43 protein-coding genes (1 of these 43 cut by a window edge) are annotated in these 57,671 nt (G+C 46.9%); 29 read left to right on the top strand and 14 right to left on the bottom strand.

Annotated elements, in window-relative coordinates; translation table 11 throughout:
* The 6 genes from HMPREF0670_RS00620 to HMPREF0670_RS00595 form a co-directional block, all read left to right on the top strand.
* On the top strand, positions 1 to 77 hold the final stretch of the coding sequence (locus HMPREF0670_RS00620; protein ID WP_009229232.1) for a PH domain-containing protein. 325 nt of this gene lie to the left of the window's left edge; 77 of the gene's 402 nt are visible here — the last part of the coding sequence; the start codon falls outside the window, past its left edge; the stop codon is at positions 75 to 77.
* Positions 74 to 1,360: a D-alanyl-D-alanine carboxypeptidase/D-alanyl-D-alanine-endopeptidase gene (gene dacB, locus HMPREF0670_RS00615; RefSeq protein ID WP_083786766.1), complete on the top strand. Its 1,287-nt coding sequence runs from the start codon at positions 74 to 76 to the stop codon at positions 1,358 to 1,360. Before HMPREF0670_RS00620 ends, dacB begins: the two co-directional genes overlap by 4 nt.
* 44 nt (positions 1,361 to 1,404) lie before the next feature.
* Complete coding sequence (locus HMPREF0670_RS00610; RefSeq protein WP_009229230.1) at positions 1,405 to 2,571, top strand: mechanosensitive ion channel family protein; 1,167 nt, start codon at positions 1,405 to 1,407, stop codon at positions 2,569 to 2,571.
* Between the two features lie 333 nt (positions 2,572 to 2,904).
* A complete protein-coding gene (locus tag HMPREF0670_RS00605; RefSeq protein ID WP_044077536.1) occupies positions 2,905 to 4,080 on the top strand; it encodes a tetratricopeptide repeat protein in 1,176 nt (391 codons plus the stop codon).
* Between the two features lie 13 nt (positions 4,081 to 4,093).
* Positions 4,094 to 5,356, top strand: coding sequence for an A/G-specific adenine glycosylase (locus HMPREF0670_RS00600; protein ID WP_044077535.1), 1,263 nt, complete (start codon positions 4,094 to 4,096; stop codon positions 5,354 to 5,356).
* Between the two features lie 306 nt (positions 5,357 to 5,662).
* Positions 5,663 to 7,942: a thiol protease/hemagglutinin PrtT gene (locus HMPREF0670_RS00595; RefSeq protein ID WP_232213828.1), complete on the top strand. Its 2,280-nt coding sequence runs from the start codon at positions 5,663 to 5,665 to the stop codon at positions 7,940 to 7,942.
* Positions 7,943 to 8,273: 331 nt separating this feature from the next.
* On the opposite strand, the gene HMPREF0670_RS00590 is transcribed toward HMPREF0670_RS00595, so the two are convergent.
* Positions 8,274 to 9,005 (bottom strand): hypothetical protein, encoded by a 732-nt coding sequence (locus HMPREF0670_RS00590; RefSeq protein WP_044077534.1) that lies wholly within the window; start codon positions 9,003 to 9,005, stop codon positions 8,274 to 8,276.
* 188 nt (positions 9,006 to 9,193) lie between these two features.
* Here HMPREF0670_RS00590 and HMPREF0670_RS00585 point away from each other — a divergent pair, with 188 nt between their 5' ends.
* From HMPREF0670_RS00585 to HMPREF0670_RS00530, 12 genes are all read left to right on the top strand, one after another.
* The gene (locus tag HMPREF0670_RS00585; protein WP_009229225.1) at positions 9,194 to 9,955 is read left to right on the top strand and encodes a CPBP family intramembrane glutamic endopeptidase; all 762 of its coding nucleotides are present in this window, start codon (positions 9,194 to 9,196) and stop codon (positions 9,953 to 9,955) included.
* 50 nt (positions 9,956 to 10,005) lie between these two features.
* Entirely contained in the window at positions 10,006 to 10,482 is a 477-nt protein-coding gene (locus HMPREF0670_RS00580; protein ID WP_009229224.1) for a hypothetical protein, read from the top strand.
* A 1,080-nt stretch (positions 10,483 to 11,562) separates the two neighbouring features.
* Complete coding sequence (locus HMPREF0670_RS00575; RefSeq protein WP_157579494.1) at positions 11,563 to 12,609, top strand: cyclically-permuted mutarotase family protein; 1,047 nt, start codon at positions 11,563 to 11,565, stop codon at positions 12,607 to 12,609.
* 220 nt (positions 12,610 to 12,829) lie between these two features.
* Complete coding sequence (locus HMPREF0670_RS00570) at positions 12,830 to 14,065, top strand: MFS transporter (RefSeq protein ID WP_009229222.1); 1,236 nt, start codon at positions 12,830 to 12,832, stop codon at positions 14,063 to 14,065.
* Positions 14,066 to 14,233: 168 nt separating this feature from the next.
* Entirely contained in the window at positions 14,234 to 15,154 is a 921-nt protein-coding gene (locus HMPREF0670_RS00565; protein ID WP_009229221.1) for a dihydrodipicolinate synthase family protein, read from the top strand.
* 26 nt (positions 15,155 to 15,180) lie between these two features.
* A complete protein-coding gene (locus HMPREF0670_RS00560) occupies positions 15,181 to 16,368 on the top strand; it encodes an AGE family epimerase/isomerase (RefSeq protein ID WP_009229220.1) in 1,188 nt (395 codons plus the stop codon).
* 9 nt (positions 16,369 to 16,377) lie between these two features.
* Positions 16,378 to 17,160 carry a creatininase family protein gene (locus tag HMPREF0670_RS00555; RefSeq protein WP_009229219.1) on the top strand — a complete coding sequence of 261 codons (783 nt, stop codon included), beginning with the start codon at positions 16,378 to 16,380 and terminating at the stop codon, positions 17,158 to 17,160.
* Positions 17,161 to 17,533: 373 nt separating this feature from the next.
* Positions 17,534 to 20,071, top strand: a complete 2,538-nt coding sequence (locus tag HMPREF0670_RS00550) for a TonB-dependent receptor (protein ID WP_044077808.1) — start codon at positions 17,534 to 17,536, stop codon at positions 20,069 to 20,071.
* Positions 20,072 to 20,203: 132 nt separating this feature from the next.
* Complete coding sequence (locus HMPREF0670_RS00545; protein ID WP_044077533.1) at positions 20,204 to 21,046, top strand: DUF5689 domain-containing protein; 843 nt, start codon at positions 20,204 to 20,206, stop codon at positions 21,044 to 21,046.
* Between the two features lie 135 nt (positions 21,047 to 21,181).
* The gene (locus HMPREF0670_RS00540) at positions 21,182 to 22,561 is read left to right on the top strand and encodes a hypothetical protein (protein ID WP_009229216.1); all 1,380 of its coding nucleotides are present in this window, start codon (positions 21,182 to 21,184) and stop codon (positions 22,559 to 22,561) included.
* A 293-nt stretch (positions 22,562 to 22,854) separates the two neighbouring features.
* Entirely contained in the window at positions 22,855 to 23,106 is a 252-nt protein-coding gene (locus HMPREF0670_RS00535) for a type B 50S ribosomal protein L31 (protein ID WP_009229215.1), read from the top strand.
* 166 nt (positions 23,107 to 23,272) lie between these two features.
* Complete coding sequence (locus tag HMPREF0670_RS00530) at positions 23,273 to 24,169, top strand: DNA/RNA non-specific endonuclease (protein ID WP_009229214.1); 897 nt, start codon at positions 23,273 to 23,275, stop codon at positions 24,167 to 24,169.
* Between the two features lie 2,031 nt (positions 24,170 to 26,200).
* On the opposite strand, the gene HMPREF0670_RS00525 is transcribed toward HMPREF0670_RS00530, so the two are convergent.
* Positions 26,201 to 26,776: a hypothetical protein gene (locus HMPREF0670_RS00525; protein ID WP_009229213.1), complete on the bottom strand. Its 576-nt coding sequence runs from the start codon at positions 26,774 to 26,776 to the stop codon at positions 26,201 to 26,203.
* A gap of 224 nt (positions 26,777 to 27,000) precedes the next feature.
* On the opposite strand from HMPREF0670_RS00525, the gene HMPREF0670_RS00520 reads away from it, so the two are divergent.
* Both HMPREF0670_RS00520 and trxB read left to right on the top strand, forming a co-directional pair.
* Entirely contained in the window at positions 27,001 to 27,549 is a 549-nt protein-coding gene (locus tag HMPREF0670_RS00520; RefSeq protein WP_044077532.1) for a glutathione peroxidase, read from the top strand.
* 458 nt (positions 27,550 to 28,007) lie between these two features.
* Entirely contained in the window at positions 28,008 to 28,961 is a 954-nt protein-coding gene (gene trxB / locus HMPREF0670_RS00515; protein WP_009229210.1) for a thioredoxin-disulfide reductase, read from the top strand.
* 178 nt (positions 28,962 to 29,139) lie between these two features.
* Here trxB and HMPREF0670_RS00510 read toward each other — a convergent pair whose 3' ends face one another.
* Positions 29,140 to 29,490, bottom strand: a complete 351-nt coding sequence (locus HMPREF0670_RS00510) for a MerR family transcriptional regulator (RefSeq protein WP_009229209.1) — start codon at positions 29,488 to 29,490, stop codon at positions 29,140 to 29,142.
* A gap of 413 nt (positions 29,491 to 29,903) precedes the next feature.
* Between HMPREF0670_RS00510 and alaS the strand changes: the two genes are divergently transcribed.
* Positions 29,904 to 32,525, top strand: coding sequence for an alanine--tRNA ligase (alaS, locus tag HMPREF0670_RS00505; protein WP_044077531.1), 2,622 nt, complete (start codon positions 29,904 to 29,906; stop codon positions 32,523 to 32,525).
* Between the two features lie 231 nt (positions 32,526 to 32,756).
* Positions 32,757 to 34,598: a sulfatase-like hydrolase/transferase gene (locus tag HMPREF0670_RS00500; RefSeq protein WP_009229207.1), complete on the top strand. Its 1,842-nt coding sequence runs from the start codon at positions 32,757 to 32,759 to the stop codon at positions 34,596 to 34,598.
* 320 nt (positions 34,599 to 34,918) lie between these two features.
* On the opposite strand, the gene HMPREF0670_RS00495 is transcribed toward HMPREF0670_RS00500, so the two are convergent.
* The 7 genes from HMPREF0670_RS00495 to HMPREF0670_RS00465 all read right to left on the bottom strand — a co-directional run bounded on the left by HMPREF0670_RS00495 (position 34,919) and on the right by HMPREF0670_RS00465 (position 42,087).
* On the bottom strand, positions 34,919 to 35,635 hold the full coding sequence (locus HMPREF0670_RS00495) for a leucine-rich repeat protein (RefSeq protein ID WP_009229206.1): 717 nt from the start codon (positions 35,633 to 35,635) through the stop codon (positions 34,919 to 34,921).
* 211 nt (positions 35,636 to 35,846) lie between these two features.
* Complete coding sequence (locus HMPREF0670_RS00490; protein ID WP_009229205.1) at positions 35,847 to 37,295, bottom strand: hypothetical protein; 1,449 nt, start codon at positions 37,293 to 37,295, stop codon at positions 35,847 to 35,849.
* The gene (locus tag HMPREF0670_RS15270) at positions 37,285 to 38,442 is read right to left on the bottom strand and encodes a TIGR02281 family clan AA aspartic protease (protein WP_009229204.1); all 1,158 of its coding nucleotides are present in this window, start codon (positions 38,440 to 38,442) and stop codon (positions 37,285 to 37,287) included. Before HMPREF0670_RS15270 ends, HMPREF0670_RS00490 begins: the two co-directional genes overlap by 11 nt.
* A gap of 7 nt (positions 38,443 to 38,449) precedes the next feature.
* Complete coding sequence (locus tag HMPREF0670_RS00480; protein ID WP_009229203.1) at positions 38,450 to 38,956, bottom strand: hypothetical protein; 507 nt, start codon at positions 38,954 to 38,956, stop codon at positions 38,450 to 38,452.
* An 8-nt stretch (positions 38,957 to 38,964) separates the two neighbouring features.
* Positions 38,965 to 39,690, bottom strand: coding sequence for a hypothetical protein (locus HMPREF0670_RS00475; protein WP_157579492.1), 726 nt, complete (start codon positions 39,688 to 39,690; stop codon positions 38,965 to 38,967).
* A gap of 700 nt (positions 39,691 to 40,390) precedes the next feature.
* The gene (locus tag HMPREF0670_RS00470) at positions 40,391 to 41,290 is read right to left on the bottom strand and encodes an SDR family oxidoreductase (RefSeq protein ID WP_009229201.1); all 900 of its coding nucleotides are present in this window, start codon (positions 41,288 to 41,290) and stop codon (positions 40,391 to 40,393) included.
* Positions 41,291 to 41,313: 23 nt separating this feature from the next.
* Entirely contained in the window at positions 41,314 to 42,087 is a 774-nt protein-coding gene (locus HMPREF0670_RS00465; RefSeq protein WP_009229200.1) for an HdeD family acid-resistance protein, read from the bottom strand.
* Positions 42,088 to 42,456: 369 nt separating this feature from the next.
* Between HMPREF0670_RS00465 and HMPREF0670_RS00460 the strand changes: the two genes are divergently transcribed.
* Positions 42,457 to 42,969: a histidine phosphatase family protein gene (locus tag HMPREF0670_RS00460; RefSeq protein ID WP_009229199.1), complete on the top strand. Its 513-nt coding sequence runs from the start codon at positions 42,457 to 42,459 to the stop codon at positions 42,967 to 42,969.
* Positions 42,970 to 43,839: 870 nt separating this feature from the next.
* On the opposite strand, the gene HMPREF0670_RS00455 is transcribed toward HMPREF0670_RS00460, so the two are convergent.
* A complete protein-coding gene (locus HMPREF0670_RS00455; RefSeq protein ID WP_009229198.1) occupies positions 43,840 to 45,264 on the bottom strand; it encodes an ATP-dependent RecD-like DNA helicase in 1,425 nt (474 codons plus the stop codon).
* A 240-nt stretch (positions 45,265 to 45,504) separates the two neighbouring features.
* Here HMPREF0670_RS00455 and HMPREF0670_RS00450 point away from each other — a divergent pair, with 240 nt between their 5' ends.
* Positions 45,505 to 46,338: a DUF3822 family protein gene (locus HMPREF0670_RS00450; RefSeq protein ID WP_009229197.1), complete on the top strand. Its 834-nt coding sequence runs from the start codon at positions 45,505 to 45,507 to the stop codon at positions 46,336 to 46,338.
* A gap of 48 nt (positions 46,339 to 46,386) precedes the next feature.
* Positions 46,387 to 46,935: a 16S rRNA (guanine(966)-N(2))-methyltransferase RsmD gene (gene rsmD, locus HMPREF0670_RS00445; protein ID WP_009229196.1), complete on the top strand. Its 549-nt coding sequence runs from the start codon at positions 46,387 to 46,389 to the stop codon at positions 46,933 to 46,935.
* A gap of 8 nt (positions 46,936 to 46,943) precedes the next feature.
* Here the strand turns inward: rsmD and HMPREF0670_RS00440 are convergent, their stop codons facing one another.
* The gene (locus HMPREF0670_RS00440; protein ID WP_232213827.1) at positions 46,944 to 48,974 is read right to left on the bottom strand and encodes an outer membrane beta-barrel family protein; all 2,031 of its coding nucleotides are present in this window, start codon (positions 48,972 to 48,974) and stop codon (positions 46,944 to 46,946) included.
* A gap of 424 nt (positions 48,975 to 49,398) precedes the next feature.
* Here HMPREF0670_RS00440 and HMPREF0670_RS00435 point away from each other — a divergent pair, with 424 nt between their 5' ends.
* A complete protein-coding gene (locus tag HMPREF0670_RS00435; protein ID WP_044077804.1) occupies positions 49,399 to 50,802 on the top strand; it encodes a C1 family peptidase in 1,404 nt (467 codons plus the stop codon).
* 256 nt (positions 50,803 to 51,058) lie between these two features.
* On the opposite strand, the gene cysK is transcribed toward HMPREF0670_RS00435, so the two are convergent.
* Positions 51,059 to 52,006 carry a cysteine synthase A gene (cysK, locus tag HMPREF0670_RS00430; RefSeq protein WP_009229193.1) on the bottom strand — a complete coding sequence of 316 codons (948 nt, stop codon included), beginning with the start codon at positions 52,004 to 52,006 and terminating at the stop codon, positions 51,059 to 51,061.
* A gap of 1,115 nt (positions 52,007 to 53,121) precedes the next feature.
* Here cysK and HMPREF0670_RS00425 point away from each other — a divergent pair.
* Positions 53,122 to 54,087 carry an ADP-ribosylglycohydrolase family protein gene (locus HMPREF0670_RS00425; RefSeq protein ID WP_009229192.1) on the top strand — a complete coding sequence of 322 codons (966 nt, stop codon included), beginning with the start codon at positions 53,122 to 53,124 and terminating at the stop codon, positions 54,085 to 54,087.
* A 93-nt stretch (positions 54,088 to 54,180) separates the two neighbouring features.
* Here HMPREF0670_RS00425 and HMPREF0670_RS00420 read toward each other — a convergent pair whose 3' ends face one another.
* Positions 54,181 to 55,140, bottom strand: a complete 960-nt coding sequence (locus tag HMPREF0670_RS00420; RefSeq protein WP_009229191.1) for a DMT family transporter — start codon at positions 55,138 to 55,140, stop codon at positions 54,181 to 54,183.
* Positions 55,141 to 55,416: 276 nt separating this feature from the next.
* Between HMPREF0670_RS00420 and HMPREF0670_RS00415 the strand changes: the two genes are divergently transcribed.
* Both HMPREF0670_RS00415 and HMPREF0670_RS00410 read left to right on the top strand, forming a co-directional pair.
* Positions 55,417 to 56,235, top strand: a complete 819-nt coding sequence (locus HMPREF0670_RS00415; RefSeq protein WP_009229190.1) for an AAA family ATPase — start codon at positions 55,417 to 55,419, stop codon at positions 56,233 to 56,235.
* Positions 56,236 to 56,526: 291 nt separating this feature from the next.
* Entirely contained in the window at positions 56,527 to 57,543 is a 1,017-nt protein-coding gene (locus HMPREF0670_RS00410) for a DUF4435 domain-containing protein (RefSeq protein ID WP_009229189.1), read from the top strand.
* The last annotated feature ends 128 nt before the right edge of the window (positions 57,544 to 57,671 follow it).

Genomic DNA, 57,671 nt, shown 5'->3' with positions numbered 1-57,671 from the left:
GGCTAGTGAGCGTGCAACCAGACAACGCCGATGCCTTTATCGACGAGATAAGGAAACGGCAAGCAACACCCGAATGATGAAATTAAAAAGCAAATACGCCCTCGTAGTTCTGTTGGCTTGGCTGATGGCCTTGCCTATGATGGGGCAAGTGGAAAAAGACGTTACTGACGACGATGACGAAACCGTGGCAGCGGCCGACACGCTGGCTACCGACTCGCTTTTAGCCGACACATTGGCCACCGACAGCCTGTTGCCGTGGCCCCAATCGGTGAGAGCACGCATAGACAGACTGGTACAAGCCGACATGCTGCGCACTTCGCAATTGGGATTGATGGTTTACGACCTCGATGCCGACTCGGCCATATACTGTTTTAACGAACGCCAAACCATGCGCCCCGCTTCAACGATGAAGGTTATAACGGCCATTACCGCCCTTGACAAGCTGGGCGGTTCGCACCAGTTCAAAACAGAGTTGTGCTATACAGGCACTATCGAGAACCGAACACTAACGGGTAACGTGTATTGCGTTGGGGGGATGGACCCGCGTTTCAACACCGACGACATGCACGCCTTTGTGGAAAGCCTGCAAAAGATGGGGGTAGACACCATTCGCGGCACGCTTTACGCCGACAAGTCGATGAAAACAACCGACCTATTGGGCAAAGGTTGGTGTTGGGACGACGACAATCCCGTGCTCTCGGCATTGGTCTACGCCCGCAAAGACGTGTTTATGGACCGTTTTATGCAAGAACTGCGCAAGGCAGGCATCGTGCTAGACGCCTTCACCGCCACAGGTCAACGCCCGCAAGACGCCACTTGCATCTGTACGCGCTTTCACACAATGGACCAAGTGCTTATGCGTATGATGAAAGAGAGCGACAACCTTTATGCCGAGGCCATGTTTTACCAGATTGCTGCCGCAACGGGAAACAAACCTGCCACGGCCAAAAACGCGGCACAAGTGGTGAAAAGGCTCATTGCCAAGTTAGGCCTCAATGCCGCCGCTTACAAGGTGGCCGATGGGTCGGGCCTATCGCTATACAACTATGTTTCGGCCGAACTGGAAGTAGCCATGTTGCGCTATGCCTTTCGCAATGCCAACATTTACCTGCACCTCTCGCCCTCGTTGCCCATCGCCGGCATAGACGGCACGCTGAAATCGCGCATGAAAGGGGTGTTTACTCGTGGCAACGTGCGTGCCAAGACGGGCAGCGTTACGGGCGTGTTCTCGCTGGCAGGCTATTGCACTGCCGCCAACGGACATCGCCTTTGCTTTGCCATCATCAACCAAGGCGTGATGCACGGCCGCAATGCACGTGCATTCCAAGACAAGGTTTGCACGGCCCTATGCCAACCCTAACCCCAAACATCACTGATAACCATGTTTTTAAAACCGACATATCAATGGAAACAATAAAAGATTACGTAGAACAGATTATCCGCCTGACAGGCGTTTCGGGCAACGCCGTACCCATTGTGCGCCACATTTTGTTGGTGCTGGTCACCATCTTGCTGGCTTGGGCGGCAGGCGCACTTTGCCGTAAGATACTTATCCCCGTGGTGCACCGCATCACCAGCAAGACAAAAGGCAATTGGGACGACATCCTTTTCAACGACAATGTGCTGATAACGGCAAGCCGAATTGTGCCAGCCATCGTGGTTTCGTGGCTCTTGCCCTTGGTTTTCTTCCAATATGCCTTGGTGCATACCGCCTTAGAGAAACTCACGGCCATATACATTGTGGTGATGTCGGTAAGGCTTTTCATCGCCTTTATCAACTCACTCACACAGCTTAAACTATCTTCCAGTCCGTCCGTTCGCCAATATATCCGCACATTTTGCGGCGTATTGAAAGTTATTGTTATCTTTATCGCCGTGATTGTGGTGGTTGCCATCCTCTTCAACAAGAACCCGCTGTCGCTCATTGCAGGTCTTGGAGCGACCTCGGCCATACTGATGCTGGTGTTTAAAGACACCATTGAGGGACTGGTTGCGGGCATTAGGCTTACCAGTAACGACATGGTGAGGAAGGGCGACTGGATAACGGTGCCTTCAACACCTGCTGACGGCGTTGTAGAAGACATCAGCCTGACAACCGTTAAAGTGCGAAACTTCGACAACACCACCGTTACCGTTCCACCATTGGCATTGGTAAGTGGCTCGTTCCAGAACTGGCGAAGCATGCAAAAGGGTGCAGGCCGCCGTGTACAACGTCTGCTGTACGTAGATTTCAGAAGCGTTAAGTTGGTAGACGATGCCCTTAAAAGCTCGCTGCTTTCAAACAAGCTGCTCACCGAAGAGCAGATGCAAGGCCAACAAGTAAACATCTCGCTCTTCCGCTTGTTCATCGAACAATATCTTACCAAGCGCGCCGAGGTAAACGAAGAGCAAACGTTGATGGTGAAACAGGTAGAGGCCACGCAATGCGGACTGCCCATAGAGTTCTATTTTTTCATTAAGAATGCACCCGACATTCACTACGAACACACGCTGGCCGACATCATGGAGCACATATATGCCTATACCCATGCCTTCGGACTAACCATCTACCAGCAATACCCCGAACAATAAATAAGTCTGTGAGGGTATGAGGTTGTGAGTTCATTAGCTCATGAGGTAGTGAGCTTATGGGTTCATGAGCTTGTGAGTTCGTGAGGTTATAAGCCGATGAAGTTATGGAGCTGCAAGTTTGAAAGGCGGCCCATTCACTGGCCAACCCCTACAAGTAACTTTAAACCCAACACGCAAAAGCTCGTCAACGCTCAGCTAAAAACAGCATACAACAAAACCTACAAACAGCACAATTCAACACCTCAGAAGTTTAAATCAAGCAAAATGGTGGTGAAGACAACCCTTCACCACCACCAAATATCAGCATTAAAACTAATATCAACCATAACGCTTATGAAGAAAACACTACTCGCGGCATTGCTATTGCTCGCCGCAAATGCTGCACAAGCACAGAAAACGGAGCAAGAAAAACAACTGCACGAGATGGACAGCACTGCTCGTATGCTCATTGCCGACGGCAAATTCGACAAGGCCATAGCGGCTTTCACAGACTACACCGCAAAGGTAAAGCACCTTCGTGGTGAGGCCGACACCATCTATATAGATGGTTTGGTGTTCCTGGGCAAGTCTTATTTCAGTGCCAAACGCCTGAGCAAGGCCGTAGAAACGGCTCAAAAGGTGGTAGACCTATACGGCAAACACTTCAACACCAAAGACAAACGGTATGCTTGGTACTTAGACAACCTTTCGCTATACCTATCGTCTAACGGACAATATAAGGAGGCTTTGGCCAACAGTAAGAAAGCTTTGAAAATATACGAAGGGCTTTATACCAACGATAGAGATATGGCTTTGATACTTATTCACGCCGCCGAGAACTCGTTTTACGCAGGCAATAAGGCCGATGCCATCAATTTTCAGTTGCGCGCATTGGCCATTTACAAAGATCTCTTTGGGCAACATGCCCAAGAATACACCGACGAAGCCGAGTATCTGGTTACCTATTACGAGGGGAATAACCAGGGAGACAAGGCCCAAAGCCTAAGCGAAGAGTTGGAAAAGCTAAAAGAAGAGGCCAAGAAAGGCTATGGCGACTTGCCTGAACTGCCGAAACTTGAAACAGCCGAAGACTGCCGCAAGCATACCAAAGATGTTGAAAGATGCTGCCAATACTACCTATCCCATCGGTTTACTGCCCGCGATATGGAAGATGCAGCTAGGTTTATCATGGCTTGGGCGGTGCCGTCAGACCAAGTTACGATACCAATGGGGAAGAACGAATCCCAACTTCTAGCCAAAAAGGAATCGAACCCTTACTTGTTTAGCTATTATGCAGGCTACATTCTTTATGCCTTAGAGAACAAGGAAACCAAAGAAACAGAGGACGGATACGAGGCTGCGATGGTGGCAACACTGAACCATTACATCAACAACAAAGACCTTACGGGACCTGTACCCGCACTCGAAAAGTACGTAAAGCTGTATAAGAAAGATAAAGACAAGATGTTTGCACTTATACGAAAGAACTTCCCAAAGACCGAAAAGGAGGACAAAGAGAAGGAGAAGTAGCCTTCTTTGCGCCATGCCCTGCTCATTATCGTTTTTGCTTAAAGCCCACATAGTGACCACAACTCATCCCTTTTCCACCGCCCTACTCCGTTGGTTTCAACGCCACGGCCGAAGTTTGCCGTGGCGCGAGACCAAAGATCCGTATGCCATTTGGCTTAGTGAGGTGATTTTACAGCAAACGAGAGTGAGCCAAGGCATGGCCTATTGGCAGCGATTTATGCGCAATTACCCCACGGTAAACGCTCTTGCCGCCGCCACCGAAGACGAAGTGTTGCGCCTTTGGCAAGGTTTGGGCTACTATTCGCGTGCCCGTAACCTGCACCAAGCGGCAAAACAGATTGCAGAATTGGGACATTTCCCCAACACCCACGAGGAAATCTCCAAGCTAAAAGGCGTTGGACCTTATACGTCGGCGGCCATTGCGTCCATCGCTTTCAACCTTCCTGTGGCGGTAGTAGATGGCAATGTGTATCGTGTTTTGGCGCGTTTCTTCGGCATCGACACGCCCATCAACTCCACCGAAGGCAAAAAACAGTTCGCCACCTTAGCCCAATCACTTTTGCCCCACCACGCTCCGGCACGCTACAACGAGGCCATCATGGACTTTGGGGCACTGCAATGCTTGCCCGTGAAGGGCGAAACAGGCAAGGTAAACGGGCACACAGTCGCGCCAAACGATACGCCAAGTTTCTGCAACAGCTGTCCGTTAAGTGGTCAATGCGTGGCTTTTGCGCAAGGTTTGGTGCGTTCGCTACCCGTAAAAACAAAGTCGCAAGCCCCCAAACAGCGCCGCATGGGCTACATATATATTAGGTGTGGGGGTGAAATTGCCATCCGAAAGCGGCCGGCGGGCGACATTTGGCAGGGCCTTTGGGAACCTTTGCTATACGAAGACGTAGTACTTTCAGGTGTACAAACACCCAAAACCTACAAGCGCGAGGGCACTAATAACCAGGAAAACTTCCCTTCGCCGCAGCTATTAGCGTGTATCGACCGCCTTTTTAAGGGCGAACAGGGCACCGAATCAACATCCATACCGCCCAACTCCCACCTACATTCCACCCTTTCACCCATAATCAAAGGGCCATATACATTCCGCCACATACTCACTCATCGCATCATCATGGCGCAATTTGCCGTTGTTGAAACAAGTGTTAGGCCCGATCTGCCGTCCGACTACATTTGGGTGAGCGAACAAGAACTGAACAAATACGCCATATCGCGCCTGTTCGAGCTGTTCTTAGAAAGGCTGAATAATGAAACGAAAGACAAGTGAAAAAGCCTATTAAGGGGAAAAGGCGGCTGCGCCCCTTAACTTATAAACCCATTCACTTACGAACTCGTAGAGTCGTAAACTGGTCTACTCGCCAACTTATCCACGCGTTTACTGGTCAACTTGTTTACTCACCACCCTGCCAACTCGCTTTGTTAAAACGCAAGAGAGCGGGTGTTTTCTCATTCTTTTTATGTAACTTTGCACGCGTTTCCAATCACAAGGGAACGCGTTTAACAACACCTTTACCAATACCAAAAGAGAATTATAGAGTGAAAACAAAAACAAACAAAAAAGAATTACAAAACAATGAACCAATACTACGCCACAAATAGGCGCAAACTCACCCCTGCTTTGCAGTGCGGACTTAACCACTACCGACAGGCTTTTGCGCTATTCGCACTTGCGTTTGCAACCCTATTGCCCATCCAAGCCAAACAGGTTACGGCCCGACAAGCTCTCGATATCGCGCGAAAATACGTCATGCCCAATCGCCAATCCATCGCATCGGCACAAACCCGAACTGGCAAACAACAGCCCATTGAGCCCTTCTACGTGTTCAACGACAAGCAAGGCAAGGGCTTTGTCGTGGTTTCGGGCGACGACGCTATGGGCGAAATACTTGCCTATGGGGATAACGGAACGCTCGATACGCTGAATGCCAACCCTGGCGTAAAGTTTCTTTTGCAAGCCTATCGCGAACATTTCGCACAGCTACAACAAGCACCCGCCACGGCGCAACCCGCCACAAGAGCGATGCCTACCTACAAAGCGGTTGCCCCATTGCTCACTTGTAAGTGGAATCAACTCGAACCTTACAACAAGAAAACGGGCTATCCTTACACCGGATGCGTGGCAACAGCCATCGCACAAGTAATGTATTACCACAAATGGCCCATACAAGGAAAGGGAGAAAACACCTATACTGTAAGACATTACAATCATGTAAAGCATGCCGATTTCAGCAAATCATACTACGACTGGGCCAACATGAAAGACGAATACACATATTACGACCCAGGCACCCAAAGGGAAAAAGACGCCGTTGCAAAGCTAATGAGCGACGTAGGAATAGCCACAAACATGCAATACACCCCCTACTTGAGCGGTGCGCAAAACGAATCGGCCGACAAAGCCCTGCGAGAAAACTTCGATTACACCACGGCCTTTGTGAGCCGTAGCGATGAAGGACTGCCTGCTTTCACAGACATCGTTCGCCAAGAGCTCATCAACGGTTTCCCCGTTTATCTCTCGGGCAGCCAAAAAGGTGGCGGAGGAGGGCACGCCTGGGTTACAGACGGCATCAATGAGCAAGGACTTTTCCACATGAACTTTGGCTGGGGCGGTCAGGGCGATGCGTATTTCTCGCTCTCAACGTTATCGGTTGCACAATCAGGAAACGAGTTTGGCGGAAAGCCCATGACGTTCAGCTACGGCTTAATCGCCATATTGGCTCACCCCAACAAGCCAAACACAAGGCCAATAGACCATGCATTGCTGGCAAGCACGCCCAAACTGAAGTTCAATATTGGGGGAAGTCTAAGGCTTCCCCAAGGAAGTGGCAAGACATTTGCCGTTGGCAACATGCCAGCCGTTGAGATGAACGAATTTAATAACTACGGAAAACCCTTCAAGGGCGACATCGGCGTGGGCATATTCGACATGAATGGCAAGCGGATAACCGTCTGTCCGTCGGACGATCACGCCACAGGTGGCTATACAAAACGCGTCTATGGGCAATATTCTAACGGGGAAATGGGGCGCGACTACACCAACCCGCAGACGGTGAAGATAAAGGTAGACCTCACGAAACTGGCCAATGGCTATTACCAACTGCTGCCCATGTGCGCCCCGCTAGAAAAAAACGGCCGCTGGGGAGAGTGGATACACATGCGACAAGCACCCCGAATGGTGATTGAGATAGGCAACGGCAAGGTGCGTATCGTGGAGGAAGACTCGATCAATGCAGGTTTCCAACTAACCGAACAGCCGTCTAAACTTTGGCTAAAACCAGGAAACGAAGAAACCATCCATGTCCCCATAAGGAACAAAGGCGGGCTGGGATTCGGCTATTATGCCAAGTTACAATTGTTCGACGCCAAGGGTAACGTGGCTTTTGAGACACAACGCACAAAGCCAATGGAGCTTGATGGTTTCCGTACAACATGGATGCCATTTAGTATAAACGTACCTAGTACCCTAAAAGAAGGCAAATACAGGATGAAGTTGTTGCTGATTAAGGAAACAAGTGCGGGCATCGACAACCCCGATGCCGAACGTTTCGATGTAGAAAAGCTATATGATAAGGAGGAAACCATCTTCACCGTAGCCTCGAAAGTAACCCATATCGCTGGCACAACCACTGCCAACTACACCCTAACCAACAACGACGGCCACTCGTTAACGGTGCGTGGCACTGGTCTACAACGCGTAAGACTGTTCGACATCAATGGCCGTTTACTTGGTAGTGCCGTTTCAACAGATGGAACAGAAGTAAGTATCTCGCTCGCCAACCTTGTTCCGGGCGTGTACCTCGTGCAAGTAATGGCCGACGGCCAAGTACATACGCACCGCCTTTTAAAACGATAACACACAAGGTTTGCCCCAAAGCAAATCGCTTATAAGATAAGGGTGTGCACCTGTTATGTAGGTGCACACCCTTTATCTATATGTGGATGAGTGGACGAGCTGACAAGTAAACGAGTTGACAAGTTGACGAGTAAACAAGCAGATGAGTTGACGGGTTAACAAGTTAACAACTGGACGAATGGGCAAGCTGACGAGTGAACGAGTTAAAAAGTAAACAAGTAGACGAGTTTACGAGCTAACAAGTGGACAAGGTTGCAAGCAAACAAGTTAAGAGGCGCAGCCATTTTTTCACCCTTTCACCCTTTCACCCTTTCACCTTTAAACGCCTCTCCTATTCCAACCCCATCTCCTTTTTCATGTTCTGAAACTCGTTCACAAAGTCGTGTTCCACCGAGAAGAAAGGCATCAGCAGCGACTTAAAGTAGTCTTCAACGGCAGGCATTTCAGGTGTTATCACCGCATGTCGCCGAAAATGCAGATGCATCACGTTCGCATCCGTGTCGATAGTGTAAACCACAACACATGCGGCATACATATTCACCTCATTAATAGTCCGCTGCAAACAGGCCACTTGGTCTATATCATCGAGGCTCGCCTCTGCCCAAGAAACGCGCATAATGTTAAAGTAACGTGTGCCGTGTATGGTCTGAATCCTAAAATCTTCGCCTTGAAAAGTAAAGTCGGCGAAGTTTTCCTCATCCCTTTCAAAGGGGCAACCCAACGCCTTGCATATCTCCTCAATCATTTCAAGGGTGCTCATTCCTACGTATTTGTTTTCCATTGTTATGTTCTTTCTATTAATCCTTATCGTCACAGCGTGTTCGTTATGCGCCTCCGCGTCGTTCTCATACGGTCTACCTTCTGTCTCTTTCCCCGTTTCTGGCCACTCAGTCAGTCGTCCAGCCATTTTAAAACAAGGCTCGGCCCTAGTGTACGAAAGCCACACCGCAGGAGGTTCGGTGGCAGATACTCCACGCTCCACCCCATGTTCGCCCTTATGTCTTAGCCGCCTGAGCCAAACATACGCGACAACCAAGATTATAATGTACAATAGTCTTTCCATCCGTTAGTGTGTTTACATGTTGCATGGCTTGTCAAAAGCATCTCCCAGTGGCAACGATTATTATACTGCAAATATACGAATTGTTTTTATTTACACCAATCAAAACCGCATTTATTATGCCCACATACAATAAAATAAACCGCTTTGCGTAGATACTTACATAGTTAGAACCAAGACACTTAGTAAAGATGACAGACAAAATCACGACCAATCCTGTAAGCTGGAAAAGGTTACTGATATTCTTTATCATAGCAACAGCAGTATCAAACCTATTTAGATTTGATGTTTTCAACATTCATCCAGCGATACAAAAGCTGCCAACATGGCTCTCCATCTTCGTATTCGCACTGCTTCACCCTAGTGGTGTACTTTTAGGCACCTTCATTGTTATGCCCTTTTTGAGGAAAGAACGAAGGGTAGAAATGTCATTATTCGGCACTTCCAAGCAGAAATCGCTATTGATGTGCGCCATCCCAATCGTACTACTTACCGCGATAGGCGTTAATAACGACTACAAACTTGAAAACCACATCTACGCGTTTGTCGCCATCATTGGCACCATAGTCTACTGCATCGAGGAAGAATATGGCTGGCGAGGGTATCTGCAAGAGGAACTGAAAGGCCTTAAACCCTGGGCGAAGTACTTAATAATTGGGTGCCTCTGGTACGTGTGGCATCTTTCATTCGTGCACGACAGGTCTATTGTACACAACCTTACCTTCTTATCTTTGCTTATTTTTGGCAGCTGGGGAATAGGCAAAATCGCCGAAACAACAAAGTCTGTATTAGCCTCCGCCTGTTTCCACCTTATCGTACAGATAATGATGCTCAATTCATTATTCAGACATAGCCCAGATAAGACCACCAAATTTGTTATCTTTGTGGTTTGTGTTGGTGCGTGGTTCATGATATTTTTCAAGTGGAACAAAACGCGCAGCACCAGCAACTAAACCGATATACGCTCATTTTACAAACCATACGTTTATAGTACAATGCAATATTGGGGCAACGTACTTCAACAAGTTTAAAACATAGAAACTTATGCTATCAGAAAAAAATCAAAACCTTTTGTAAGGAGAAAGGCTGGTGGAATGATGACTATACGGTAGAGTATGCCGATGCGCTAAGGACACTGAACATAGACCTAACCACGGATTTTGCAACATTCTTCTTGCATGTAGAAGACAGTCCCACCTTTTATGGCAGACATCAAGAACTTTATCAAATATGTTGGTTCGCAATAAATACAAATTACGAGCTTGCCATTACTTTTGCCCACAACGCACTTGAATTGCCCAACGAGTACATTCCACTCGACAGTTTTGAGGGAGAAGGCGGCTTTTTCTACAATCGTTCAACAGGAGAGGTTTTAGAAATTGAACTTGGACAAAAGCTTATCGACTTTCAAAAGGGAGAATTACAACCCCAATGGCACGACTTTAACTCATTCGCAGAGTGGTTTTTCGAAATTCCCTAAATGCCTATCGGGGGATAAAATGCCAGCCATCTGCGTACTACTAAGGCTCAAATGGCTGGTTTTTCTATAAATAAACAAGATTGTAACCAACAAACACACGAACTTAACAACCCATATAACTAATAAACTTGCAAACCTAATAACTCAACAACCCATAAACTTACAACCTGAAAGACTCACAAACTCAACAGCCAAAAGCAGTACGAATATTTTACAAAACACATCCTATTCACCACCCCCTTCTAGCGAAAATAAGGGTGTTTAATCGGGCTTTTTGACGCATTTTGCAAGCTTACAGGCTTCGCTTCTAGTCCATTTTTGAGAAAATCAGCCGCATTTTGCACCATTTAGCCTTTCTAGTTTGGTTGCCAGCTCATTATTTTTTGCGCCCAATTACTCGCTTTTAGCCCCGAAAAACCCACTTTTTAACGACTATTTTGCCCTTTTTAGCCATGCTCTTAGTGGTTCTAAGGGGTTGTATTTATACCATTGCAATGTATTTTTATGCTTTTCGCCCTACATTTAGCACCATTTTGCCTTGCGTTTAGCACCAAAACGCACTGCATTTAGCACCAAAACGCACCGCATTTAGCACCAAAACGCACTGTATTTAGCACCAAAACGCACAATATTTAGCACCAAATCGCCCCAAAACTGGTGCAAATGGTGGCCTTTTAAAATAAATATTCATTTTGCCGCATGCACAAACTAACCCCATTTTGCATCAAAACAAACCTCCGCGAGAATCGATTTTTTGCGGCAAGGCGGACGATTGGTGGCCAAAAAGGGCACTCATAATGTTAAAATTTATACTGAAAAGAAGACAATTGCTGATAAGTTTTCTACGTAACCCATCTACTTGACATCCTACCCCAATCGTTATTTAAATTAAATAACTATGAGAAAAGTGCATAATTATTTTTGTGTTTTCCTGTTTTTAAATTAACTTTGCGGTCAATATAACTAAAAATTACAGAGATTTTGCATTTAGATAATAAAATATTTTCTAATAAGGCGCAAGTAAACACTAAACGACTAACAATTTCGACGGTGTTGATTGTCCTATTTACAGCATATACTATGGCGCAGAATTCTAACCCTATCCAACGCTTGGTGGGCTTTCCCACAGAAGAGCAAGGTTTCGATAAAGGCGTATCGGCCTGCTATTGTGGCGTTATTAACGGCTACTTATACATTGCAGGAGGTTGTAACTTCCCCGACAAGCCTGTGGCAGAGGGTGGCAAAAAGCGGTTTTACAAGGCCATTTATGCCGCCAAACTAAATGCCGAGGGCAACCGCCTAGAATGGAAAACCGTTGGACAGATGCCCCAACCTGCGGCCTACGGCGTGAGCGTTACTTACGAAAACTCGCTGATTTTCGTAGGCGGCAACAACGAAACTGGCGGTATTACCACCGCCATTCGCTTGCGCCCCACTGCCACGGGCATGCAACAAGAGGCCTTACCCAGCCTACCCCACGCCTTAGACAACACGGCTGGCGCGGTGGTTGGCCACATATTATATGTGGTGGGGGGCAATTGCGAGGGTGTTGCCACACAAAAAGTGTGGTCGTTAGACCTAAAAAACACGGCGAAAGAAGGCTGGAAAGAAGAGCCATCCATACCAGGGATAGCCCGTGTTCAGCCTATTGCCGCTGCCTTAGCGGGCGACTTGCTGGGCGTTTGGGGTGGTTTCGCACCCAAAACAGACAGTAAGGCGGCGCAGTTGGCCATGAATGGTGCAAGCTACAACGCAGGTTGCGGCACATGGACTGCACTACCCGTACCCACAGATGCCCTTTGCGAAGAAGTGTTCACGGGTGGAGCAACGGCCATTGCCACGCCACAGAAAGGCGTTGTGGTGGTTGGCGGCGTTAACAAAGACGTGTTTCTGGCAGCCATCAACAAGTTGCCCGAAGGCTATTTGCTGCACGAACCCGAATGGTATCGCTTTAACAGCAGGGTGTTGTGTTATCGCGACGGGACTTGGACACAGCTGCTTCAACATCCTTCTGTGGCCCGCGCTGGTTGCGCCCTTGCCTATTGGGATGGCTGGGTGTACGTTGTTGGCGGCGAATTGAAACCAGGTATTCGTACACCAGAGATAGTTAGGTTTCGTGTAGACTAGGCAACGGGCTTGCCGAAGGGTCTAGAATGGCTTTCGGTTCATGCCTTGGGCAGCACGAAGTTTGCCAACAAGCGGACAGCGGAGGGCTAACGGCGAGCCTTGGCATACCCAAACCTGCCTATATTTAAATAAGGAGTACTCACTACAAAGACGATTTACGCGTGCACGTGCAGGGCTGACATCCCCAACGGCGCACAACAATTAAACAAAACAACAAAAAATGAAAGCGAATAAAAACTACCCTTGGATTGTGGTTGGGCTGTTATGGGTGGTGGCCCTGCTCAACTATATGGACCGCCAGATGCTCTCCACGATGCAAGGAGCGATAAAGGCCGACATCGAAGAATTGAACACGGCCGAGGTTTTCGGTGCATTAATGGCCGTTTTCATGTGGGTGTATGGCTGTTTCAGCCCCTTTGCAGGCGTTATAGCCGACAAGCTTAGCCGCAAGTGGCTTGTGGTGGGCAGTCTTTTCGTATGGTCGGCCGTTACGCTTTCAATGGGTTTCGCCACCAATTTCGAAACGCTTTACGTTCTTCGCGCCCTTATGGGTGTTAGCGAAGCCCTTTACATACCCTCTGCCCTAGCACTTATCACCGATTGGCACACAGGCAAATCGCGTTCGTTAGCCATCGGCGTGCACATGACGGGCTTATACGTGGGACAAGGCTTAGGCGGCTTTGGCGCCAACTTAGCCCATCATTTCTCATGGCACCAAACCTTTTTCGCCCTCGGTTTGATTGGCGTTCTATATTCGTTGTTGTTGATGTTCTTGCTCCACGAAAACCCCGAATGCAGCGTAAAGAGTCGCAACACGGTGGCACCAGGCGAAAAGCGCGAGAGCGTTTGGCGCGGGCTGAGCGTGGTGCTAAGCAACTGGGCTTTTTGGATTATCCTCTTCTATTTCGCAGTTCCTAGTCTTCCAGGTTGGGCAACGAAGAACTGGCTACCCACGCTTTTCTCCGAAAACCTGTCGCTAGACATGACGGCAGCCGGCCCAATGTCTACCATCACCATCTCCGTTTCGTCGTTCATCGGCGTTATTTTCGGCGGAATACTCTCCGACAGGTGGGCTCAACGCAACGTCCGTGGCCGCATTTACACCAGTGCCATCGGCCTAAGTCTCACCATTCCCTCGTTATTGCTGCTGGGTTTTGGCCACAGCGTGGTGGGTGTAGTGGGCGCAGGATTGCTCTTCGGCATTGGTTTTGGCATTTTCGATGCCAACAACATGCCCATCCTTTGCCAGTTTGTGTCGGCCAAATACCGCGCAACAGCCTATGGAATCATGAACATGACGGGCGTTTTTGCTGGTGCAGCCGTTACGCAAGTGTTGGGTTCGTGGAGCGATGGCGGCAATCTGGGCTTAGGTTTCGCCCTGCTTGGCGGCATCGTGGCTTTGGCCCTTATCCTGCAACTCACGTTCTTGCGCCCGCAAACAGATAATATGCCGTAAGGTGTTGGTTTTTGAGTTTATAAGTTTTTGAGCTTTCGGGTTCTATTATGTTTTACTTTCTTAGTCTTTTCGGCTACATTCACCCACTAGATGTTTACGAAGTTATAACTAGGAACACCCAACTCACAAACTCAATAACTCACGAACTTAAATAAAACTCACAATATAATGGAAAAGATTATAGGACTGATTGATGCGCCGTTTACGCCATTTCATGCCAACGGCGAAGTAAATCTCGAACCCATCGAACGCTATGCACAGATGTTACAGCACAACGGATTGAAGGGCGTATTCATCAACGGCTCGTCGGGCGAGGGCTATATGCTCACCACCGAAGAGCGCATGCAATTGGCCGAACGTTGGGTTAGCGTTGCTCCCGCAGGCTTTAAAGTCATCGTACACGTTGGCAGCTGCTGCCTTAAAGAAAGCGTTGCCTTGGCACGCCACGCCGAAAAGATTGGCGCATGGGGCGTAGGAGCAATGGCACCGCCATTCCCAAAGATTGGTCGCGTAGAGGAATTGGTAGACTATTGCGCCGCCATTGCCGAGGCTGCGCCTTCGCTTCCTTTCTATTACTATCATATACCCGCCTTCAACGGTGCTTTCTTGCCCATGATAGACTTGCTGAAAGCCGTAGATGGGCGCATACCTAACTTTGCCGGCATTAAGTATACCTACGAAAGCTTGTACGAATACAACCAATGCCGACTGTATAAGGACGGGAAGTACGATATGCTGCACGGACAAGACGAAACCATTTTGCCTTCTTTGGCACAAGGCGGAGCAAAAGGCGGTATCGGCGGAACAACCAATTATAACGGTCGCGAGCTAGTGGGCATCATCGACGCATGGAACCGTGGCGACTTGGAAACGGCTCGCGAAAAGCAAAACTTCTCGCAAGCGGTTATCAATGTGATATGTCATTTCCGCGGAAACATCGTTGGCGGAAAGCGTATCATGAAGTTCCTTGGGTTCGACCTTGGGCCTAACCGCACGCCCTTCCGCAACATGACCGACGAAGAAGAGGCACAAATGCGTAGAGAATTAGAAGAGATTGGATTCTTTGAAAGGTGCAACGTGTGCAAATAAATAAAGGAAAAAGCACTAACAAGCAAATGGATACAAAACAATATCTGCAACAATGGGCGCAACGTTATAAAGACGATTTGGTGAACAACGTGATGCCGTTTTGGATGAAATATGGATTGGACCGCCAAAATGGCGGCGTATATACCTGCGTAGACCGCGACGGAACGCTCATGGACACCACTAAAAGCGTTTGGTTTCAAGGTCGTTTCGGCTTTATTGCCGCTGCTGCGTACAACAATATCGAACAAAACCCAGAATGGCTTGCAGCCTCTAAGAGTTGCATCGACTTCATTATCGACCATTGCACCGCACCCGACGGGCGCATGTACTTTGAGGTGACGGCCGAGGGAACGCCACTTCGCATGCGGCGTTACCTCTTTTCGGAGTGTTTCGCCATCATTGCCATGGCCGAATATGCCATTGCATCTGGCGATAAAAGCTACGCCCAGCGCGCACTCGACCTTTTCAAGCTGGTGCAACGCTATGCCTACACGCCCGGCTTACTGCCTGCCAAGTATCTGCCTAACGTGCAATGCCAGGGCCATTCGCTCACGATGATACTCATCAACACGGCATCGCGACTGCGTATGGCCATCGACGACCCCACTCTGACAGAGCAAATCGACACTTCGTTGCATGCCATTAAGAACTATTTCATGCACCCCGAATACAAGGCATTGCTTGAAACAGTAGGCCCTAACGGCGAGTTTATCGACACCATCAATGGCCGAACCATCAACCCCGGCCACTGCATAGAGACGGCTTGGTTTGTTTTGGAAGAGTCGCGCCACCGCAATTGGGATGCAGACTTAAAGCAAATGGGCCTCGAAATACTGGATTGGTCGTGGGATTGGGGCTGGGACGAGCCCTATGGAGGTATCATCAACTTCCGCGACTGTAAGGGATTGCCCTCGCAAGACTATGCGCAAGACATGAAATTCTGGTGGCCGCAAACCGAAACCGTTATCGCCATGCTGTACGCTTACTTGGCTACGGGCGACGAAAAGTACTTGGAACGCCACAAACTAATTAACGATTGGACCTACAAACACTTGCCCGACCCAGAGTTTGGCGAGTGGTATGGCTACCTGCATCGCGATGGCACGGTGGCTCAACCAGCCAAAGGCAACCTGTTTAAAGGTCCGTTCCACATTCCGCGCATGCTCATCAACTCGTTCTTACTGTGCAACGAAATTCTCAAAACGAAATTCTAACGCCAACAAATGAATAAGCTTGTCGACCTCTCGGTGAGCAATTATGGCACCACGAGGCAGATTAACTACCAACTGGTGGTGCTGCCTTGGGGAGCAACCGAGCCACATAACTACCACTTGCCGTACCTAACGGACTGCATCTTGTCGCATGACATCGCCGTTGATGCCGCTCAACGCCTGCTTACCAAGCACGGGTTGCACGCTATGGTGATGCCGCCCGTTGGCATGGGTTCGCAAAATCCAGGTCAAAGGGAGTTGCCCTTTTGCGTGCATACCCGTTACGAAACGCAGAAAGCCATACTTACCGACATCGTAGACTCGCTCTATCATCAGGGGTTTCGCAAGCTCGTTATCGTTAACGGACATGGCGGCAACGGCTTTAAGAGTATGATTCGCGACCTGCTTACATGCTATCCCGACTTCCTTATCGCTGCCAGCGACTGGTTTAAGATGCGCAATGCCAAGGATTTCTTCGACAATCCGGGCGACCATGCCGACGAGATTGAAACCTCGGTGATGATGTATTACCATCCCGAGCTAGTGAATTTGGCGGATGCAGGCGAGGGTAAGAGCAACGCTTTCGCCATCGATGCCTTGCAAGAGGGTCGTGTATGGATGCCGCGCAATTGGGGAAAGGTGTCGAAAGATACGGGCATCGGTTCGCCAAAACAGTCTACGGCCGAGAAGGGAAAAGGCTTTGCCGATGCCGTATGCGATGCCTATGTCGACTTCTTTGCCGACTTTATTGCTGTTAAAGACGAAGACGACCCCTATACTAAGGGTGCTTGGTGAGCAGTTAGCTAGCCACTCAGGTTGCTAACAGGCTTTTATAACATGTGCGAAACGTGCACATCACACTGCACGTTGCTTTATTTTCAATTCCAAACCTGCCGACAGCACAAGGCCGCCCCATGAAAATGGGCTCTCCTTGTATAGTCGGCAGGTTTGGGATTGCTGTTTTTTATATCGCTAAAACAAGGTTTTCAACGCAGTATTTACCACACAAAGGCAACCACGTAAAGAATGTTCACCAACAGGATTAAGGCAAGCCGAACAAGAATAAGGATAAAACGAACATAAACTTTTGGGTAAAAACAACTTTTTTTCAATTTATTTTTGTTACTTTGCAACCGAATATACTCATTACCAAAAAGACAAGACTATGATGCAAGCAAAGCTGAAATTAGCATTGGTTGCCTTGTGCTGTGCCCCTGCGGCCTTTGCGCAAACACCCAAAGACGACAAACAGCAACAACCAACGACGGTAGACGAGTCGGCATTTACTTTTACCGAAGCACAGCTAGGAGAAAACGATAACATGTCGCAAAACGTAACTATCATCAATTCGGCATCCAACCTCTATGCCTCACAGGTGGGTTATCTTTTCTCGCCAGTAAGGTTCAGATACCGTGCTTTTAACCAAAAGTACAACGAAGTTCATGTAAACGGCGTGCCAATTAACGATGTTGTGAGTGGACAATTCCGTTTCTCGAACGTGGGAGGACTGAACCAACAGACTCGCAACGCCGACTTTGCGTTGCCTTTCGAAACGAATTTGTTTGCCATGCCCGCTATGGGTGGCTCTAACAACTACGATTTTCGGCCTGCAAACCAGCCTGCGGGACACCGTTTAACCCTTGGAGGAGCTAACCGAAACTACACTTTGCGCGGCATGTACACCTATAATAGCGGGCTAAGCGAGCGAGGTTGGGCCTTTTCGGCTAACCTAACGTATCGCTGGGCCAACCGCGGATATGTTGAAGGAACGTTCTATAACGCCCTATCCTACTTCTTTGGCGTGCAAAAAGTGTTTGGATCGCGCACACAACACTCGCTCGCGTTTAGCACTTGGGGCAATCCCACCGAGCGCGGAACGCAAGGAGCGGCCACCGACGAAAGCTATTGGATTGCCAACAACAACCAATATAACCCCTATTGGGGCTATCAAAACGGGAAAGTTAGAAACTCGCGCGTGGTAAACGACTTCTCTCCGTCGGCCGTAATGACGTGGGACTGGAAGATAGACGACGGCTTAAAGCTATCCACTTCGCTGTTCGGGCGATACAGCATGTACAAAAGCACAAAGCTGAACTATAACAACAGCGACAATCCGCAGCCCGATTATTGGAAGATGTTGCCCAGTAGCTATTACGATGTGTGGGATGAAACCAATAAAGTGGCAAGAACCGACCAGGCGTTGGCCGATTGGAACACTGCGTACAACTATCTAACTGCGAGGAAAGAGAACCGCCAAGTGAATTGGGATAGACTTTACGCTGCCAACCGAGGCGTTGCTGCGCAAGGAGTGGACGCCATGTACTTCATCCAAGCCCGTCGCAACGATGCACTGAACCTTTCGCTGGCATCTACGCTGAACATGCAAGTTACCAAGACTTCAAATTGGAACTTGGGCTATATCGCCAGCACCAATAACGCCCGCCACTACCAAACGATGGAAGACTTGCTGGGCGCAACCACCTATCACAACGTCAATACCTACGCCATCGGCACCTATGCACCCAACTCTTCGCAGGTGCAATACGACCTGAATAACCCCAACGCGCTTGTTGGTAAAGGCGATGTGTTCGGCTACGACTACCATTTGCTGGTGAACAAGGCAATGGCGTGGACCAGCTACAACGTGCTGTTGGGACGTGTTAACCTGATGGTGGCCGGTAAGGTTGGCGGCGTTAGCATGCAGCGCGACGGCAAAATGCGCAACGGACTATTCTCCGAAAGCTCCTATGGCAAAAGCGGAACGGCGCATTTCCTTGAAGGTGGCGGCAAAGCAAGCCTAATTTGGAGCATGGGCGGCGGCAATACGTTGCAGTTGGGCCAAGGTTATCAGTATAATGCACCCACGCCTTACGTGTCGTTTGTTGCTCCCGAGCTGAACAACGACTTTGTGCGAGACCTTAAAAACGAGCGCGTTTACAGTGCCGAACTAGGATTTCAGCACCAATCTGGCCGTATTCACCTCAACCTAAACGGCTATTTCAGCCATTTGAGCAACGTTTCTGATTGGCAATGCTTTTATTTCGACGACATCAACTCGTTCTCATACGTGTCGATAACAGGCCAAAAGAAAGTATTTTATGGTGTCGAGGCGGCCTTCAAATATAAAATCAACTCTGCATTCGACGTGAAACTGCTCGGCACGATGAGCGAAGCCAAAACCATTAACGATGCTTACGTAAACTATGTGAACTCTACACAAGGCACTTACGAAACCGATATCCTGCTTAACAAAGACATGCGCGAGTCTGGAACGCCCCTTACGGCAGGCAGCTTGATACTTAGCTACCACAAGGGAGGCTGGTTTGTAGACTTGTGTGGCAACTACTACGACCGCATTTACCTGGGTTACTCTCTCTATCATCGCTATAAGAGCGTGGGCGAAAAGCGCGGAAACGTAGACGCCGACGGCAATGTGATGCGCACTCCCCAAGAGAAAGGGCATGGCGGCTTTATGCTCGACGGGTCTATTGGCAAGAGCCTCTACCTCAAACACGGACAGTTGTCAATCAACTTGATGTTCACCAACCTGCTGAACAACAGCCGTATCGTGACAGGTGGCTACGAACAAAGCCGTTCAGACTATACCGCATCGGGCAATGCACGTGCCTATAAGTTCTCGCGTAACCCCAAAAAGTTCTACGCTTGGGGCACCAATGCGATGCTCAACGTAACCTATCGTTTTTAATGCCACGAGACTTTAACGTCTCCAAGCATGCTATCTATCATTGATAAGTTCATAAATCAAATGCGCACTCCCCCACAGTTCGGCTGGCCAAAGTCACGAACTGGGCAGCGTAAACAAAATATCGACAGCGACATGAAAATAAGATATTCGCTCATTGCCATAGCTTGTGCGGCCCTTGTTGGCTGTATGGACAAGGATTGGAACGCCCCCAACAACAGTGAGGCGTACGGCAATCCGAGCATAAAAGAAACAAATGTGATCACCATTAGCGAGTTGAAGAACAACTACGCCAATGTCATCGCCTCGCAAACAGACCCTTATAAGCAGGTAGAAAACAACATACAGATAAAAGGTCGCATAACAGGCAACGACATTCAAGGCAACATTTACAACAGCGTATGCCTAGAAGATGCAACAGGCGGCATACTTATCAACATCGCACAAGGCGGTCTTTTCGGTTATTTGCCCGTTGGACAAGAAATCATCGTTAACCTCAAAGACCTCTTTGTGGGAAGTTACGGACAGCAAGCGGCCATCGGCACACCCTTTACCAACAGCAAGGACCAAACATCGGTTAGCAGAATGAACCGCTATTTGTGGAACGAACATTTCAAGTATGTGGGCGCTGCCGATGCCTCGAAGGTGCAACCCGAAGTGTTCGACGTGTCGAAAATATCGGACACAGAATATCTTCGCACCCATAGTGGCCGACTGATGACCATCAAAGGCGTTAAGTTTAAAGACGCTGATGGCAAAAAGGTGTTTGCTACAGCAGCCGAAAAAGATGCAGCCAACAGCGTAAACCGCGAGTTGGAAGGTTTTACCAACCGACAAATAGTGGTGCGCACCAGCACCTATGCCGACTTTGCCGCCCAGCCACTTCCACAAGGAACGGTAGACATAACAGGTATCTTCACTCGCTTTCGCAACACATGGCAAATATTGTTGCGTACAGAAAGCGATGTAAAGAAGTGAAACACGAAGAGTTTTCGGCCGCTCTCACCATTCGCGTTTATTGGTCTACACAGCCAGACTTATGCGGATGAAACAACGAAGAGCCGGGTAGAAACTTGATAAAAAAAACATTAACACATATAATAAGCAATCATTATGAAAAAAGTAATCTATGCAATATTGATAGCGGCTCTTGCTACCGCCATGCTAGGTGGTTGCCAAGACGTGCCCGAACCATACAACAACCCGAACGAAAACAAGGGTGGCAACCAAGAAGTGCTTGAACCCGGAACACCTACTGGCACAGGAACAGAAGCCGATCCTTATAACATTACTGCCGCCTTGGCGAAGATTAAGACCCTGAAAGGCGGAGAGAATACAGGCGAAATCTTTGTGAAAGGAAAGATTAGAAGTGTTAAGGAAGTGGATACAGGTAATTTTGGCAACGCAACTTACTTTATTTCCGACGACATTACCAAAAAGATGGATAGCTTGCAGATATACCGCAGCAAGTATTTAGGTAACGCCAAGTTCACTGCGAAAGACCAAATTAAAGCGGGTGACGAGGTTGTTATCCGTGGGATTTTCGTCAACTTCAAGGGCAATACGCCCGAGAGCGAACCCAACAAATCGTGGATTCACTCGCTTAACGGTAAGACCGTCGAGGCCGAAACGCTAGTTCCTGGCGAACCTAAAGGTGCTGGAACGGAGACCGAGCCTTACAACGTAACGGCTGCTTTAGCTAAGATTAAGACCCTGGGTGAAAAAGATACGCTTAAGAACCTATATGTAAGAGGAAAGATCAGATACATTAAAGAGGTGAACTTGGAGAAATATGGTAGTGCCACTTATTATATTTCCGATGACAACACGAAGAAAATGGACAGCTTGTACATTTTTGGTAGCAAATTCCTAAATAATGAAAAGTTCAAGGCAAAAGACCAAATTAAGGTAGGTGATGAGGTTGTTGTTGTCGGCTCATTCGTAAACTTTAAGGGGAATACCCCTGGAGCTGCTGGTGGGAAAACACATCTCTATATGCTTAACGGCAAGAAAGAGACTGGCGGAACTACTCCTGAAAAACCTGAAACGCCCCAAACCGGCAAAGGACTTTCTATTGAGGGACAAGTGGTAACGTTGACCAATGCCAACGCAGAGGTAGGAACGGAAACCATAACCTATGCAATGAGCAAGTTAGGAAATGACGATATAGCCAAAGTTGACCCAATTAATTTGGGGGATGGACTAACGCTGACGGTTGAACAATCGGACGGAAAGGCTGCTCCAACCTATGTCGGCAAGTTTAAGAACTTGCGTATTTATGCCAATAACGTTTTCACAATAACAGGGAACAAGAAGATTGCCAAGGTTATTCTTGACTGCGACAAGTTCAAGAAAGACATTTTTGTAGGCAATTCCACTGCAACCGTGTCTTTTAATGGTAACTCGGTAACTTACAAGAACGTGTTCTCGGAGCCCAAGGGCGGTGGTGTGCAATTGCGCATACTTAAAGTTACTGTTGTGTACGCCAAGTAACGGCTCTTTGGCTTGCAGACAACTCTCAGGCGGCAACACACAATGCAGCGTTGGATAACGGCTAAGCCAGCGGTTGGCGCAGTTTCTTGTTAACTCATTAACTTGGCAACTTGTCAACTGCCCTCCCACGTTTTTCGACACGTTAACTGGTTAACTTGTCTGCGGGGTCCTCATTCCTTCACCCCACTATTTCACTAAAAAAACATCCAAAGCTTTGGCGGGCTGCGAATTTATTCGTAAATTTGCAGCCCGTATAGTGTACGTATAACATAACATTTATATAAAATAGTAAAATGAAAAAAGGTATTCACCCCGAAAACTATCGCCCCGTCGTATTCAAAGATATGTCCAACGGCGATATGTTCCTTTCACAGTCTACTTGCAAAACAAACGACACAGTAGAGTTTGAAGGCGAAACTTACCCCGTGGTAAAGATTGAAATTTCAAGCACCTCGCACCCATTCTATACGGGTAAGAGCAAGCTTGTTGACACGGCTGGCCGCGTAGACCGCTTCATGAACCGCTACGGTAAGATCAAAAAATAATATATCTTTTTTACAAGCATATATTTAAAACTTCTGAAATGCGCCCTCAACGTAGTTGCATATACGTTAAGGGCGCATTTTGCAATTTGGCGTATGGCGTTTGCTGTATGAGCTTTCACCAGCGCATCAATTCGTTTCATAACCTATAATCCTTTTTCTTGGCAAGATGATAAAGAAGATAATGATATTCGCCGTTGCGTTTGCCTTGGTGGCGTGCGAGGGCGAAGACCTCAGCAAGGTGAACAAACCAAATGGTGGCGGCAATACGCCTACGGGCGAGAACCACAACGCCAACGATGCCAAAGCCCAGAGAGAATATGCCCGCTTAGAGTTTCCACGACTTAAATCGGGTGCTAACAGGGTGTTGTTACACGAAACACCCAAAGACGGCTTGAACTTTGCCATAGAATGGAACGAAACGAAAAAGGCGCAAAGATGGACCTGCTACCAGCTCTTTAAGAGCAACATGGTGAAGAAAACAGACCGCTATAAGTCTGACACCAACCAATATCCGCGCGACCCTCTGTTGCCTAAAAACCTCTGGTTTACCTCCGATCCGTATTGGGGAACGGGCTATGACCACGGACACATCTGCCCTTCGGCCGACAGACTCAACTCGGCTGAGGCCAATTACCAAACCTTTTTCCTCACCAACATGCAGCCGCAGGTGCATGGTTTCAATGCTGGCGTTTGGCAGAACATGGAAACCAAGGTGCGCGACATTGCTAGTCGCTACAACTATACGTTCTGCGACACCCTCTATATTTGCAAAGGCGGCACCATCGACAAACCCGAACAGGTGCTAGAAACCACAGGCAAAGGCTTGCTTGTACCCAAATATTTCTTTATGGCCGTGCTCCGAGTGAAGAACGGCGTGTACAACGCTATGGGCTTTTGGATTGAACACAAGGCCAGCAACGACAAGAAGTTGGCCAAGTATGCCGTTACAATCAGGGAGTTGGAGGAAAAAACGGGTATCGACTTCTTCTGCAACCTGCCCGACAACATTGAGTATGCCGTCGAAAATGTTCCGGTTAACAATACCTTTTGGGGGTTGGATTGAGGTAAAAAACTGGCTTAGCACGTTATCCGAAAGGCGTTAGCCCTTGATCATACAGTGCAATTTTACTTTTACCCCAAAGGCATTTTCAGTTCGTGCCCTCGCTTGTTTATGCCCCATTAACTTCCAAGTTCTACGTTAGTTAGGCAGGTTCTAAAAGGCACAACGGCCGTTTTTATCGTTGTGCATGCACAAAAGCATGTTGCCTTCCCGTGCACAACCCACGCCAAAAGCCCTTGTCCGTCTATTAAGCCAGCGTTATAAGCAACCCCAAACCCACCCAGAACTTGGGCGTTAATGCCTGCTTTGTATCTACTTACAAAGCCTTAATCATCAAACTGCCGTATTCCCATAGTTCCAATCACAAACAAAATTCATCATCACCTATAAGAGAGTTGTCCATTCTCCGTTGCAGACAGTGCCACTACAAACAGAAAAGCAGCGTGTATCAGCACCTTGAACCAAGCGTATATATACCTTGCTATAAGCGCACATGCACCCTGCTGTAAGCATGACAGCACCTTAGGCAGAACCTACAAGCGAAAAAACACATTGTGGCAAACAAGTAAACGCAGGGCTGCACGTTTACTTTTGTCCGCTTTTCAGTAAGAATTTTAACATTATGAGTACCCTTTTCGTCAACCAACCGCTCACCTTGCCGCAAAAAATCGATTCTCGCGAAGGTTTGTTTTGATGCAAAAAGGGGTTAGTTTGTGCATGCAGCAAAATGAATATTTATTTCAGAAGGCCACCATTTGCACCAGTTTTGGGGTGTTTTGGTGCTAAACTCAGTGCGATTTGCTGCTAAATGCAGTGCGTTTTGATGCTAAACGCAGTGTGTTTTGGTGCTAAACGCAGTGTGTTTTGGTGCTAAACGCAGTGTGTTTTGATGCTAAACGCAGTGCATTTTGGTGCTAAACGCAGTTCTAAATGCTGCTAAATGCGAGACGAAAAGCATAAAAATACATTGCGATGGTATAAATACAACCCCTTCGAGCCACTAAGAATATGGCTCAAAAGGGCAAAATTGTCGCTAAAAAGTGGGGTTTTAGGGACTAAAAGCGAGTAATTGGGCGCAAAAAATAATGAGTTGGCAACCAAACTAGAAAGGCTAAATGGTGCAAAATGCGGCTGATTTTCTCAAAAATGGACTAAAACAGAAGTCCGCAAGCTTGCAAAATATGGTAAAAAGCCCGATAAAACACCTATATTTTCGCTAGAAGGGGGTGGTGGATTAGGCATGTTTTGTAAAATATTTGCACCTTAATAAGGTCTTGAGTTTATGAGCGTGTAACGCAGTAAGTTTATGAGTTGTTGAGTTGGCGAGTTGTTGAGTTATTAAGTTTGCGAGTTGTTGAGGTTATTTGTTTGTGAGTTGTTGAGCGTTAAGGTTATAAGTTTTGGCGTTTTCGAGTTGTTAAGTCCGTGAGTTTATAAGGGATAAGACTGTGAACTGTTGGGCTTATGGGGCTATAAGGTTATACGTTGTTGAGTTCGCAAGTTGTTAAGCTCGTAAGTTTGTAAGTTGCTAAAACTGTGAGTTGTTGAGTTTATGGGGCTATAAGGTTATACGTTGTTGAGTTTGCAAGTTGTTAAGCTCGTGAGTTTATAAGTTGCTAAGCCTGTGAGTTGTTGGGCTTATGGGGTTACAAGGTTATACGTTGTTGAGTTTGCAAGTTGTTAAGTCCGTGAGTTTGTAAGCTGCTAAGCCTGTGAATTGTTGGGCTTATGGGGCTATAAGGTTATACGTTGTTGAGTTTTCTAGATGTTGAGTTCGTGAGTTACTAAGTTTATGAGTTACAAGCTTGTAAGTTCATAAGAAGGCGCGTTAATAAGTTGTTGAGCTTATCAGTTTGTAATACCACAAGGCGTACAACCCCAAAAAACGGACGAGCTTATTTGCTCGTCCGCGCGCATTTTCACAACTTATTTACAAACTATTTGGCATGAAACTTGTTTCTTGTTTGGCCCATTCGGCCGCGTAAGCCACTTACTTGTTGGCTTGTTTTTATTATTACTGTTTTTGGTGGAGGTCTATTTTGTGCTTGTAGTGTCGGTTAGTTCCGACAAGTCTACCGTGCCTTTTTTGGCTAGCGTGTACCTTCTGAAATCAAATTCGTCTGTTTCGTTTGCGCCGCGCATCACACCTTCAAAAGCATTATCGTTGAGACTTAGTTCGCTATAAGCGATGGTCATCGTGTAATTATTGTCGTATGTGATGACGATTGCCCGTGTACGCGTGTCGATACGCCACGAAAAGCTGCGCCTAAATGGGCTTGGGTCGTTCCGTCCTTCATAGTCAACCTGCCTTCCGCGCCCATAAATGGCGTTCGAGTTGTATTGGTCGAACTCAATATCTGTGTAATACACTTTTGTTCCTGCATAGCCAAGGGCATCCACTCCGCGAGCCACAAACCGTCCGTCCCAGTGTCCGCGCAACGTTTGAGCCATTGCAAGCAAGTCGTTAGAAGGATATTCGTAGCTGTCGTCCCACCAACTGTAACGTCGGTAAGTGTTATCTTCGTAGTAGTTGTCTATTTCGCAACTCGTAACAAGTATAGTGGCAACGGCAAGAGCAGCCATTATGCCTATGTTCTTTAAGCTCTTCATAATCCTATTCGTTTTTTGTTTCTGTTGCAAAGTTACGCAATCATGTGGTCGTGTGCATGGGTGGTTCGTCTATTTTGGCGTAGGGCTTTGCCTATCGTTCGGGGGAATTTCCCCTAATAATGTTAATGTAGGTGTTTTCAAAGTGCCGTTTCAATAATAATTGTTATCTTTGTAGACGCGCTAAAAGGCGCTAAATTGAATAACATTAAACACATTATTTGGAAATGAAAACAGTATACGATTTCGCCGTTAAAGACAGAAAAGGTGGCGAAGTGTCTTTGAGAGAGTATGCCAACGAGGTTATCCTCATCGTTAACACCGCAACAAAGTGCGGCTTTACACCGCAATACGAAGAATTGGAGGCTATCTACGAAAAATACCATGCCAAGGGTTTCACCATTCTAGACTTCCCTTGCAATCAGTTTGGACAGCAAGCTCCCGGCACAGACGAGAGCATTCACGAGTTCTGCAAGCTGACTTATGGCACCGAATTTCCACGTTTCAAGAAGATAAAGGTTAATGGCGACGATGCCGACCCGCTGTACAAGTACCTTAAAGAGCAAAAAGGCTTTGCCGGTTGGGACCCAAACCACAAGCTAACACCCATACTCGACGAGATTCTTTCTAAGGAAGACCCCGACTATAAGGAAAAGGCCGACATCAAATGGAACTTTACCAAGTTCCTCGTTAACAAGCAAGGACTTGTAGTGGCACGTTTCGAACCCACCGAAAGCCTTGAAAACGTGAGCAAGAAGATTGAAGAACTGCTCTAGGCAGGTTCTGAAAATTGCCTTTGCTGTATTTTTAGATTTTAGCTGAGCAGGTTTTGCTTACTTCTTGAAGGAGCATAGCTACCTATGCGACTGAAAGAGTAAGCCAAAGATGCCAACTAAAAGCAAAAAGACAGTGAAGAGCAATACTAGGAACAAAGAATGAACCTTTGCGGGGATTTTTTAGAACATGCCTTTAATGCGTAAGCACTGAGCGCGAGGGGAGTTAAGGAGAGATGCTAAAAAACCTGCGCCCACACACCTACATATATATATAAGGTAAGGGTAGGTAATGCGGGTTTTCAGCAGCCCATACAGCAAGTATGGTGGCACGTTGGGCGCACTCTTTAACTCCTTTTCGCATCTTAAACCATCGGTAAACCTCACGAAACACCCTTTTGGCACATTGTTTGCACAATGTTTACATAACGGGTACATCCCAATTTAAAAACAAATCATTTATGGAAAAAAGAGAATATACGCGCTGCCTCATCGTGGGTAGCGGTCCGGCTGGCTACACTGCGGCCATCTATGCAGGAAGGGCCAACCTAAGTCCTGTGCAATATTGCGGAATGCAAACGGGCGGACAACTCACCCAAACAACAGAAATCGAGAACTTCCCCGGCTACCCCAAGGGAGTGGACGGCAACCAAATGATGGTGGAACTGCGCGAACAGGCTGCCCGCTTTGGCGCCGACATTCGCGACGGAGAAATTACCAAGGTTGATTTCAGCAGCAAGCCATACGTTGTTACCACCGATCGCGGTGTAGAGATAGAGGCCGAAACGGTGATTATCGCCACGGGCGCATCGGCCAAATACCTTGGCTTACCCGACGAAGAGAAGTATTCGGGCCAAGGCGTTAGCGCATGCGCCACTTGCGACGGCTTTTTCTATCGCAACAAAACGGTGGCTGTTGTGGGCGGTGGCGACACTGCTTGCGAGGAGGCCAGCTACCTTGCAGGACTCTGTTCGAAGGTATATATGATTGTACGTAAGCCGTTCTTGCGTGCATCAGACGTGATGAAGAAACGCGTTGCGAGCAATCCCAAAATCGAGATCCTATACGAACACAACACGTTAGGCCTTTATGGTGAAGATGGTTTGCAGGGCGCACACCTCGTAAAGCGCAAGGGCGAAAGCGACGAACAACGCTACGACTTGCCTATTGACGGCTTTTTCCTGGCCATTGGGCACAAGCCCAACACCGATGTGTTTAAAGATTGGCTCGACCTCGACGAGATAGGCTACATCAAAACCGTTGCAGGAACACCTAAAACCAATGTTGCAGGGGTGTTTGCGGCTGGCGATTGTGCCGACCCCGTTTATCGCCAAGCAGTTGTTGCTGCGGGTTCGGGCTGCATGGCCGCTTTGGAGGCCGAACGCTATTTGGGTGAATTGGAAACCCAAAAGTAAGGCTTGGATATGCTAAGCCGTAGACTAGCTTGGCAAAGAAAGCAGCCTAGTTTGGCATAGACATAGAAAAAAGGCTTCTTGCTATTTGCAGGAAACCTTTTTGCTTTTTAGGGTAGACGCCCTTGTTACAAGCCTATTGTGTGGCCTTTATTTATGGGCGTATCTATGTTTTTGTCTTTTACACCAGTCCGTCTAGTTCTTTTTTCAGGGCGCGCAAGTCGTCCCTAACCGAGAGAAGCGTGTTAAGTACGTGCGTACTTTTGTTTGCGCCTTCACGATTTTCGTTTATCATCTTACGTGCGGCGGCAATTTTAAAACCTCTCACCTTAACCAACGTGTAGATGTTCTTTAATAGGTCGATGTCTCTTTCCGTGTATTGTCGCACCTTCGACCCCATAGCGGTGCGCGGTTTTAGCTGCGGAAGTTCGGTTTCCCAATACCGCAACGTACTCTCGTTAACGCCGATGATGTCGCTCACCTCCTTAATCGAGTAGTACAACTTTAGGTTTCTATCAGTCTTCAATACCATGATGGGTTAGCTTTTGGCCCTTTGTCGGGGGAAATTGGGGAATAGTCCTTCGTTCGTTATACATCGTTTCGTGTTCATAACAACATGCCACAGGCTTGCCTGTGCACGTTTAAAACCTGTAATGGTAACTAAGTTATCCTGGACGAAGTTACATTTAGCTCTCTCTCATGATGCAAAATTACGACAAATCTTTGGTTTTTCCAATCTTTGGAAAAAATAAAATCGAGGCGTAAACCAACATTAACAAACAGCATAATATAAGTACCTGAACCACGCCCATTTGAAAAAAATGTTGTAATTTTGCAACTTAAACCAAAGGGATGGCCCTTGCAACCCTGTTTGCAAGCCTTGTTTGGCATCCTTGATTTGGCTTTCGCAAATTGGAATACAATAAAAATTCAAGATAATAAACGATGATGACAGCGAACGAAATACGCGACTCCTTCAAACAATTCTTTGAGGGTAAAGGACATAAGATAGAGGCCTCGGCTCCCATGGTGATTAAAGACGACCCCACATTGATGTTCACAAACGCAGGCATGAACCAATGGAAGGACATCATTTTGGGCACGCGCGACCCCGAGCCACGCCGCAGAGCCGACTCGCAAAAGTGTCTTCGCGTAAGCGGAAAGCATAACGATTTGGAAGAGGTTGGCCACGACACCTACCATCACACCATGTTCGAGATGTTGGGCAATTGGAGCTTTGGCGACTATTTTAAGCGCGAGGCCATAGACTATGCGTGGGAATATCTTGTAGATGTGCTGCATCTTAATCCGCAAGACCTCTATGTTACGGTGTTCGAAGGCAGCGAAGAAGAGGGCATTCCACGCGACGATGAGGCCGCAGAGTACTGGTCTAAGCACCTGCCAGCCGACCATATCATCAACGGCAACAAGCATGATAACTTCTGGGAGATGGGCGAAACGGGGCCATGCGGCCCTTGTTCGGAAATTCATCTCGACTCGCGCTCGGCCAAAGAAAAGGCCGAAGTGCCTGGCGCAAGCCTTGTAAACAAGGATAATCCACAGGTTATCGAGATATGGAACATCGTGTTTATGCAGTTTAATCGTAAGTCCGACGGTTCGTTGCAGCCCCTGCCCATGCACGTTATTGATACAGGTATGGGATTCGAGCGCCTTGTTCGCTCGCTGCAAGGCAAGACATCCAACTACGATACCGATGTTTTCCAACCCGTTATACAAGAGATTTCGCAGCTGTCGGGTCTGAAATACGGCGAAGACGAGAAGGTAGACGTGGCCATGCGTGTTATTGCCGACCATCTTAGAGCCGTGGCTTTCTCCATTGCCGACGGCCAATTGCCAGGCAATGCCAAGGCAGGATACGTTATTCGCCGCATCCTTCGCCGCGCTGTTCGCTACGCCTACACGTTCTTGGGGCAACGTTCGGCCTTCATGTTTAAGCTGTTGCCCACCTTCATCCACGAGATGGGCGAGGCCTATCCCGAACTGAAAGCACAGCGCGAGCTTATCGGTCGCGTGATGAAAGAAGAGGAAGACGCTTTTCTTCGCACGCTTGAAAAGGGCATCTCGATGCTTAACGATGAGATGGAACGCTTGAAAGCCGAGGGAAAAACCACGCTCGACGGCACGCAAGCCTTCCGTTTGTTCGACACTTACGGCTTTCCGCTCGACCTAACAGAGCTTATCTGCCGCGAAAACGGGCTGCAAGTAGACGCCGCCCAGTTTGATGTGGAGATGCAAAAGCAAAAAGAACGCGCACGAAATGCCGCTGCGGTGGAAAATTCCGATTGGGTTGTGTTGCGCGAAGGCGAACAAAACTTCGTGGGTTACGACTATACGGAGTACGAATGTCGCATACTTCGCTACCGCCAAGTTACGCAAAAGAAGAACACTTACTTTGAGTTGGTGCTCGACAACACGCCATTTTATGGCGAGATGGGCGGACAAGTGGGCGATTGTGGCGTGCTGGTGAACGGCGAAGAGACCGTGGACATCATCGACACAAAGCGCGAAAACAACCAAAGCATACACATCGTGAAGGCCTTACCCAAAGACCCCAAGGCCGACTTTATGGCTTGTGTGGACACAGACAAGCGCGAAGCAAGTGCTGCCAACCACACGGCAACCCACCTGCTTGACTATGCCTTGAAGGCAGTGCTTGGCGAACACGTTGAACAAAAAGGCTCGTTGGTGGCTCCCGACACGTTGCGTTTCGACTTTTCGCACTTCCAAAAGGTTACAGACGAAGAACTTCGCGAAGTGGAACGCCTTGTAAACGACCTTATTCGGCAAGACCTACCACTCGACGAGCACCGCAATACGCCCTTAGAAGAGGCTAAGGCGATGGGGGCAGTGGCCTTGTTCGGCGAGAAATACGGCGACACGGTGCGCGTTGTGCGTTTCGGACCCAGTTGTGAGTTCTGCGGCGGCATCCACGCACGTAGCACGGGCCGTATCGGTATGTTCAAAATCGTTAGCGAAAGCAGCGTAGCCTCTGGCGTACGCCGTGTAGAAGCCCTCACAGGAAAGCGTTGCGAGGAGGCTATGTACGCGTTGGAAGACACTATTCGCGGCATTCGCAACCTCTTTAACAATGCCAAAGACCTGCAAGGAGTTATCGCTAAGTACATGGAAGAGCACGATGCCATGCGCAAAGAGATAGAAAAATTCTCGGCACAAGCCGTAGAAAGACTTAAAGACAGCCTTGTTGCAAATGCCAAAGATGTAAACGGACTGAAAGTGGTTAAGGCTGTTTTGCCCATCAATGCCGAGCAAGCCAAGAACCTGGTGTTTAAGGTTCGCGAGGCCATTCCTCAACACTTGGTGTGCGTTGTCGGCTCAACAGCCAACGACAAACCTTTGCTTAGCATCATGTTCAGCGACGATGTGGTGAGCGAACACGGGCTGAACGCAGGCCAAATTATCCGCGAGGCCGCCAAGCTTATCCAAGGTGGCGGTGGCGGTCAGCCCCATTATGCGTCGGCAGGCGGCAAAAACCTCGACGGCATTTCTGTGGCCGTAGACAAGGCCGTGGAGCTAGCTTGCCAATAAAATGGCCGCATTTCCCTACCCCACTTCAAGGGAAAGGGAAATGATTAGCTTTACCATTTATACAGATTTAAGGCAGGTTCTAAATATCCACCAAGGCATTACCTCGGTAAACACCATTGAAAAGTTAGTGTGGAACTTTTAGAACCAGCCTTATATCCTTACCAAAAACGCAACACCCCTCGCCCCACGGCAGCGCATATCTGCCCCAAAGGGCCATCAAACAAAACGATAATGCAAAACCAAACCTTGCGCACAGCCTTGAAACGTGGCTTCCTTTTCTTTTCGGCCACGGTACTATTGCTAACCTTGCAGTTTCTCTTTGTGTTGTTTACCAGCAACACGCTGGAGATTATGTCGCCCTTGGGTTATCTCTTTTTCTTTGCGTCGTGCCTATCGCATGCCGCTTGTTTGACCCTTCCGCCATACCTTATATATATGCTCATTGCCTGTACGGGCTGTGTGCGCATAGCCCGCGTGGTGCATTTTGTGCTAGTTGCCTTGCTGGTTTTGCTCGTTTTTCTCGATGCACAGGTGTATGCCATCTATCGTTTCCACATCAACGGCTTTGTGCTGAACATGGTTTTCGGTCCTGGTGCGGGCGAAATATTCACTTTCGACACGTGGCTCTACCTCAAAGAAGTGGGTCTATTCCTCTTACTCCTTGGCATGGTGTATGGTGCTTATTGGCTTTCGGGTTGGGTTTGGCGCAAACGCGGCAAGGCTTACGTGGCGGCCACCGTGTGTGCACTGGTAGGTAGCACCCTTTTTGCCCACCTCACGCATATCTACGGCGCATTCATGTCGCAGGCATCAGTGGTGCATAGCGCCAAACTCTTGCCTTATTATTTCCCCACCACGGCCTATTCGTTCATGACGAACCTAGGCTTTAAAGCTCCCGTAGACACGCGTATGCTGCAAAAGGGCGGCAACGGAACCCTTGCTTACCCCATACATGCCCTGCAAACCGAACGTCCCGACAGCCTGCCCAACATCGTATTGGTGTTGCTCGACTCGTGGAACAAACGTTCGCTAACGCCCCAATGTATGCCCAACACCTATCGATGGGCCCAACAACAGCAATGGTTCGACAATCATCTCAGTGCCAGCAACGGCACACGCAGTGCTGTTTTCGGTTTGTTCTTCGGTCTTACATGCTATTATTGGGAAGATTTCGAGGCCGCAAGGGTCAGTCCGGTGTTCATCGACCGCTTACAACAGCTGGGTTACGACATACGTGTCTATCCCTCAGCGCAATTTTACAATCCAAACTTTGCCAAGGTGGTGTTTGGCAAAGTGAAGGGTGTTAGAACCGAAACGGCAGGTAACACGGCGCTTGAACGCGACCAACGTATCTGTGCCGACTTCATTGGCGAGTTGCCAGAACGCCTTAAAAGCAAACGTCCGCTGTTCTCGTTTGTGTTTTTCGACCTGCCACACAGTTTCGAACTCGATGCCAAACACAATGTCCCCTTTGCACCTGCGTGGCCATACGCCGATTATACCAAGCTAAATAACGATATGGACCCGACGCCCTTTTTTAACCTCTACCTTAACACTTGCCATCAAGACGATATTTTATTGGGGAAGATTTTCCAAACGTTAGAACAACGCGGCATACTTGATAACACCATCGTGATTCTCTCTGGCGACCACGGGCAAGAGTTCAACGAAAACAAGAAGAACTATTGGGGACACAACGGCAACTTCTCGGTATGGCAGATTGGGGTGCCGCTAATTTGCCACTTCCCAGGTGAAAAACCGCAGAAATATAGCCACCGCACGACACATTACGACATTGTTCCTACGCTGATGCACAACTATTTGGGCGTTAAAAGCCCTGTTTCCGATTATAGCATGGGCCATCTTCTCACCGACAACAGTTCGCGTAAGTGGCATATCGTGGGCAGTAACCTCAACTATGCCTTTATCATTGGCGGCGACTCAATCTTGGAAAAGAATGCCGAAGGCGGTCTGGATGTTTACGATGCGCGCATGAATCCCGTATCTAACTACCGCTTAGATACGCGCGCCTTTAATAAGGCAATGGATAAACTCAACAAATTTTATAAATAAAGGGAGCAACAAATCGCCTTTTGGGGTGGTTATAACCACTGTTGTCCTAAACGTTTTTCAGGCTCATCTTTATGTCTGAAAAACGTTTAGGACAACAATTCCTTTCATTCTTTCAACTTTTCACCCTTTCACCCTTTCACCTAACAAGTAAAGATTGGGGATGTATCAGCGAAGCTTTAAAGGATGGAAGAACGAAAAAAGAGTTTCCCTTTTGGATGGCCTTTGACTTGCTACTGGTGAAAAGGTGAAATATTTAAGTTGACATACACTTTGTTAGAATTATCCGTAACAAACCATCAAATATCTCCGTACGTACCACATTACTCTTCCACGATATGTTTAAACTTCCTCCAAAGCCTATGTCGTTTATATCTTTTAGCACATCCCTTAGGAACAAAGATAACACACTTTTTCGCGTTTACACCTCCAAAAGTATAAAACCATTCTTCTTCGTCAACGTTTTCATCTTTTTCGTAAGGTGACACAGGAGGCCGTCGGTCTACAAGATGGAGTTCTCTAAGCCTACGACAAAACGTAAAACCACGAAACGGAACTTCTCGAATAGGGCTTTTAAACACTACTTTTCTTAATTTCGGACAGCCATCAAACACTGCCATTTCCATGTGTATCAACGATTTTGGGAATTCAACTGAACGAATTTTCACACAGCATTGAAATACCCTTTCTTGGAGATACGTCACCCCTTCGGGCACAACATAATGCCCACCTTTCCTTTTCCTTGGGAAATACTTCATCGTATCTCCATCTTCCGAGAACTGTGGTTCAGAAATCGCGGGGTCATACCAATAAGGACTATTTGGCGCAATACCCGTTGTATCTGCAGCCCTATACGCAGCTCTCTCCCGTTCTTCTTCTCGCTTTTTCTCTTGTTCTATTTCTTCCTCCGTCGGTTCCGATGCCTCCGCCTCTATTGCCGCCACTGGTTTCTTATTCGTTTGCGGTTTTACATCCGAGTGTTTGCACCTCGTGAATAATACAACAAGGGCTATTGATATAATGAATAATATTTTTCTCATGACACGTTTAATTAACTTCTTAATGAGGATTACATTGTTGTCTTTCCTGCAAGTAACGAATGACTTTTAAAGAATACTGCCACTTCATCAATTAAACTTCCTTTATGATTTTTTATTGGCATCTTATCACTTTTTCTTGTAGTAAAATCACGAGCCTTTTAGAAATAAAAGCAAAAAATGCTTATAACAGTATCTTTAATATAAATGTCTATTAATTATTTCTTTCTAGCTCAGAAATTCGTCCTTCTAGATCATCATATTGTGACTGTAGATTTTCAATTTCATCTTCATCACTATTGTTCGAAACACGAGCGACAGGAATATAATAGTCCATCTTGGTCTTGTTTCCTCGCATATCAGTCACAATGACAGGAACATAATTATCACCAAAACGTAAAAGTAACGTATAATCAAAATGATAATTACTCAACGTCTGTCCATTAACTTCAATTGTTCTCTTCCCTGGCCGTACTCCCCATTCATTCCTTTTCGTTCTAAATATCTCAATTCGTTTTATGTCCCCTCTTGAATTAAGGGTAAATGGGATGTCAACACCATCAACCATGTCACCTCCAAAGTTACCATGTGACAATACGACACAACCATCGATTTGCAAATCTACTTCATGGCGAACAATGAACCCAATATTCCTAAAGTCAAAAAATAAAGAAGAGAAACGTTGCGTACCAATAAGAGGAGACGAAGAACTAGGCAAATAGTTAACTCCTGCATAATTCCATGTTCTTCCCCTAAGCGATATAGGAGCACTTTTATCAACAATATAAGCGCCAACAGGTAAGATAGAATACGTATCATCATCATTGATCCCTACAAGAAAAATAGAAACAACATCTCCTATTCCAACTGAGTTCAAAGGAATCCCCGTTAAAACATCCCTACTTTTAAATAAACCTTTAACATGATTGTTTCTTACGACTTGCTTTATTTTCTCTAATAATGCAGACGCAGAACTGGCCGCAAACAAGAAATATCTATCTGCCTGCATATTAGTTCTCACACTAACTGGGCTATTCTGTATCGAAGTAAGCCTTGGTATATTATGCTCTTGCGACAGACAGTAAGTTGGGTATGCAATGCCACAAAGATAATTGACCGCTCCCTCCATTTTACTTATCAGTAAACTATCTAATGGATAATCGGCATCAAACAGCCAATTTCTGATAGGTATCTTTCTGTCTCCATTATAAGAATTTTGCAATATATACGGACACAAATCGCCTCTAACAACAATTGGTTCTTCAACACACTTTCCTGTGACAGTGGGAAAAGTTATTTTCAACATTGTATCCGCCAATAATTCTCCCATTTTGTTATTTGCTTTTATGTGCAGAGCGTAATAACCTTTCTGACAAAAGTCATAAGCAATGGCGTATCTCTTGCCCTTTTCTATAGAGAGCCTGTCCATTACATCTTTCAATGAAAAGGTGTCATTTCCAGCTACGTTCATTGAATCTAACCCATCAAAGTACAATGTAATAGGCACGGTGTCAGTATAGGTCAAGTAGATATTGTCAAAATCTGCTTTCATAAAAGAGACACGAGCCTTCCGGTCTGTACAGCCCGAAGTTACACAGAGAACTACACAAAGGAGGGAGAAAAAGGTATAAATTCTATTAAATGGCATAAAACTATTTTTCATTAATACATTTCTTGTTAGCATCCAGCATATACTTTAACTTTGGTATATTCTCACAACAGGTAAGAGCATCAGGATATCCACAGACCGCAGACAGCAAAACATATCTTTCTGCAGCACCTTCATTATGTTCAAACACTACATATATCTGACTAACTGAATATAGCCATCTCCCAATTGAGGGATCTTTAATTTTCCCGCCAGTCAAATCATCCATCGTAAATCCAAGTCCCCTCATTCGATATTGGATTGCGATATCAAAAGCTTCTACACTCAAGGAATATGCCTTTCCCATCAGATAATTACAAGCTTTTTGGCTATAATATTGTGAAAGGGTCAAACACTCATCTAAAGGTGCAGAGAGTATAGGAGCTGTTGACACTAATCGTATGGCCTCTGCAAACCTCTTATCAGCTTCATGAAAATCCTTTAGTTCCATGTATGAAACTCCAAGATAATAATAAACATCGCTTACGTGTTGCCCCCAGGAGCTGCCATATAATGCTATCCATGAATTACCACATGCTAAACTTTTATTGAAGTCCTTCATGTTAACATAACATTCAATTAGATTGAAAAGGTCGTTCTCATTTACAGAATCATTATTTTCTAATTCATGCAACAGTTTTATTGCCTGTCTATAATCTTGAGAACGCATGTAAGTACTAACCTCATCTCTAATTTTTACAGCAGAAATAGAAACATGTTTGTTGTTTGTTAGAATAAGTTTATTTCCTCTCAAAGTAACCCTGCCTAGCCTTTGTATTGCAGACAACCCTAATAGAAGAGGAGAACTCTGCGAATTTAGGACTATTGCATCAACATTATGCAATACTAATCCTGCAATCGTAAGACACCTAATGTTCACTGAAACATTTTCTACAATATGCCCACTTGCAGTAAGACTAGCACCACTTCCTTTAAAATCACTATTCTGCAATTTCCCTTCCCTATAAAGCTTCTCCGCAAAAGCAAGAGATAACGTTACTTTAGAAGCACCAGTATCAAAAATCATCTTCGTTTTTTCGCCATTTACGATACAAGGAATCGTATACACCTCTCCTGTCCTATTCATCGTTACAACGGTCTGGCCACATACAGATAACATCAAAACAAAAAGAAATACCGCAGTAAAAACACCCTTCTTCATAGTTAGGCTAATAATCTTCTTTATTTTCAGATATAGCAAACAGGATTCTGTATCCAACACCTGTCCCAAAGAAAGTCATAATATTATCAACTCGTTTTGTACGAGAAATCCACTGTACACCAAAATGTTTACCATCCCCCACAAAATTTGTTGGTTTACCATAATGTCTAGTAAGTCCTGCTTCAATGGCATCTAATTCGCTCGTATTAAAAACGACCGAACTATTTAGAACTTCTTTAACAGCAATGATAGCATATATTCGTCCACCTTGAACTGCAACATTAACATAATCTACCCCTATACCAAATACGCTATTATAACTTGGATCATCAATAGTATAAATTGTTTGCGCATCAACCTGCTTAACATACTTTACTTTCCCGAGAATTGCAGTAATTGGCATACCAATGTCTATCCCTTTGAATGACGGATTACTTTCTAAATCATCAAGGCTTTGAGCCGACACGTCACATAAACAAATAATGCTAAAGAACGTAATTAGAATCTTTTTCATGTTTATAGTTATCTGCTTAAATTGGCATTCCTTATTTCCTTCTCATACTTTTTCCTATGTTGTCGTAATTCTTTTAACAGTTTAGACGCTTTTGTTGAGCCACGCTTTTTTGCAAGCTTATAATAATCTCTAGCCGTATCGAATAAATTCCATTTTTCGTAAACCTTACCTGCGACCATATAGATTTGAGCACTGCAATAACTCGTACTAAGTGCCAATTGGATTTCATGTAAACAATCGTTAAGTCTATCAGTCTGAAAATATTGGTTAGCATTGTTACAAAACTGTAAAAAATAGTTACATAGTGCTTCCGTTGCATCAGAATTATTAGCCTCTTTAGCATAAACCAAATCTTTGATTCCATCGTACTTATCTCCCAACTCCATTAAGCTCATTCCTCGAAGATAATACAAAGGCGAATATATCCAATACTGTCGCTTATAAAATCTAATATGACTAAAAATATCGTCTATCCTATTTTTGCATTCCCGATATTCTCCCCTATTATATTTTTCAAACAGATCTGTCACTATTGGTTTCATCTCGTCAGCCAATCTTCGATCTACTGCATTGGCATCTCTAACAGCATTCATATGCGCCATCATGACGTCTGTGTCATAAATGTCACTAACAGGCAGTTCTACATACTGGGAAAACATGGGAAGTTTACCCATAAGCAAAAAACAAAAAACAATGAAAACCTTCATATCAAAAATAAGTTGTCTTTCTCCCAAGAAGACCATTATATTATAAAGTTGTTCATACCACATATACAGAAAAAGCGTGGGAGTCTAACTGTCACCCGTCCCACACTCTGAGGCTCTCGCGTTGCCCATTACAGTCTGAACGAGCAACGCAGAAGCCCACGCCGATATGTATAACGCCACAAAGCCTTAATTTAACATTAAGGAATCATGCGGACATAACATATCCATGAGCATCTACCGTTGCCTTGTCTTTGACTGTAATTGAAACTTGCGAGATTTCAGAGTGTCAAGAACAAAGCGCTAAGTAAACGCCTAATCCATAATAGATCCCCACCTCAAAACTCTGCTTACACAGGAAATTGAGAATAGGGACAATGCAAAGTTAGCATATTTTTCCAACACGCCAACCTTATTGTATAAAAATATTTAATAAAAGTCTATTTATCTCATCATAGCAACACTAGCGTACATGTTGTACACAGCTTTCATTAGTACAGCATTCATATATTCCTAGTAGCCTCAGTGGGATTCAAACGTTTCTATTGAACTGCAATTAAGCTTTACTAAAGAGGGTCACATAACAATAAGAACACAATAAATAGCGAAACGATTAACGTACTCTTACATCTGTGCTTTTATAATTAGGTGTACTGAAGTAAGGGCAATTTGCCTTTAATATATAGAAAAAGGACATGCTATAAGCAGACGACACATAGAAACATTCGGTTTATTTCCGCTCTCTTTCAACCTCACGTTTAAAGAAATCTTCGAGCTTTTCTTCCCCATAAGTTGGTGCTTGCATGTTCATAGCCATTGCCGTAAGGAAGAATTCTAGTGGGCCATACGTTTTGGCAGGAGTAAACAAACGAAGGAGAAAGAGCGTGGAGCGGCGCACAATGTCGGGCAAATGACGAACGCGAGGCTGATGCCCATAGGCACGTAATGCCAATTCGGCAATCGCGTTATGTGTCAACACGTCGGGTCCACCTATGTTAAGTTCGTGCTGCTGGCTATGCAAAGCATCTACAACAGCCCGCGCCAAATCGGCCCCATGAATGGGATTCATGCGCAACATGCCATCGCCAAAAAGCCAAACACTACCTCCTTTTGCCATTTTTAGAAAATCGCGCATGTCAGAAAAGAACCCCGTTGGGCGAACAATACAATAATCTAACCCAGAGTTTTTCAGGTAGTCGCCCAATCGTTCCTTAGCCTCGCAAATCTTCAAGTGCCGCATATTTGCGCCATTAAACACCGAAACGTAGATAAAACGTTTCACTCCACTGCGTTTAGCCTCGTCAACGAGGTTGGCATTGGCCTGGAAATCAACATCCATATAGGTCATGCCGTCCTTCTGCCGAGTGATACCCACCGTACTAATCACCACGTCTATGTCTTCGCAAACGCCCTTTAAAGTGTCTGCCTGCGTAACCTCGCCCACCCTTACATCAACATTCGGCGAAACCGATTGCATGCGCGACGGATTGCGCACAATCACGCGCGTTGAGTAGTTTCGCCGTTGCAATTCGCGCAATACGAAACTTCCCAAATAGCCCGTTGCACCAGCTAATAGAACGCGACAGCCTTCCGCAGCCTGCAATGGTGTGTTGTCTGCTTGCTCAACCATCACTTAAAAACTTTCGAAGGGACTTAAATTCCTGCGCCTAAGTTGGGATTATCCTGCCCTTCGGGCGTGTTGTTGATGGGTGTTGTGGGCGTTGTAGACTGGTCAGACAGGTCAGACTGTTTAGACAAGCCAGACAAGTCAGATGAAGTTTCCGTTTCATCTTGCGTGCCAACCTCCACCGCATCGGCCTCCATCGCCTCGCATTCGGCCTGCTGTTGTGCCTCAATTCGTGCCACTTGTCGGTGTATGTTCATTATCTTAAAGGCGTTGGCACATTCCACTACGCCATAAAACACCATAGCCCAACCAAGGAAAAGCAAGGGGGCAGAGGCTATCCACGAGGGCTTGAAGAGGGCAATGAGCCCCACAACAAACACAAACGAGGGCATGAGCCAAAAATAAAGGCTCAGTTTAGAGAGCTTAACCACACTGGCCAAGGTTACATATTGCCCCACGGCACCGAAGATAAGAATGGCACCGAAGATGTAAACCATCCAATTAACCACAAGGTTGGGGAACGCAGCCAATACAACGCCCAGCACAAGACTGCCAATACCAACTACGGGGAACGTGGGTTTGTTTAGCGAAATGGGCCTTCCCTCTACGTCGACAGCAGCCGTAGGCTTGGCGTTTCGGTTCACCAAGTAGACGATACACGAGATTAAGCCCGATATAATGAATAACACGCCGATGATAATGGTTATCCACGTCACCGTGTCTTCACGGTATTTAATTAGCAATAGTCCCATCACAACGGCGATGATGGCACGGATAAAAGCTGTTTGAACTGTCTTCATATCTCATTATTTTATATACACCTGGATGGTATGTGGCAGGTTCTGTCAACTTAGAGACTATCTGCAAGCATGTGTTGCTGTTTGCTTTCTCGTTGCTCGAAAAGTATTGGAACGCTCCATTACCCGACTACAAAAATACAAACTATCTTTTGTCGGTGCAATATTTTTATTTACTTTTGTGCGGTGTTTGTGACAAAGGGCATACAAAGGTCGGCACTTAGGCTAACCGAACACGCCCGATGAAAAAGCAGAAAGCAACCCTTTTTCGCACAAACTTGTAAACGGATTATGCGCAAATTGGACATAAACGTCTAAACTTTCGCGCCAAACTTACATGCTCATAAACTCAAAACCCCACAAACTAAATAGATGACAACCCTTTTACTGGTGCGCCACGGCGAGACTGTGGCCAACGCCAACCAAATACTTCAAGGCCAAACGCAAGGCGAACTGAACGAAACGGGCGTGGCACAAGCCGAAAAGTTGGCTCGCGAACTTAGCGATACGCCCATCGATGCCTTTATAAGTAGCGACCTGCAACGCGCCGAACACACGTGCAGTATTATTGCTGCGCCCCACAACAAACCTTTCTGCACCACCCCACTATTGCGCGAACGCGATTGGGGCGGTTTCACTGGCGCATTTATCCCCAGCTTAAAAGACAAGGTTTGGCCCGAAGATGTGGAGTCGCTAACGGCCATCAAGCATCGCGCCCGCCTCTTTCTCGACATGATTGCCCAACGCTACCCCAACCAAACGGTGCTAGCCGTGGGCCACGGCATCATCAATAAGGCCATACAAAGCGTGTTCTACAACAAGGAAATGCACGAAGTGGAGAAGATGGGGAATGCGGAAGTGAGGGTGTTAAAGGTGAAAAGGTGAAAAGGTGAAAAGGTGAAAGGGTGAAAAGGTGAAAAGGTGAAAAAATGGCTAACGCCATCAAGGCATTCGGCTTAACTCTAAAGGTGAAAGGGTGAAAGGGTGAAAGGGTGAAAAGGTGAAAAAATGGCTAACGCCAACAAGGCATTTGACTTAACTCTAAAGGTGAAAGGGTGAAAGAGTGAAAAGGTGAAGAAATGGCTAACGCCATCAAGGCATTTGACTTAACTCTAAAGGTGAAAGGGTGAAAGAGTGAAAAGGTGAAAAAATGGCTAACGACAACAAGGCATTGGGCTTAACTCCTTAACTCCATAACTCCATAACTCCTAAAAATAGCAACCACTCCGCAACAAGGAATCTAGCTTAACTCCATAGCTCCTTAACTCCTAAAAATAGCAACCACTCCGCAACAAGGCATTTGGCTTAACTCCTTAACTCCATAACTCCTTAACTCCTAAAATGAACTCCTTAACTCCTAAAATGAGCTCCTTAACTCCTTAAATAATTAACCAGTCAGCATCAACTTGCATCACTACCAACTTTGTTTGTGAGGCTACTAGCAACAAAGACTGACACTACAAGCGGTTTGTAGTGCGACTACAAGCGGCTTGTAGCGTGGCTACAAGTAGTTTGTAGTGTGACTACAAGCCACTTGTACTCGCTGTACAAGATAGCTTGTACTGCATTGGTTGCAACAAAACGTATTGAACAAACATAATTACAACAGCCAACATACTTGTCAAACACGGTTTTGAAGCCCTCAAACCACCCTTCAATCTGTGCCTTACAACACAATTGGAAAAGCACATCATTCCACTTTCCCTTTGGAGAGAGGTTGGGTATAAAGCCTGTTATGGACAGCGTTGAGGCTCTTTATTCCACCTGATTCTTCGGCCAATTCACCAAAAACAATTTGCTTTTGGCTCGTGTGAAAGCTGTGTACAACCAATGTAAGTAATCAGAACGCGACGTGTCTTCTGGCACATAGCCTTGATCAAGAAACACATGTTCCCATTGTCCGCCCTGTGCCTTGTGGCAAGTAACGGCGTAAGCGAATTTCACCTGCAAAGCATTGAAGAAGGCATCATTCTTTACCATCTTCATTCTATCGGCCTTCAAAGGAATATCAGCGTAATCGTTCAACACATTATTATATAGTGCCTCGTTTTGCTGAGCCGTGAGCGCAGGCGACTCAGAAAGCAAACTATCTAACACAACCGTTACTTGCAATTCTTCGTTCTCGTAGTCAGTAAGCTGCAACCACACATCGGCAAAGCGCAAGCCGTGAGCCCTTTGTTCGTTTCTCACCCGCAGCACGCGCGCCCTGTCGCCATTGGCAAGAAAGCCAATAGTGCTCCGTTCTTTCTCCATCCAATGGTAATTGTTCTTCACCACCATCAGCAAATCGCCCGTGGTAAGCAGTTCTTCGCGGCCAAGCACCGTGTTTCTGATGCCTTGGTTAAAAACGTTCGCCCGCTTGTTGCTGCGTGTCACCACAATGGTTTCGTCCATTCCCACCTCTGCATAGCTGGTGTTGAGCGTCTCGATAAGCTCGTCGCCAGGAACAATTTGCAAGTCGGCGAACCCCTCCAAGCGTATTCGTGGCAACAGCGTGTCTTCATCGCGCCCCATCAGTTGGCGCAAACAAGTGGCGTTAAACAAGATGCCGCTAGCCGATTGCTGCCTTACCACCTCGTTTAAGTCGCATGCAAACACCTCCATTCCATAGCCTTGCATAAACTGTGTGTCGAGTGCAGGACTCTGTTCTTCGCCCACTGGCGGCAGCTGAGCTTGGTCGCCGATGAGCACAAGACGGCAATTGCGCCCGGCATAAACATATCGCACAAGGTCGTCGAGCAGTCGTCCGCTGCCAAAAGCGACCTCTGCCCCACCTCCGTTGGCCACCATCGAGGCCTCGTCCACCATAAACAGCGTGTCGGCATGCAGGTTATCGTTCAGGTTATACTCGCCCCCAACGCCGGCAAAGGCACGCAACCGGTAAATCTTACGATGGATGGTAAAGGCCGCATGCCCGCCACTGTTTAGCGAAAACACCTTGGCCGCACGCCCCGTTGGTGCCATCAGCACCGTTTTTTGTCCCAACAACCCCAACGCTCGCACAAAAGCACCAGCCAAAGAACTCTTTCCCGTACCCGCACTTCCGCGCATCAGCATCAGCGAATGGGGATTTCTGTGCGCCAGAAAACGGGCGAAAAGGCGTATGGCCGACGACTGCTCGTCTGTTGGCGTATGGCCGAAACATTGCGTTAGGCGAAGGGTTATCTCATCGGTTATCATTGTTTTTTGATTTCTTAAACACCAAGTTTGCAAACATTTTTGTAATTTTGCAGGAGCGTTGTGCTAGGCTTGTCCTTGTTACGGCGTACCCAACACAACGGAATGCAAAGTTAGGAAAAGTATCCCGAACACCGAATGAAAGTAAACATTAATTACATCTTGGCGTTTTGCGCAGTAGTATTGCTGGCCCTATGCGTGCTAAGCATCGTCCGCGCCGCCGCTTAAACCCCACCCAAAGCCATGCAGGAGACTGCCCCCGACCTACATATACAGCAAACGCGACTGGTGATACGCGCCACACGCAACACGCTTTCCTTCGCCGCAGTTGACCCTACGGTGCAGACAAACTTGTTTTTCGAACCCTATACCGTTCGTAGCGGCATCTCTGTTGCGGCCAACTTACGCGAGGCTTTCAAGACATCCACCCTGCTACTTCGTGGTTACAAGCGTGCCAACCTGTTGGTAGATACGCCCGTTATGCTTGTTCCCATCGACGAGTTCCAAGAGGAAGACGTGCGACAGCTATACCATCGCACGATGGTTTTGGCCGATGCCGACACCATGATGCACCATGTGCTGCCCGATCTCAATGCGGTGGCAGCCTTCGCCGTGAACAAAGACCTTAAATTAGTGGTTGACGACCACTTTGCCGACGTGCGCATAACGCCGCTGATGAAAGGTGTGTGGACACATTTACACCGCCGTAGCTTTACGGGAAGTAGGCGCAAGCTATACGCTTACTTCCATGACAAGCGCCTAGAAGTGTTCTCGTTTGGCAAGAACAGGTTTAAATTTAGCAACGCTTTCGACACCAACAGCTCGCGCGATGCCGTATATTTCATCCTTTATGTGTGGAAACAGCTGGGGTTCGACAGCATGCAAGACGAGCTGCACCTTTCGGGCGACATTCCCGACAAGGAGTGGACGAAGACTGCACTGCTGGAGTTTGTGAAGAAAACATACGTGGCCAACCCCGTGGCCGACTTCAATCGCGCGTCCATCACAGCCATTGAAGGACTGCCCTACGACCTTATGACCATCTTCGTTAGGGGCGTTAAAGAGGGCGTAAGATAAGCTTTCCCCAATAACCACGCCCCATTCACCCAAACAAACCCACCCATCATGCGCATCATTACCGGACTATATAAAGGCAGGCACTTCGACATTCCTCGCTCGTTTAAGGCCCGACCCACAACCGACTTCGCCAAAGAAAACATCTTTAACGTGCTAAACGCATACGTAGATTTTGAGGATGCCACGGCATTAGACCTCTTTGCAGGCACGGGCAGCATCTCGCTAGAACTGCTTTCAAGGGGATGTGCCAACGTGGTGAGCGTGGAAACCGACCGCGAACACGCCAACTTCATTCGCCAATGCACCACAAAACTGGGCACAGACAAAAGTTTGCTTATCCGTGGCGACGTGTTTCGGTTCATCAAAAGCTGCCGCCAACAGTTCGATTTCATCTTTGCCGACCCGCCATACGCCTTACCCGAATTGGAGAAAATCCCCGATTTGATTTTCCAACACCAATTACTTAAACCCGACGGCGTGTTTGTTTTCGAGCACGGAAAAGGCAACGACTTCTCCCAACATGCCCATTTCGTGGAACATCGGGCATACGGTAGTGTCAATTTTAGCTTGTTTAAGGCGGGAGAAGAAAGCGAGTAACCCCCACCTCATTCAGCTTTCATGATGGCACTTTCGGCCTCTTTGCGGACATTTCGCACAGATTTGGACGTCTTTTTACCATAGTCCACACTCCAAATCATCTTCAATGTGGCGTATTGGTTATGCCAATCGCTTTGCCTTTCACCATGATAGGCATACACGCCTGCGAACAAATCGGTTGTAGTTACATTGCGTCTGATGAAGAGGTTAGAGCAATTCAACTCTACACCAATATTATTATGGTTCCAAGACAAAGCAATATCGTAGAGCCATCCCGTTTTTACCAGCTTATGATTATCAACCAATTGGCGTTCGGGCGTTTTGACTGATGCCGAAAAAGCGAAATCGTTTACGTAACAATTGGCTTCAAGTGCAGCACTCCACTTTGTGTGTTGCAATTGTGTTCCGCCCCTCAGCACATTCCTTTCCCAATTGGCATCCACCTTTACATTAAACATTTTTGAAGGCCGATAAGTAGTAGAAAACGAGCAAGAAGGGGCATGATAGCGCGTGTCGCTTCTAAAAGTATTCACCATTTTATCGCCCTCGGCATGGTAATCGTTGGTTATAATATGATTGGCAAACAGGTAGCTAGCCGATACATTCATGGCCAAACGCGAGAAAGTTAAGCCATACGTTAGTCGGGGAGAATATAAAATGGAGTTGTGCATGTCGGGATTGCCGCGCCTAAGCATCACCCTATCCACTTGTTGAGTTACATAATTCACCGTGTTTAAAGTGGGATAAGTGTTTCCTAGTTTAAGTTCGGCGCGCAATAGTTGCACATCCGACAGGCGGTTAGCCACCGAAAAGCTCAGGCGAGGCGTAACATGCGTTATGCCATCGTAGCCTTTTAACCGATAGTTTAGGTACGAAAGGCCAGGTTTGAAGTCGAAAAACAATCGCCCCACACGCTGCGTATAGTCAACAAACAATATCGTTTCAGACGAGCGCAAGCGTTGCCACACAGGCAAAAGGTTGTGATAGTGCGACTTGCTAAGCCTTAAATATTCAGACAAACTGAACGACAAGCTGTTGCCATGTTTTAATTTAAGGTTGTAATACACGCCCAATCGCGAGTACAGATAGTTCTCCGTAACGTCCGACTTGTATGTATCTCCACCCTCCACGTTATTATTAAGATAGTGGTTTCGCGAATAATAACCATCGTAAACCGTTTCTATTGATTGGTTTTCGCCTATTTTCCATGTTCCATAGAGAAACAATTCGGGGCGCAGACTACGCTCGCCACCACTTTGGAGCGTAGCCAACCGCCCTGTTATCGGCCCAGTATAATACCATTCGCCCTCCTTATTCTCAAATGTTCGCATATAGTTCAGCCCTCCCTTAATCATCCAAGTGGCTCGGTCTTTCATTCTGCTCACACTGCATTGGGCATACTTGTTAATGCTTAAAGTTGAGCGTTCGGGCAACACGCCCATTCTATCAACATCGCCACTAGCAAGCGAAAAATGTTCGCTCTCTATGATATGGTTTCGCGGTTGCTGTATGGCGTAGCCTGCCCAAGCGTTGAAATTGGTGTTCTTCACCGAAAATTTAGACACGGCGTTATAGTCGCCTTGCAAAAAGCCAAGGCCTTGCAGCGCATCGATCTGCGTGTATCCGCCATGCGTTAAGCGTTTGGTAACGAAGTTTAAGGCGGCAACATCCTTGGCATACTTACCCGTTGGCATGTCGATATACTCCACCTTAACCACATCTCTCGGCCGTAAGGCTCGCACTTCGCGTACATCCACCTCGCGTCCATCTATATAAAGTGTAGCTCCACCTGCGGGTGTGTTCACCTTAAAGGTTTTCCGGTCTACGCTAACGCCAGGTATCATAAGGTTTCGCACAAGGTCGTAGCCCGTGTGTGCATGCTTACGTTGTTCGGTTGTGGGCATAGCCACGATGCGATCGGCCTCGCGTGTAAGGTGTTTTGCAATTACGTTCACCTCCGCCAAAGTCTTTTCGCTCGTCACACTGTCTGCGTTCTCTGTTGGTGTAGCCACTTGTGCGCGCATATTTACTGGTGCCAAAAGGAGAGAAAGCAAAAACAGGCGCCAACATTTTCTCCCCAACAACAATCTATGAACCATATTCTCCATCATACCTTTAAAATAAATGAACAAACGATAAGGTTATTTTCCAAAACCATAGCCTTTGCAAATATAATCAAAATAGAAGAAAAAAGGAAACGAAGCATTGACTAACAACACTAATTAACGATAGCAACAAGATTGGTTTTAGCTGCCCATAATAGTTAGCCTAGTTGGGCTTATCGGGCTAGCCTCACTAAAACAACTAGATAAACAACATAAACTAGCCAGACCAAAAGAACTACTCCCCGCCCCCTATAACCACCCCCTCTAATCCCCCCGCACCAACAAATAGGGCGTAAGCTGTTTGCTCATGATGGTTTTTATTGCTAACTTTGTGCAAAAATACAAACCCAAACAACTTATGAACAACAAAACGCTGATTGTGGGGGCTTGCCTGGCAGTAGTAGGCAGCCTTAACGCCCAAACCAAGGATGGTGGAATATCCTTGCAAATGCTGCAACAGATACAGCAAAACGGTAAACAAACCACGGCCGAAAGAGCCATTGCTAATGCCATTGCCACCAATTCTATCGACGAGTTGGCACGCACGCCACAAAGTCGCGCCGACGTTGACGCATATTTTAGCGTGGAAACGCCCAAACAAAACATACACAACCAAAAGAGCTCGGGAAGATGTTGGATGTTTACAGGCCTGAATGTGCTCAGAGCCGACTTTGCCTTGCGCAGCGATTCGCTAACGGTCGAGTATTCGCACGCTTACCTCTTTTTCTACGACCAGCTAGAAAAAGCAAACCTCATGCTGCAAAGTGTGGTAGACTGTGCCAAGAAACCCATCAACGACCCCGAAGTGCAATTCTTCTTTAAGCATCCGCTTAACGATGGTGGAACATTCTGTGGCGTGGCCGACTTGGCCGAAAAATATGGCCTTGTACCCAAAAGTGTGATGCCCGAAACCTATTCGAGCGAGAACTCTAGCCGCATGTCGAAGTTGATTTCGTCGAAGTTGCGCGAGTTTGGACTTGAACTTCGCAAGATGGTTGCTGCCAAAGCGAAGCCTACACAGATACAAGAACGCAAGACACAGATGCTTGCCACGGTGTATAAGATGCTTGCCTTGACATTGGGCGAACCCGTTAAGGCGTTCCAATACGCCTTTAAGAACAAGGATGGTAAGGCCATTACGCCCGTTGAAACCTATACGCCGAAACAATTTTACGACAAAACGGTGGGCCGTTCGCTTAACGACAACATCATCATGGTGATGAACGACCCCCGAAACGCCTATTATAAGGTGTACGAAGTGAAACACGACCGCCACACCTACGACGGACATAACTGGCGTTACCTAAATCTTCCTATGGAAGAAATACATAAGATGGCCATCGCATCGCTTAAAGCCGGGCATAAGATGTACAGCTCTTATGATGTGGGCAAGCAGCTAGACCGCAGCAAAGGTTATCTAGACGTTAACAACTTTGACTACGGACCACTCTTCGGAACAACGTTCCCCATGAACAAAGCAGACCGCATTGCCACCTTCGACAGCGGCTCTACACACGCCATGACCTTAACGGCCGTTGACCTAGACAGCCAAGGTAAGGCATTGAAATGGGAGGTTGAAAACAGCTGGGGAGACGACAACGGACACAAGGGCTACCTCATCATGTCGAACAATTGGTTCAACGACTTCTTCTTCCGTTTGGTGGTAGACAAGCAATATGTGTCGGCCGACATACTAAAGATGGCTGCACAAGCACCAATCATGCTGTCGTACGACGACCCTGTGTTTGCGGATGACCTGTAAAAAGAGGAGTTAAGGAGTTAAGGAGTTAAGCCAATAGTTTTGTTGGCGTTGGCCATTGCATCATCTTTTAACCCTTTCTAGTTAAGAAGTTGAGCCAATAGCTTTACGATAAGGGAACAAGCTAACCAAGGGTATTTGTTCATGACAGCAAGGCATTTGGCTTAACTCCTTAACTCCATAACTCCTTAACTCCATAACTCCTTAACTCCTTCAAGACATTTGGCTTAACTCCTTAACTTCTTAACTCCTTAACTCCTCACAAAGGATACTCCTCAAAGGCATACAGCACCGTTGAGAGATAGCGTTCGCCCGTGTCGGGCAACAAAGTAACGATGCGCTTGCCTGCGTTTTCGGGGCGTTTAGCCAGTTGTGCCGCGGCAAAGGCGGCTGCTCCCGACGAAATACCAGCCAACACACCCTCTTGTTGGGCCAATTGCCTGCCCGTACGTATCGCATCGTCGTTGCTCACCTGCACCACTTCGTCTACCACATTGCCATTATACGTTTTGGGAACAAAGCCTGCACCGATGCCTTGTATCTTGTGCGGACCTGGCTTTCCGCCACTCAGCACGGGCGAATCAGCAGGTTCAACAGCCACGATACGCACGTTGGGGTTTTTCTCTTTCAGGTATTTTCCAACGCCCGACACCGTACCGCCTGTACCCACACCAGCAACAAACACATCTACTTGTCCGCTCGTATCGGCCCAAATCTCGCGTGCCGTAGTCTCGTAATGCCGTTCGGGGTTAGCTAGGTTCTCAAATTGTTGCAGTATAACTGCCCCAGGAATTTCCTCCCTTAGTTGTTGCGCCATTTCTATTGCCCCCTTCATGCCATCTTTTCCTGGTGTAAGTTTCACCTGCGCACCGTATGCCTTCACCAAGTTTCGTCGCTCAACGCTCATCGTTTCGGGCATGGTAAGTATGAGTTGGTAGCCCTTTACGGCAGCCACAAGTGCCAAGCCCACACCCGTATTACCGCTAGTAGGTTCGATAATGGTTGCCCCTGGTTTCAGCACGCCACTGCGTTCGGCATCCTCAATCATAGCCAGCGCAATACGATCTTTCACACTTCCGCCAGGGTTAAAACTCTCTATCTTTGCCACGATGGGCGTTTGAAGGTTGTTAGAAACCGAAAACTTACCAAGTTCCAACAACGGGGTGCCTCCGATTAGCTCGGTCAGCTGTTTTGCGATATGTGCCATACGCTCTATATTCTTTTGTGATTAATAATCTTTTTCACGATGCAAAGTTACGAAGAAACGCAAAGGCGTGCAATCGCATAAGTGTGGTATATTTGTGCCAACACACTCGAACGAGGGGAACAGCTATGCGAGAAGGCAGCCCATTTCCCACAAATCTGTAAAATTTTCAGCGCATTTTTTAACATTATGAGTGGCGTTTTCGGCCACCAACCGCCCACCCGACCGCAAAAATCCAATTCTCGTGAAGGTTTGTTTGGATGCAAAAAGGGGACAGTTGTGGATGCCGACAAAATGAATACGCATTGCATAAAACCGCAGTTTGCACCATACTTTGTGCTATTTGCTGCTAAATGTAGTGCATTTTGGTGCTAAATGCAGTGTGTTTTGGTGCTAAACACAGTGCGTTTTGGTGCTAAATGCAATGCGTTTTGGTGCTAAATGCAGTGCGTTTTGGTGCTAAATGCAGTGCAAAATGCTGCTAAATGCGAGTCGATAAGCATAAATATTCACCGCAATTGTATAGACAAAACCATTTCGAACCATTAAAAACATGGCTAAAAAGAGCAAAATACACATTAAAAAGTGGAGTTTTAGGGGCTAAAAGTGCGTTATTGGGGGAGTGAAAAACAACAATTAGGCAACCATCTAGAAAGGCAAAGTGGTGCTAAATGCACGTGACGTTCGCAAAAACGGACAAAAAGAAAAGGTGCGTAAGGCAGAAATAGCATCGATTTGCCTGCTTTGAAGCCATTTTTTTCGCTAGAATGGGGTGGCAAGCAAAGTGCAATTTGTAAAATATGTGGTATTTTTTTTTAGTTTATGAGTTTGTCAGTTTGTCAGTTGATAAGCTTGTGAGTTTAATTGATATTATTGCTATATCTAAGTCATTTAAAGTTGTGAAGAACTAACAAAGATAAGCATTTATTTGCGTGCAAAAACGTGATGCAGCTCGCAAATCACCTTAACTTTTCGTACATTTGCAGTGTTCTTTTGCACAAAGTCCGCACTCCGCATGATAATGCAAGTAGTAAGATTCAAACACCAAAAGCACGTGTCGGTGATGAAATGAAATTCGACAATAGCAGCATTCATAGTTTATAAAACTCGAACAGATAATGAAAAATCATGGTTTAGAGCAAGCTAACAATAATGAAACGCTTGTTGATAGAATAAAAGGAACCATCTATGGCCAAGCCATTGGCGACGCACTGGGCTTGGGTACAGAGGGAATGACAGACGAAGAGATGGCCTTGAACTATCCCAACAGCATCACCCATTACGGCGACATCTTTCAAGACCATCATCGCAAAAGGTGGAAAATAGGTGATTGGACCGACGACACCGACATGATGCTGTGCATTGCCAATGCCGTTATCAAGGATGAAGGAGTTAATCTGACAACTATTGCCCAAAACTTTAAGCATTGGGCGGATGGCTGTCCGATGGGCATTGGCGAAACCACACATAAGGTTTTACTCTTTGGAGACTACGTAGAAAAACCTTTTGAGGTGTCTAAGAAAATTTGGGAGATGAGCCATTGCAGAGCGGCAGCTAACGGAGGACTGATGCGAACATCGGTTGTTGGCTTGTTTCCCAAGGCAGTAGAAGTGTGTGCAGCAAATATTTGCAGGCTAACACACTACGACCCGCGTTGTGTTGGCTCGTGTGTTATCGTGTCTTTGCTGATACATAGCTTGGTTTACGAAGGCAAAGGCCTGTCTTATCACCAAATAATAGACTTGGCCAGGAAATACGACAATAGGATTATCGAGTACGTAGACCTATCGATGGACACCGATATTCGAGTGTTAGAACTACAAGATAAAAGCTCTGTTGGGTACACCTTACGCTGTTTAGCCGCAGGCCTATGGGCCTATTGGCACGCCAAATCGTTTGCAGATGGACTTTTAGCCATCGTAAGGGCAGGCGGAGATGCCGACACGAACGCGGCTGTGGCTTGCGCCATTCTGGGCGCTAAGTTTGGATATGGCACTATTCCCACGGAATACATTGATGGACTGATTTATAAAAAACAGCTTGACGACATCATTAAAGGAATAAGTTCTTTGATGCTAAGTTAAAGACTGCTATGCAGATATGCTGCCTATCTGCATTCAATCCACCAGATCTACCACTCCCCTCTCCCCTTAGAGAGGGGGATGGGGGCGAGGCCATTAACCTCCTTTCTCCATATCGCGCTTACTCTTCGACTTAGTTACAAGCCACACACCACCAAACACCAAGATGATGGCAAGGCCCTGCGCCCACTTCAACACGCCGATGCCCATCAGCACACTAACCGTTACCGACACGATGGGCTGCACATAATTGTAGATGCTAACCACCGTGGGGCGAAGTGTTTTCTGCCCAACCATGATGAGGCAATAGCAAACAAAGGTGCAAATCACCACCACGTAGGCGGTTTCGAGCCACGTAATGCCCCCTATTTGTGCCCAAGGCAAGGCGGCGACATGCGCCCCGGTAAAAGGCAAGAGCAACAACGTGGCCCAAAAGAACATCCACTTGCTGACCGTTATCACCGAATAGCGACGCACAAGGGGATTGAAAAGTGAGAGATAAAAGGCGTAAGAAAACTGCGCCGCGAGGCAAAGCAGGTCGCCTCGAATGTCGCCTTGCACACGGTTTGTGGCCGCCGCGCTAGTAAGGATAAGTATCAATGCACCACTACAACCCATCAACACGCCCGTGGCCTTCTTCCCCGTGATGGGTTCTTTTAGGATGATGGCCGAGAAAACCATCGCGAAGATAGGCATCGAGGTGGTTACGATGCTGGCATTGATGGGCGAAGTGAGGCTCAGTCCGATGGTAAAACAACATTGGTTGCACACCAATCCGAAGACGGCCGCACCCGCAAAGCGCAACACATCTTTGCGGGGCACATGCTCTTTACGGGTGAAAAGCGACGTAAGCCAAAACAATGCCGCCCCCCCTGCCACCCTAAACGACACCATCGTGATGCCATCGATGCCGTGGTTCATGGCATCTTTGCCCAAAGGAGCCATCAATCCCCAAAACAAACAGGCTAGGAACATGGCCGCATGAGCCTGCAAAGGCGGTGCGCCACCGTTGCTGCTAGGGGGTTGGCCAATGTCTTTTTGTGCGTTATCCTGCATCACGCTGTGCGTTTGTTCACTAGGCGAAGTGGACGAACTTTCGCCGATGTGTGCTTTATCCATATCTTCTTTTAGTTTTTATGGTGCAAAGTTACTCAAAATCAGAATAAAATGCGTACATTTGTAAGGCAGGTTCTTGCAAATGGTTTCGTTGCCTTTTCGGGCGATAGGGACATTTAGCAAAACGCACATTGATAGAGACGCATTAACGTTTAACAGGCCGCAAGTCTGCCACCGCATAAGCGATACGGACGAAGGCCATAACAACAAGCCTACATGGAGAAATATGCTGATTACATCAAAGAGATAGAGATAGACTCGCTATGGAGCGGAACGCGGCACATTGTGTGGCGACTGCACAAGCAAGTGAACGTGCTGAGCGGTGTGAACGGCATGGGTAAGAGCACTATTCTAAACCGAGTGGTGAAGTGTTTGCCCAAGGGGGGCGACACCACTCAAAGCCATGTGAAGGGCGTGCACATAACGATGGAGCCCGAAGACGCCACGTGCATACGCTACGACATCATCCGTTCGTTCGACCGTCCGTTGCTCAACGCCGAGATTATCGCCAAATTGGGGCTGAGCATCACTACCGAACTGGACTTTCAACTCTATCAGCTGCAACGCCGATACTTGGATTATCAAGTAGACATCGGCAATCGCATTATACATGCCTTGCAAAGTGGCGCTCCCGATGCGGCACGTGTGGCGCAGGCACATAACGAGCCCAAGCGCATGTTTCAAGACATGATTGACCGCTTGTTTGCCGAAACGGGAAAGACCATCATACGCACCGAGAACGAAGTGCGTTTCTCGCAGATTGGAGAGACGTTGCAACCTTACCAACTGTCTAGTGGCGAAAAGCAATTATTGGTGGTGCTGCTTACGGTGCTGGTTGAAGACCGTCTGCCTTTCGTTCTGTTTATGGACGAACCCGAAGTGAGCATGCACATCGAATGGCAGAAACAGCTTATCGACCTTATTTTGCAGCTTAACCCTAATGTGCAGATAATTCTTACAACGCATAGTCCGGCCGTAATAATGGACGGATGGATGGATAGGGTGACCGAAGTGAGCGATATTACCGTGGAATAGAAAGCTGGTGGATGGACGAGTTCACGAGTTGACGGGTTAACAAGTTGGCGAGTTGGCAAGTTGACGAGTTGGCAAGTTGACGAGTTGACAAGTTGACGAGTTGACAAGTTGACGAGTTGGCAAGTTGACGAGTTGGCAAGTTGGCAAGTTCACAAGTTGACAAGTTCACGAGCTCACAAGTTGACAAGGTTGCGAGCTAACAAACTAAGAGGCGAAGCCATCTTTTCACCTTTTCACCCTTTCACTTTTTCACCTTTAAAAGCCCTTTTCACCTTTAAAACATACTTCTCCATGCCCAAAGGCCTAAAAGAACACTTATCGTCTTCGTACTTCGAGGCAGCCAACAGAATGACGCCCAAAAGGGCGCGCAGGCGCATCGTGGCCTATGTTGAAAGCTACGACGACATATTCTTTTGGCGCACGGTGCTAAGCAGTTTTGAAAATGCTAACCGATATTTTGAAGTGATGTTGCCTTCGAAAGAAAACAAGTTGGAGCGGGGAAAGAAAGCCGCGCTGATGAGTTTGATTGGCGAAAAGGTGGGTAACGACATGATAGCCTGTGTGGATGCCGACTACGACTACCTGTTGCAAGGGGCATCGCCACTTTCGAAAGCCATACTGAACAACCCCTTCGTGTTCCACACCTACGCCTACTCCATCGAGAACCTGCAATGTTTCGCAGGCGGATTGCACGAGGTTTGCGTGGCCGCCACACTGAACGACCATTTTGTTTTCGACTTCCCCGACTTCTTTGCGCGTTACTCGCGTATTGTGTTCCCACTCTTCGTTTGGAACATTTGGCACTATCGCACGGGGCGTTATGGCGAATTTACAATCACCGACTTTAACAGAATGATTGACTTCGGCAGGTTTTCGTTTCATCGTACCGAAGAACAGTTGGGTAAACTGCAAAGCAGGGTTGACCATAAGCTGCGACAACTGCGTCAACGTCATCCCAACGCCAAGGCTAGCTGGATTGAGGTGAAAGCCGACTTGCTTAGGTTGGGCGTTACACCCGAAACCACCTATTTATATATACAAGGTCATCATCTGGCCGACACACTAGTAATTCCTATGCTTATGCGCGTGTGCGAATATCTTGTGCGCGAACGCGAAATGGAAATCCGTCAACAAAGCGTGCATTCCACACAGATGCGAAACGAGCTGGCATCTTATGCCCATAGCGTGGCAGACATGGCACCAATGCTGAAGAAGAGTAAGGTGTATGTGGATGCTGCTCCATTTCTACAAATAAAGAAAGATGTGGAGGAGTTTTTGGAGAAGAGTGAAAAACAAGTGACGAGTTGATGAGGGTGTGAGTTTATAAGTTTGTGAGTTTGTAAGTTTGTAAGTTTGTGAGCTTGTGAGCTTGTGAGCTTGTGAGTTTATGAGCTTGTGAGTTGATGAGTTTGTGAGCTTGTGAGTTTATGAGTTTG

The sequence above is a fragment of the Prevotella sp. oral taxon 317 str. F0108 genome, from assembly GCF_000162415.1.
Lineage (GTDB): Bacteria > Bacteroidota > Bacteroidia > Bacteroidales > Bacteroidaceae > Prevotella > Prevotella conceptionensis.
This window is presented reverse-complemented; position numbering and strand designations above follow the sequence as displayed.

Coding starts and splice junctions, on each gene's coding strand:
- HMPREF0670_RS00415 (WP_009229190.1), top strand. CDS start 55,417: ATGGAGAAATATGCTGATTACATCAAAGAGATAGAGATAGACTCGCTA.
- HMPREF0670_RS00410 (WP_009229189.1), top strand. CDS start 56,527: ATGCCCAAAGGCCTAAAAGAACACTTATCGTCTTCGTACTTCGAGGCA.
- HMPREF0670_RS00490 (WP_009229205.1), bottom strand. CDS start 37,295: ATGAAAAATAGTTTTATGCCATTTAATAGAATTTATACCTTTTTCTCC.
- HMPREF0670_RS00535 (WP_009229215.1), top strand. CDS start 22,855: ATGAAAAAAGGTATTCACCCCGAAAACTATCGCCCCGTCGTATTCAAA.
- HMPREF0670_RS00545 (WP_044077533.1), top strand. CDS start 20,204: ATGAAAATAAGATATTCGCTCATTGCCATAGCTTGTGCGGCCCTTGTT.
- HMPREF0670_RS00480 (WP_009229203.1), bottom strand. CDS start 38,956: ATGAAAAAGATTCTAATTACGTTCTTTAGCATTATTTGTTTATGTGAC.
- HMPREF0670_RS00470 (WP_009229201.1), bottom strand. CDS start 41,290: ATGGTTGAGCAAGCAGACAACACACCATTGCAGGCTGCGGAAGGCTGT.
- HMPREF0670_RS00435 (WP_044077804.1), top strand. CDS start 49,399: ATGAACAACAAAACGCTGATTGTGGGGGCTTGCCTGGCAGTAGTAGGC.
- HMPREF0670_RS00605 (WP_044077536.1), top strand. CDS start 2,905: ATGAAGAAAACACTACTCGCGGCATTGCTATTGCTCGCCGCAAATGCT.
- HMPREF0670_RS00510 (WP_009229209.1), bottom strand. CDS start 29,490: ATGGTATTGAAGACTGATAGAAACCTAAAGTTGTACTACTCGATTAAG.
- HMPREF0670_RS00525 (WP_009229213.1), bottom strand. CDS start 26,776: ATGAAGAGCTTAAAGAACATAGGCATAATGGCTGCTCTTGCCGTTGCC.
- HMPREF0670_RS00585 (WP_009229225.1), top strand. CDS start 9,194: ATGACAGACAAAATCACGACCAATCCTGTAAGCTGGAAAAGGTTACTG.
- HMPREF0670_RS00540 (WP_009229216.1), top strand. CDS start 21,182: ATGAAAAAAGTAATCTATGCAATATTGATAGCGGCTCTTGCTACCGCC.
- HMPREF0670_RS00495 (WP_009229206.1), bottom strand. CDS start 35,635: ATGAGAAAAATATTATTCATTATATCAATAGCCCTTGTTGTATTATTC.
- HMPREF0670_RS00520 (WP_044077532.1), top strand. CDS start 27,001: ATGAAAACAGTATACGATTTCGCCGTTAAAGACAGAAAAGGTGGCGAA.
- HMPREF0670_RS00600 (WP_044077535.1), top strand. CDS start 4,094: ATGCCCTGCTCATTATCGTTTTTGCTTAAAGCCCACATAGTGACCACA.
- HMPREF0670_RS00610 (WP_009229230.1), top strand. CDS start 1,405: ATGGAAACAATAAAAGATTACGTAGAACAGATTATCCGCCTGACAGGC.
- HMPREF0670_RS00500 (WP_009229207.1), top strand. CDS start 32,757: ATGCAAAACCAAACCTTGCGCACAGCCTTGAAACGTGGCTTCCTTTTC.
- HMPREF0670_RS00595 (WP_232213828.1), top strand. CDS start 5,663: ATGAACCAATACTACGCCACAAATAGGCGCAAACTCACCCCTGCTTTG.
- HMPREF0670_RS00570 (WP_009229222.1), top strand. CDS start 12,830: ATGAAAGCGAATAAAAACTACCCTTGGATTGTGGTTGGGCTGTTATGG.
- trxB (WP_009229210.1), top strand. CDS start 28,008: ATGGAAAAAAGAGAATATACGCGCTGCCTCATCGTGGGTAGCGGTCCG.
- HMPREF0670_RS00450 (WP_009229197.1), top strand. CDS start 45,505: ATGCAGGAGACTGCCCCCGACCTACATATACAGCAAACGCGACTGGTG.
- dacB (WP_083786766.1), top strand. CDS start 74: ATGATGAAATTAAAAAGCAAATACGCCCTCGTAGTTCTGTTGGCTTGG.
- HMPREF0670_RS00420 (WP_009229191.1), bottom strand. CDS start 55,140: ATGCAGGATAACGCACAAAAAGACATTGGCCAACCCCCTAGCAGCAAC.
- HMPREF0670_RS00460 (WP_009229199.1), top strand. CDS start 42,457: ATGACAACCCTTTTACTGGTGCGCCACGGCGAGACTGTGGCCAACGCC.
- cysK (WP_009229193.1), bottom strand. CDS start 52,006: ATGGCACATATCGCAAAACAGCTGACCGAGCTAATCGGAGGCACCCCG.
- HMPREF0670_RS00560 (WP_009229220.1), top strand. CDS start 15,181: ATGGATACAAAACAATATCTGCAACAATGGGCGCAACGTTATAAAGAC.
- HMPREF0670_RS00575 (WP_157579494.1), top strand. CDS start 11,563: ATGGCGCAGAATTCTAACCCTATCCAACGCTTGGTGGGCTTTCCCACA.
- alaS (WP_044077531.1), top strand. CDS start 29,904: ATGATGACAGCGAACGAAATACGCGACTCCTTCAAACAATTCTTTGAG.
- HMPREF0670_RS00550 (WP_044077808.1), top strand. CDS start 17,534: ATGCAAGCAAAGCTGAAATTAGCATTGGTTGCCTTGTGCTGTGCCCCT.
- rsmD (WP_009229196.1), top strand. CDS start 46,387: ATGCGCATCATTACCGGACTATATAAAGGCAGGCACTTCGACATTCCT.
- HMPREF0670_RS00465 (WP_009229200.1), bottom strand. CDS start 42,087: ATGAAGACAGTTCAAACAGCTTTTATCCGTGCCATCATCGCCGTTGTG.
- HMPREF0670_RS00425 (WP_009229192.1), top strand. CDS start 53,122: ATGAAAAATCATGGTTTAGAGCAAGCTAACAATAATGAAACGCTTGTT.
- HMPREF0670_RS00555 (WP_009229219.1), top strand. CDS start 16,378: ATGAATAAGCTTGTCGACCTCTCGGTGAGCAATTATGGCACCACGAGG.
- HMPREF0670_RS15270 (WP_009229204.1), bottom strand. CDS start 38,442: ATGAAGAAGGGTGTTTTTACTGCGGTATTTCTTTTTGTTTTGATGTTA.
- HMPREF0670_RS00590 (WP_044077534.1), bottom strand. CDS start 9,005: ATGGAAAGACTATTGTACATTATAATCTTGGTTGTCGCGTATGTTTGG.
- HMPREF0670_RS00455 (WP_009229198.1), bottom strand. CDS start 45,264: ATGATAACCGATGAGATAACCCTTCGCCTAACGCAATGTTTCGGCCAT.
- HMPREF0670_RS00530 (WP_009229214.1), top strand. CDS start 23,273: ATGATAAAGAAGATAATGATATTCGCCGTTGCGTTTGCCTTGGTGGCG.
- HMPREF0670_RS00565 (WP_009229221.1), top strand. CDS start 14,234: ATGGAAAAGATTATAGGACTGATTGATGCGCCGTTTACGCCATTTCAT.